50 protein-coding genes (1 of these 50 running past the window's edge) are annotated in these 57,671 nt (G+C 41.2%); 41 read left to right on the top strand and 9 right to left on the bottom strand.

The window, feature by feature from the left end; genetic code table 11:
• The 6 genes from BSG1_RS07725 to BSG1_RS07700 form a co-directional block, all read left to right on the top strand.
• Window positions 1-714, top strand: partial view of a phosphate/phosphite/phosphonate ABC transporter substrate-binding protein gene (locus tag BSG1_RS07725; RefSeq protein WP_006836407.1) — the 3' portion only. It extends 222 nt beyond the left edge of the window; the window shows 714 of its 936 coding nt (coding positions 223-936); its start codon lies beyond the left edge, outside the window; the stop codon is at window positions 712-714.
• A gap of 150 nt (window positions 715-864) precedes the next feature.
• The gene (gene phnC, locus BSG1_RS07720; RefSeq protein ID WP_044022575.1) at window positions 865-1,638 is read left to right on the top strand and encodes a phosphonate ABC transporter ATP-binding protein; all 774 of its coding nucleotides are present in this window, start codon (window positions 865-867) and stop codon (window positions 1,636-1,638) included.
• Complete coding sequence (gene phnE, locus BSG1_RS07715; protein ID WP_006836405.1) at window positions 1,635-2,453, top strand: phosphonate ABC transporter, permease protein PhnE; 819 nt, start codon at window positions 1,635-1,637, stop codon at window positions 2,451-2,453. Before phnC ends, phnE (BSG1_RS07715) begins: the two co-directional genes overlap by 4 nt.
• On the top strand, window positions 2,453-3,250 hold the full coding sequence (gene phnE / locus BSG1_RS07710) for a phosphonate ABC transporter, permease protein PhnE (RefSeq protein WP_006836404.1): 798 nt from the start codon (window positions 2,453-2,455) through the stop codon (window positions 3,248-3,250). The genes phnE (BSG1_RS07715) and phnE (BSG1_RS07710) overlap by 1 nt, the downstream gene beginning before the upstream one ends.
• Window positions 3,251-3,788: 538 nt before the next feature.
• A complete protein-coding gene (locus BSG1_RS07705) occupies window positions 3,789-5,363 on the top strand; it encodes a bifunctional metallophosphatase/5'-nucleotidase (RefSeq protein WP_006836403.1) in 1,575 nt (524 codons plus the stop codon).
• A gap of 21 nt (window positions 5,364-5,384) precedes the next feature.
• Window positions 5,385-5,843 (top strand): MarR family winged helix-turn-helix transcriptional regulator, encoded by a 459-nt coding sequence (locus BSG1_RS07700; RefSeq protein WP_006836402.1) that lies wholly within the window; start codon window positions 5,385-5,387, stop codon window positions 5,841-5,843.
• A gap of 210 nt (window positions 5,844-6,053) precedes the next feature.
• On the opposite strand, the gene BSG1_RS07695 is transcribed toward BSG1_RS07700, so the two are convergent.
• Window positions 6,054-8,156: an ATP-dependent Clp protease ATP-binding subunit gene (locus BSG1_RS07695; RefSeq protein ID WP_006836401.1), complete on the bottom strand. Its 2,103-nt coding sequence runs from the start codon at window positions 8,154-8,156 to the stop codon at window positions 6,054-6,056.
• Window positions 8,157-8,434: 278 nt separating this feature from the next.
• Here BSG1_RS07695 and BSG1_RS07690 point away from each other — a divergent pair, with 278 nt between their 5' ends.
• Window positions 8,435-9,475 (top strand): YkvI family membrane protein, encoded by a 1,041-nt coding sequence (locus BSG1_RS07690; RefSeq protein ID WP_006836400.1) that lies wholly within the window; start codon window positions 8,435-8,437, stop codon window positions 9,473-9,475.
• Window positions 9,476-9,543: 68 nt separating this feature from the next.
• Window positions 9,544-9,669 (top strand): DUF6254 family protein, encoded by a 126-nt coding sequence (locus tag BSG1_RS21325; RefSeq protein ID WP_232214214.1) that lies wholly within the window; start codon window positions 9,544-9,546, stop codon window positions 9,667-9,669.
• A gap of 152 nt (window positions 9,670-9,821) precedes the next feature.
• Here the strand turns inward: BSG1_RS21325 and BSG1_RS07685 are convergent, their stop codons facing one another.
• Window positions 9,822-10,001 carry a YkvS family protein gene (locus BSG1_RS07685; RefSeq protein ID WP_006836398.1) on the bottom strand — a complete coding sequence of 60 codons (180 nt, stop codon included), beginning with the start codon at window positions 9,999-10,001 and terminating at the stop codon, window positions 9,822-9,824.
• Window positions 10,002-10,270: 269 nt separating this feature from the next.
• On the opposite strand from BSG1_RS07685, the gene BSG1_RS07680 reads away from it, so the two are divergent.
• The 12 genes from BSG1_RS07680 to BSG1_RS07620 all read left to right on the top strand — a co-directional run bounded on the left by BSG1_RS07680 (window position 10,271) and on the right by BSG1_RS07620 (window position 22,942).
• Window positions 10,271-10,465 (top strand): hypothetical protein, encoded by a 195-nt coding sequence (locus tag BSG1_RS07680; protein WP_006836397.1) that lies wholly within the window; start codon window positions 10,271-10,273, stop codon window positions 10,463-10,465.
• Window positions 10,466-10,711: 246 nt separating this feature from the next.
• Complete coding sequence (locus BSG1_RS07675; RefSeq protein WP_006836396.1) at window positions 10,712-11,449, top strand: SDR family NAD(P)-dependent oxidoreductase; 738 nt, start codon at window positions 10,712-10,714, stop codon at window positions 11,447-11,449.
• Window positions 11,450-11,965: 516 nt separating this feature from the next.
• Complete coding sequence (locus BSG1_RS07670; RefSeq protein WP_006836395.1) at window positions 11,966-12,898, top strand: AAA family ATPase; 933 nt, start codon at window positions 11,966-11,968, stop codon at window positions 12,896-12,898.
• 2 nt (window positions 12,899-12,900) lie between these two features.
• Window positions 12,901-14,094: a DUF58 domain-containing protein gene (locus BSG1_RS07665; RefSeq protein ID WP_052302370.1), complete on the top strand. Its 1,194-nt coding sequence runs from the start codon at window positions 12,901-12,903 to the stop codon at window positions 14,092-14,094.
• On the top strand, window positions 14,064-15,356 hold the full coding sequence (locus BSG1_RS07660) for a hypothetical protein (protein ID WP_006836393.1): 1,293 nt from the start codon (window positions 14,064-14,066) through the stop codon (window positions 15,354-15,356). The genes BSG1_RS07665 and BSG1_RS07660 overlap by 31 nt, the downstream gene beginning before the upstream one ends.
• Before the next feature lie 843 nt (window positions 15,357-16,199).
• Complete coding sequence (locus BSG1_RS07655) at window positions 16,200-16,838, top strand: ABC transporter ATP-binding protein (RefSeq protein WP_006836392.1); 639 nt, start codon at window positions 16,200-16,202, stop codon at window positions 16,836-16,838.
• Complete coding sequence (locus tag BSG1_RS07650; RefSeq protein WP_006836391.1) at window positions 16,831-17,613, top strand: ABC transporter permease; 783 nt, start codon at window positions 16,831-16,833, stop codon at window positions 17,611-17,613. Before BSG1_RS07655 ends, BSG1_RS07650 begins: the two co-directional genes overlap by 8 nt.
• A gap of 80 nt (window positions 17,614-17,693) precedes the next feature.
• Window positions 17,694-17,966 carry a hypothetical protein gene (locus tag BSG1_RS07645; RefSeq protein WP_006836390.1) on the top strand — a complete coding sequence of 91 codons (273 nt, stop codon included), beginning with the start codon at window positions 17,694-17,696 and terminating at the stop codon, window positions 17,964-17,966.
• 376 nt (window positions 17,967-18,342) lie between these two features.
• The gene (locus BSG1_RS07640) at window positions 18,343-18,609 is read left to right on the top strand and encodes a phosphocarrier protein HPr (RefSeq protein ID WP_006836389.1); all 267 of its coding nucleotides are present in this window, start codon (window positions 18,343-18,345) and stop codon (window positions 18,607-18,609) included.
• Window positions 18,609-20,327 (top strand): phosphoenolpyruvate--protein phosphotransferase, encoded by a 1,719-nt coding sequence (gene ptsP, locus BSG1_RS07635; RefSeq protein ID WP_006836388.1) that lies wholly within the window; start codon window positions 18,609-18,611, stop codon window positions 20,325-20,327. Before BSG1_RS07640 ends, ptsP begins: the two co-directional genes overlap by 1 nt.
• 1,469 nt (window positions 20,328-21,796) lie before the next feature.
• Window positions 21,797-22,672 (top strand): NAD(P)-dependent oxidoreductase, encoded by an 876-nt coding sequence (locus tag BSG1_RS07625; RefSeq protein ID WP_006836386.1) that lies wholly within the window; start codon window positions 21,797-21,799, stop codon window positions 22,670-22,672.
• A gap of 90 nt (window positions 22,673-22,762) precedes the next feature.
• On the top strand, window positions 22,763-22,942 hold the full coding sequence (locus BSG1_RS07620) for a hypothetical protein (protein ID WP_044022571.1): 180 nt from the start codon (window positions 22,763-22,765) through the stop codon (window positions 22,940-22,942).
• Window positions 22,943-22,997: 55 nt separating this feature from the next.
• Here the strand turns inward: BSG1_RS07620 and BSG1_RS07615 are convergent, their stop codons facing one another.
• Entirely contained in the window at window positions 22,998-24,173 is a 1,176-nt protein-coding gene (locus BSG1_RS07615; RefSeq protein WP_044022570.1) for an aminotransferase A, read from the bottom strand.
• 167 nt (window positions 24,174-24,340) lie between these two features.
• Between BSG1_RS07615 and corA the strand changes: the two genes are divergently transcribed.
• Together corA and BSG1_RS07605 are read left to right on the top strand one after the other, a co-directional pair.
• Window positions 24,341-25,336, top strand: coding sequence for a magnesium/cobalt transporter CorA (corA, locus tag BSG1_RS07610; RefSeq protein ID WP_006836383.1), 996 nt, complete (start codon window positions 24,341-24,343; stop codon window positions 25,334-25,336).
• 738 nt (window positions 25,337-26,074) lie between these two features.
• Complete coding sequence (locus BSG1_RS07605) at window positions 26,075-26,977, top strand: chemotaxis protein (RefSeq protein ID WP_006836382.1); 903 nt, start codon at window positions 26,075-26,077, stop codon at window positions 26,975-26,977.
• A gap of 268 nt (window positions 26,978-27,245) precedes the next feature.
• Here BSG1_RS07605 and BSG1_RS07600 read toward each other — a convergent pair whose 3' ends face one another.
• The gene (locus BSG1_RS07600; RefSeq protein ID WP_006836380.1) at window positions 27,246-27,710 is read right to left on the bottom strand and encodes a YkyB family protein; all 465 of its coding nucleotides are present in this window, start codon (window positions 27,708-27,710) and stop codon (window positions 27,246-27,248) included.
• A gap of 288 nt (window positions 27,711-27,998) precedes the next feature.
• Between BSG1_RS07600 and BSG1_RS07595 the strand changes: the two genes are divergently transcribed.
• The 7 genes from BSG1_RS07595 to BSG1_RS07565 all read left to right on the top strand — a co-directional run bounded on the left by BSG1_RS07595 (window position 27,999) and on the right by BSG1_RS07565 (window position 37,063).
• On the top strand, window positions 27,999-29,531 hold the full coding sequence (locus tag BSG1_RS07595; protein WP_052302369.1) for a Ppx/GppA family phosphatase: 1,533 nt from the start codon (window positions 27,999-28,001) through the stop codon (window positions 29,529-29,531).
• Window positions 29,532-29,627: 96 nt separating this feature from the next.
• Window positions 29,628-31,727 (top strand): RNA degradosome polyphosphate kinase, encoded by a 2,100-nt coding sequence (locus tag BSG1_RS07590; RefSeq protein WP_006836378.1) that lies wholly within the window; start codon window positions 29,628-29,630, stop codon window positions 31,725-31,727.
• Window positions 31,728-32,445: 718 nt separating this feature from the next.
• Window positions 32,446-32,661, top strand: a complete 216-nt coding sequence (locus tag BSG1_RS07585) for a hypothetical protein (protein ID WP_006836377.1) — start codon at window positions 32,446-32,448, stop codon at window positions 32,659-32,661.
• Window positions 32,662-32,843: 182 nt separating this feature from the next.
• Window positions 32,844-33,602, top strand: a complete 759-nt coding sequence (gene fadH / locus BSG1_RS07580) for a 2,4-dienoyl-CoA reductase (RefSeq protein WP_006836376.1) — start codon at window positions 32,844-32,846, stop codon at window positions 33,600-33,602.
• Between the two features lie 209 nt (window positions 33,603-33,811).
• The gene (locus BSG1_RS07575) at window positions 33,812-35,032 is read left to right on the top strand and encodes an EAL domain-containing protein (protein WP_006836375.1); all 1,221 of its coding nucleotides are present in this window, start codon (window positions 33,812-33,814) and stop codon (window positions 35,030-35,032) included.
• 62 nt (window positions 35,033-35,094) lie between these two features.
• The gene (locus tag BSG1_RS07570) at window positions 35,095-35,331 is read left to right on the top strand and encodes a hypothetical protein (protein ID WP_044022569.1); all 237 of its coding nucleotides are present in this window, start codon (window positions 35,095-35,097) and stop codon (window positions 35,329-35,331) included.
• Window positions 35,332-36,376: 1,045 nt separating this feature from the next.
• Window positions 36,377-37,063, top strand: a complete 687-nt coding sequence (locus BSG1_RS07565) for a DUF3993 domain-containing protein (RefSeq protein WP_006836373.1) — start codon at window positions 36,377-36,379, stop codon at window positions 37,061-37,063.
• Window positions 37,064-37,090: 27 nt separating this feature from the next.
• Here BSG1_RS07565 and BSG1_RS07560 read toward each other — a convergent pair whose 3' ends face one another.
• Together BSG1_RS07560 and BSG1_RS07555 are read right to left on the bottom strand one after the other, a co-directional pair.
• Window positions 37,091-37,342, bottom strand: coding sequence for a glutaredoxin family protein (locus tag BSG1_RS07560; protein ID WP_006836372.1), 252 nt, complete (start codon window positions 37,340-37,342; stop codon window positions 37,091-37,093).
• Window positions 37,343-37,345: 3 nt separating this feature from the next.
• A complete protein-coding gene (locus BSG1_RS07555) occupies window positions 37,346-38,287 on the bottom strand; it encodes an MBL fold metallo-hydrolase (protein WP_044022568.1) in 942 nt (313 codons plus the stop codon).
• 297 nt (window positions 38,288-38,584) lie between these two features.
• Between BSG1_RS07555 and BSG1_RS07550 the strand changes: the two genes are divergently transcribed.
• The 3 genes from BSG1_RS07550 (at window position 38,585) to BSG1_RS07540 (ending at window position 41,539) form a co-directional block, all read left to right on the top strand.
• Entirely contained in the window at window positions 38,585-38,842 is a 258-nt protein-coding gene (locus tag BSG1_RS07550; RefSeq protein WP_006836370.1) for a YkuJ family protein, read from the top strand.
• 695 nt (window positions 38,843-39,537) lie between these two features.
• A complete protein-coding gene (gene cbpB / locus BSG1_RS07545; RefSeq protein WP_006836369.1) occupies window positions 39,538-39,978 on the top strand; it encodes a cyclic-di-AMP-binding protein CbpB in 441 nt (146 codons plus the stop codon).
• A gap of 61 nt (window positions 39,979-40,039) precedes the next feature.
• The gene (locus BSG1_RS07540; protein WP_006836368.1) at window positions 40,040-41,539 is read left to right on the top strand and encodes an MDR family MFS transporter; all 1,500 of its coding nucleotides are present in this window, start codon (window positions 40,040-40,042) and stop codon (window positions 41,537-41,539) included.
• 41 nt (window positions 41,540-41,580) lie between these two features.
• Here BSG1_RS07540 and BSG1_RS07535 read toward each other — a convergent pair whose 3' ends face one another.
• Window positions 41,581-42,312 (bottom strand): sulfite exporter TauE/SafE family protein, encoded by a 732-nt coding sequence (locus BSG1_RS07535; RefSeq protein WP_006836367.1) that lies wholly within the window; start codon window positions 42,310-42,312, stop codon window positions 41,581-41,583.
• Between the two features lie 903 nt (window positions 42,313-43,215).
• Here BSG1_RS07535 and BSG1_RS07530 point away from each other — a divergent pair.
• The 3 genes from BSG1_RS07530 to BSG1_RS07520 all read left to right on the top strand — a co-directional run bounded on the left by BSG1_RS07530 (window position 43,216) and on the right by BSG1_RS07520 (window position 46,130).
• Entirely contained in the window at window positions 43,216-44,106 is an 891-nt protein-coding gene (locus BSG1_RS07530; protein WP_006836366.1) for a LysR family transcriptional regulator, read from the top strand.
• Window positions 44,107-44,190: 84 nt separating this feature from the next.
• Complete coding sequence (gene dapD / locus BSG1_RS07525) at window positions 44,191-44,901, top strand: 2,3,4,5-tetrahydropyridine-2,6-dicarboxylate N-acetyltransferase (protein WP_006836365.1); 711 nt, start codon at window positions 44,191-44,193, stop codon at window positions 44,899-44,901.
• Between the two features lie 107 nt (window positions 44,902-45,008).
• The gene (locus BSG1_RS07520; protein WP_006836364.1) at window positions 45,009-46,130 is read left to right on the top strand and encodes an N-acetyldiaminopimelate deacetylase; all 1,122 of its coding nucleotides are present in this window, start codon (window positions 45,009-45,011) and stop codon (window positions 46,128-46,130) included.
• 258 nt (window positions 46,131-46,388) lie between these two features.
• On the opposite strand, the gene BSG1_RS07515 is transcribed toward BSG1_RS07520, so the two are convergent.
• On the bottom strand, window positions 46,389-47,255 hold the full coding sequence (locus tag BSG1_RS07515) for a mechanosensitive ion channel family protein (RefSeq protein ID WP_006836363.1): 867 nt from the start codon (window positions 47,253-47,255) through the stop codon (window positions 46,389-46,391).
• 381 nt (window positions 47,256-47,636) lie between these two features.
• Here BSG1_RS07515 and BSG1_RS07510 point away from each other — a divergent pair, with 381 nt between their 5' ends.
• The 6 genes from BSG1_RS07510 (at window position 47,637) to BSG1_RS07485 (ending at window position 55,927) form a co-directional block, all read left to right on the top strand.
• Entirely contained in the window at window positions 47,637-48,179 is a 543-nt protein-coding gene (locus BSG1_RS07510) for a peroxiredoxin (protein WP_006836362.1), read from the top strand.
• Between the two features lie 301 nt (window positions 48,180-48,480).
• Window positions 48,481-50,235, top strand: coding sequence for an ABC transporter ATP-binding protein (locus tag BSG1_RS07505; protein WP_006836360.1), 1,755 nt, complete (start codon window positions 48,481-48,483; stop codon window positions 50,233-50,235).
• A 5-nt stretch (window positions 50,236-50,240) separates the two neighbouring features.
• On the top strand, window positions 50,241-52,067 hold the full coding sequence (locus tag BSG1_RS07500) for an ABC transporter ATP-binding protein (protein ID WP_006836359.1): 1,827 nt from the start codon (window positions 50,241-50,243) through the stop codon (window positions 52,065-52,067).
• Window positions 52,068-52,789: 722 nt separating this feature from the next.
• A complete protein-coding gene (locus tag BSG1_RS07495) occupies window positions 52,790-54,130 on the top strand; it encodes a cytochrome ubiquinol oxidase subunit I (RefSeq protein ID WP_006836358.1) in 1,341 nt (446 codons plus the stop codon).
• Window positions 54,131-54,188: 58 nt separating this feature from the next.
• Complete coding sequence (locus tag BSG1_RS07490) at window positions 54,189-55,202, top strand: cytochrome d ubiquinol oxidase subunit II (RefSeq protein WP_006836357.1); 1,014 nt, start codon at window positions 54,189-54,191, stop codon at window positions 55,200-55,202.
• A gap of 65 nt (window positions 55,203-55,267) precedes the next feature.
• Window positions 55,268-55,927, top strand: coding sequence for a potassium channel family protein (locus tag BSG1_RS07485; RefSeq protein WP_006836356.1), 660 nt, complete (start codon window positions 55,268-55,270; stop codon window positions 55,925-55,927).
• A gap of 93 nt (window positions 55,928-56,020) precedes the next feature.
• Here BSG1_RS07485 and rnjA read toward each other — a convergent pair.
• Window positions 56,021-57,671: ribonuclease J1 (rnjA, locus tag BSG1_RS07480; protein ID WP_006836355.1), on the bottom strand; the 1,651-nt coding region annotated here is incomplete at its 5' end.

The raw sequence follows: 57,671 nt of genomic DNA, 5'->3' as shown, positions 1-57,671 counted from the left end.
ATTGAAGTAGAAGGCCGGGTAATGACTGATTATACTGCACTTATAGAAGCAATGGGTTCTAATGAAGTACAAGTCGGTTTCATTCCTGCTTTCGGTTATGTTTTGGCAAATGAGCAATATGACGTTGAAGTTATCCTTAAATCTGTACGTCATGGCAGCGGAACTTACAAAGCACAATACCTAGTAAAAGCTGATTCTGGTATCGAATCACTAGCAGATCTTGAAGGCAAGATCTGGGCTTATCCGGATGCTGCATCAACTTCAGGTTTCTTATTCCCTGCAGCCCAATTGATGGACGAGTTTGATATCGAAAGTGCTAACGCATTACAAACAGAATTTTTCTCTCAAGGAATTGCAGCCGGCGGTCATGACACTGCAGCAATTGCTGTATATGAAGGTGATGCTGACGTTGCAACTACATTCGATGATGTTCGTACAACGTTGACTGAAGAATATCCGGACATGATGGAAGAAATGAAAGTCATCGGTCACACTTCTGATATTCCAAATGACACAATTTCAGTTACAAAGGATCTTGATGAGGAGCTTAAACAGCAAATCAAAGAAGTTTTCCTTTCATTGAATGAGGATCCAGAAATGATCAAAATTATGAATGAAGTATATAATTGGGACGAAATCACTGAAGCAAGTGATGAAGAGTACGAAGTAGTTAAAGAAACTTACGCGAAATTCAAAGATTCTATTTCTTTCTAATTTGAATCTAAACTTAATAGAAATGCAATCCGAGGGGGAGGTTGCTTCCCCCTTTTTTGTGCCCGAAAACCCGAATCTCAATAGGAGGACCGATGCTCGGTGCACTTATTTTTTTGTTTTATTCTTTCCAGGACTGAAGGGGGTTTCATCATGATTGAATTCAAAAACGTTTCACTGGTTTATCCTAATGGAACAGAAGGTTTGAAAAATATTAATGTGAAAATCAATGAGGGTGAATTTGTCGTTATTGTAGGTTTATCCGGTGCGGGGAAATCTACGTTTATCCGCAGTATTAATAGACTTGTCACTCCAACCAAAGGCGAGCTGCTTGTAGATGATCAAAATATTCTAAAATATAGCGGTGGAGACTTGAGAAAGCTTAGAACAAAAGTCGGCATGATCTTTCAAAACTATAACCTCGTAAAACGCTCCAATGTCTTGAAAAATGTAATGGCAGGAAGGTTAGGTTATACGGGGACACTGCGCTCCATTTTTAATCTTTTCAAAAAAGACGACCTTGCACTTGCATATGAGAGTTTAAAGCGAGTGAATATTGAAGAAAAATTGTATAACCGTGCTGATGAGTTGAGCGGAGGACAGCAGCAAAGAGTGAGTATTGCCCGCGTGCTGACTCAAAAACCGAAATATATCCTTGCTGATGAACCGGTTGCTTCATTAGATCCTCCAACATCTCATCAGGTAATGACATATTTAAAGAAAATTAATAAAGAAGATAAGATTACGACGATTGTAAACCTTCACTTTATCGACATGGCAATGGAATACGCCGATCGGATTATCGGGATGCGTGCAGGAGAGGTAGTCTTTGACGGTCCTGTTAGTGAAGTTTCCGAAAAGACGTTTGAGGAAATTTACGGACGTGCGATTCGCGAAGACGACTTGCGCGGGGGTGTAGAAGAGTGAAGACTGATTCTTCTAAAACGGCAAAGAAAGCTGCACATTCGCCTTCGCTCCTTCCAGGCAAAGCAAAGGCGAGAATTACTGCTATTTTTGCGGTCATCATCGGCTTCTATGTGTTAAGTACAATTAAAACCAATGCAACTCTGCCGGACCTGATTGATGGTATCCCGAATATGGGAAGAGTAATTGCAAAGTTCTTCCCGCCTAACTTTGCAGCGTTCAAACATATTATTGATCCGATGGCTGAGACTATTCAGATGGCTATTGTTGCTACTACCATTGCAGCAATCCTCTGTGTGCCGTTGAGCCTTCTTGCCGCTCAGAACGTGACCACGAATAAATTCGTCTATACGACTGTAAGAACTATTCTAAACATCCTTCGTACGATTCCTGATCTTGTATTAGCTGTTATTTTTGTAGGGTTGTTTGGAATCGGGATATTCCCTGGTATCGTAGCATTAATCATCTTCTCCCTGGGAATATTGGCGAAACTGATTAGTGAAACGGTCGAATCTGTGGATATGAATCCTATGGAGGCCATGCATGCGTCAGGCGGGAATACGCTGCAAAGCATTTCATTCGCCTTGGTTCCGCAGGTTCTGCCTCAGTTCACATCTTTTGTCTTATATGTTTTCGAGATCAATATCAGGGCATCTGTTGTCCTTGGATTGGTTGGGGCCGGAGGTATCGGACTGGTCCTGAATCAGCAGCTTAAATTCTATAACTATCCTAATGCGATGCTGATCATCCTGGTCATCTTTATCGTAGTGGTAGTCATTGAGTATATCAGTACTAAGATCAGGGAGGCGATTGTATAATGCAGCTTACGTTACCTCCAAAGAAGAAACGTTCGCCTTTAAACATTGTGAAAAAATGGTTGATTGTCCTTGCTGTAGCCCTTCTGTATGTTTGGACATTTACAGGTATCGACATTGATTGGGGAAGAGCGATTGAACGGATGGCGAACAACTTTACCAGGGTCATTCCTAAGCTTTTCAATCCTGAGTGGGGTGCCATAGGAAAAGTATGGACAGCGATGGTGGAAACTTTATATATTGCTTTTGCCGGTTCATTGATGGCAGCGATCATTGCGGTTCCACTTGGATTTCTTGCAGCATCCAATATGACGAAAAGTAAGGTGCTTACGACAATCGGTAAATGGATTCTCAGTGCTATCAGGGCATTCCCTGATTTGATCCTGGCGATCTTGTTCGTTGTAGCTGTAGGTCCAAATCCTTTCGCGGGGGTTCTGGCGATTGCCATCGGCTCCACCGGGATGCTCGGGAAACTTTATTCAGAAGTATTGGAATCGATTGATTTCAATATTGTAGAAGCCATGGAAGCAAGTGGAGCTAATAAGATTCAAATCTTATTCCATGGAATCATTCCACAAATCATACCTGAATTTCTTTCTTATGCTATCTATCGATTTGAGATTGACGTCCGTGCCTCAACAATACTCGGCATCGTGGGCGCAGGTGGAATTGGTACATTGATTCAATTTGCTCAGATGAACAGAAACTGGGAAGAGATGGGGCTTATCCTATTGGTCATAATCGTGGTGGTTACCATCATCGATTTCATCTCTTCATCTATCAGAAAACGAATCGTTTAATAGTAAGACTGTCCCCCCGGTGAACTCCCGCTATTTCAAGAGGAGCTGGCCGGTGGGAAGGGACAGCGAAAAGCGAAGTGTTCTTGCTCACGACAAGCGCTATTGATATAAATGGAGGGAGCCTCACTGGGGCTTCCTTCATTTTTATTGGGTGTACTTATGGTTTCATCTTTATGTGATACCGTGCGTATTCTGCTTATTCCTGTGCGCATTAGTACATAACGCGTGCGTATAATTGTATTTGCCGTGCGTTTATATGTATCCTCCGTGCGCAAATTCTTTCACCTCCCAGATAACACTTGTCTTTCCAGTGTTTTATGTCTCTAATAATGCCCTCAAGGCACATTCCGCACTCTTTTCATCTCTCAGCACCCTAAAGAGACTTCCTTAAGAGATTAGATCTTTTAAATATAGTTTCCTATATGAAAGTTGGCCGCCTTTCTTTAAAAGGACAGAAGAAGCGGCTCTGCTATATGAATTTAGTACAATCAGCAGAGAAATTTGATACAATGTCAATATGAGAGAATGCTGGAGGTAAATGATGTCACAAATTACATTGACGATTTTGGAAACTAGTGATGTTCATGGAAACATCTTTCCCATAAATTACGGAACAAATGAATTGCAGCCGTTAGGTTTGGCCAAGGCGGCAACTTTGATTAAAAAAATTCAACAAGAGAATGATTATGTCATTACCCTGGATAACGGCGATGTTATCCAAGGCACACCTTTGACCTACCATTATGTTAAATATATGATCGATGAACCGAATCCCATGATTGAAGTTCTGAATTACCTTCAGTATGATGCAGCGGTAGTGGGCAATCATGAATTCAATTATGGCTTACCTATCTTTAAAAGTGCTGTAAACCATTCCCGCTTTCCATGGCTATCCGCGAATCTTCTTGATAAGGCAGATGGCAGTCCTTACTTTGGGCAACCTTACCTTATTAAAGAATTTGGTAATGGATTGAAAGCCGCTGTACTTGGGGTGACAACGCATTATATACCGAATTGGGAAAATCCTGAACATATACAGGGCTTGGATTTCAAGGATGTTTTTGAGACGACGAAGCAATGGGTAAAGTATATCAGGGAGCATGAGAATCCTGATATGTTGGTTGTGTCTTATCATGGCGGATTTGAGAATGATCTTAAAACGGGAGAACCGACAGAGCCGCACACAGGTGAAAACCAAGGCTACAGAATCTGTTATGAAATTGAAGGTATCGATGTGCTTTTGACAGGGCATCAACACCGTCAATTAACAGAACATGTCAATGGGGTATTGATTGTCCAACCTGGATTCAATGCCCAATTTGTCGGGAAAGCAGATATAACGTTTGAAAAAAATAAAGGAAAATGGGAGATTGTTGGCAAAGAGGCCGAGCTTCTTCCGGTAGGCTCGGAGGAAGAGGATGAACATGTCTTGAAGATTGCCAATAAATATGAAACCAAAACCCAGGAGTGGCTCGACCAGCCAATCGGTTTCATAGAAGGGGATATGACGATTACTGATCCTTTAGCAGCAAGAATCGCAGAGCATCCGCTGGTTGAATTTATCAATAAAGTACAGATGGACGCGCTGGGAGTGAAAATCTCTAATACGGCTCTTTTCAATAACTCTGCAACAGGTCTCCCGAATACAGTAACGATGAGAGATATCGTTTCGAATTATGTATATCCGAATACATTGACAGCAATCGAGATCAGCGGGAAAGATATGAAGGAAGCATTGGAGCGCTCCGCCTCATATTTTCAACTGGATGAACAGGGAGAAGTTAAGGTGAACCCGGCTTTTTCTGAACCGAAACCACAGCATTATAACTATGATATGTGGGAGGGCATTCAATATACAATCAATATCAGGAATGATATCGGCAGCCGGATTGAGCATCTGGAGTTTGAAGGTAAGCCGGTCGGCATGGAAGAGAAATATGAAGTTGTAATGAATAACTACCGTGCAGGCGGCGGGGGAGAATACCCAATGTTTAAAGACCGTCCTGTTACGAAGTCCAGTCAAATTGATATGACAGAACTGCTGGCCAACTACTTCCTGAAACATAAAACAGTCAAGGCTGCTGTTAACCATAATTGGAAAGTAGTAAAATAGGCATAACTATACTAAAAGGAAATGATAGATATGGAAGAGAGAAAAGATATAGAACAATCATTGAAGCTGTTCATTGTGTTATCACGAGCTTATAAGGCAATCAATGAGGATGTCCAGGTGTTTATCCAGAACAATGGATTAAATATGACTGAATTTGCCGTACTTGAACTGCTTTATCATAAAGGTGATCAACCTCTTCAGCAAATAGGCGGAAAGATTTTATTGGCAAGCGGAAGTATTACGTATGTCGTGGACAAGCTGGAGAAGAAGGGCTTGATCAGGCGTGCAGCATGTCCAAATGACCGCCGGGTGACGTACGCACAAATCACGGAAGAGGGCAAGGAGTTTATCGGAGAACTCTTCCCGCGTCATGAAGAGCAAATCCATAAGTTGATGTCTGTTTTGGATAATGATGAAAAAGAAACAGCCATCGAGTTGCTCAAGAGGGTAGGCTTATCTATTAAGGACTTGTCTTATTAATGTGGAGAGAGGGTATTCTGACTGGAATACTCTCCTTATTTGGAAAAGTAAGGGTTTATAGCTGTCCTTTTAAGTACTGATATCTTAAAGTCCTCCAAGCTGGTGTAAAGGACTTTAAAATAGAAAATGGAAACAAAAGTCTTCAAGCTATTTTGAAGTATACAAAAAAGCCGTACTTCCACCTATGAAGGAGAGTACGGCTTTTTCGTATTATTTAATCACGATTTCTTCTTCTTCAATGACAGCAGTCATTTCTTTCTTGTCTGGATAATCCAGGATGAAGTCTGCGATGGTATCTTCGAGTTTTTCCTGGATGATACGGCGCAATGGGCGTGCACCGAAATCAGGATGATAGCCATCTGCAACAAGCTTATCTTTTACTTCGTCCGTTACGATCAGCTTAATTTCTTGTTCCTCAAGAACAGAGTATAGTTCATTCAGAAGGATATCGATGATTTTTTTCAACTCATTTGTACCCAATGAGTTGAACTCGACAATATTGTCAAAGCGGTTCAGGAATTCAGGTTTGAAATAATCTTTAAGATTATCCAAAATGGATGTTTCTTTCATTGTATGGCTGGTGAAACCGACATGTTTTTCTTTAAAGCCGACTCCGGCATTGCTTGTCATGATGATCACAGAGTCTTTAAAACTTACTGTTCTGCCTTGACTGTCAGTTAAGCGTCCGTCTTCCAGTATTTGCAGGAACATATGCTGTACATCCGGGTGGGCTTTTTCAATCTCATCCAGGAGGATAATACTGTACGGGTTTCTGCGGACCTTTTCTGAAAGCTGACCGGCCTCCTCATGTCCAACATATCCTGGAGGTGAACCTATCAACTTGGAAATGCTGTGTTTCTCCATGTATTCACTCATATCCAGTCTGATCATTGCTTCAGCCGTACCGAATAATTCCTGAGCTAGTGTTTTCGAAAGTTCCGTTTTCCCTACGCCGGTTGGTCCAATAAACAGGAAGGAACCAATTGGACGGTTCCTATTTTTGAGTCCTGCTCTGCTTCGTCTGATCGCTTTGGAAACTGTCTTAACAGCTTCGTCTTGTCCAATGACCTGACTATTCAGGTTAGACTGCAGTTCATTCATTTTCTTCTGTTCATCCTCTTGTAGTTTGCCCACTGGAATTCCTGTTTTCTTTTCAACCAATTCGTGTATCAGTTGGGGATTTACAACCGGTAATTCTTTATCTTCCTGGCTTTCCAGGGCTTTTTCCAGATTGACTTCTTCATCTCTAAGTTTGGCTGCACGTTCATAATTTTCTTCAGCTAGTGCAGCTTCCTTTTCTAATGCAATCTGTGCGAGTCTGTTGCGGGCCTCATCTTGATTTTGGTGTCCGTTTCTCAGGTTTACATGGGAGCCGGCTTCATCAAGAAGGTCTATGGCCTTATCCGGCAAGAAACGGTCCTGAATATATCGTTTTGAAAGGATGACGCAGTTTTCAATCGCTTCGTCACTGTATTTTACTTCATGATAGGCTTCATATTTCTTTTGCAAGCCCTTCAGAATCTCAATTGCGGCTTGTTCTGAAGGTTCCTTGACTTGAATAGGCTGGAAGCGTCTTTCCAAAGCAGCATCTTTCTCGATTTGCCTGTATTCCTTTAAAGTCGTCGCCCCAATCAGCTGAAGTTCTCCTCTAGCCAGAGCGGGCTTTAGAATATTCCCTGCATCCATGCTGCCTTCCGCTGAACCGGCACCGACGATCAGATGAATTTCATCAATGAATAGTAAAATGTTTTTTCTACTCTGAAGTTCCTCTATAAGAGTTTTGATTCGCTCTTCGAACTGGCCGCGGATGCCTGTGTTAGCTACTAATGAAGCCACATCCAGCAGGTAAACTTCCTTATTGAGCAATTTAGAAGGAACCTCGCCTTTTGCTATCTTAATGGCCAAGCCTTCCGCAATGGCGGTTTTCCCGACTCCGGGCTCACCGATCAATACAGGGTTATTTTTATTTCTACGATTTAAAACTTCTATCATTCTGTCAAGTTCATCATCTCGACCGATGACCGGATCAATAAGATCTGCTTTGGCGAGATGTGTTAAGTTTCTTCCGTACTGTTCCAGGAAGGACTTTTCTTCAGAATCTTTCTGATAGGATGAATTGTGAGAAGCCTGCTGATTCTCTCCAGCTCCGTTTCCGCCGAATAAATTATGGAGCGGATTGGAGTTAGCAGAATTGATCGCTGCCTTTTCACGTGTATAGCATTGGTGGCAGAGAAATAATGATTTTTTGTGACCATTGACGTTAAAATGCAAATTCACATGGGCTGTGTTTTCATGGCATTTTTGACAAAGCATGTATTATTCCTCCTCTAAAATAGTAAGTATGTTGACTTTGATTAACTTTGACTAAATCTATATAAAAAAAGACTGAACAGTTTTTATTTGATCATTTCTGATCTTAATGAAATTATACTTTGACCATTTTTGACTTTCAAGTGTTTTGTTCCAGGAAAATAATTCCTCCTGTTTTATGCTTCTTAAATCTCATGCTTGTACATAAGGTTTAATAGCGGACTTTTTATAATTTGTGGATTGCTGAATGACAGCATAGCAAGATTAGTGGGGTGAAATAGTTGAAGAGATGGAGCGGTATATTTCAATTAGCTGCAGTATATGTTGGAACCATTATTGGAGCAGGATTTGCCACCGGAAGAGAAATTGTCGAGTTTTTCACCCGTTTTGGCTTTATCGGTTTTATAGGAATCCTGATCAGCGGGTATTTGTTTATATTCCTTGGTGCAAAGATAATGGTGAAGGCCCATGAAATCAAGGCAAAATCCTTCGAAGAGTTTAATGAATATTTGTTCGGCAAGTGGTTTTCTAAATTTATGAACATCCTGATGATGCTGATGCTGCTTGGTGTAACTGCCGTCATGTTATCAGGAGCAGGTGCGGTATTTGAAGAGCAGCTTGATATGAATAAACAGACAGGAGTTTTGTTATCCATTTTCCTTGGTTTTATCGTTATGATTGTGGGGATGAAAGGATTGTTTGCAGTCAATACTCTTGTCGTCCCGATCATGATTATTTTTAATATTTCCATCATGTTTGCCACTATCTTTGAACCGGACTTTCTTGAGGCTCTAATGAAGATCCCTCATGCAGACGATGGTTGGAAAGCGGTCGTAAGCCCGTTTTCATATGCAGCATTTAACCTTGCGATGGCCCAAGCGGTTCTCGTACCAGTGGCGGCAGAGATAAAAGATATCAAAACGGTAAAGTATGGCGGCATTCTTGGCGGGATCCTGTTGACGATCATCCTGATCTCCAGCCATTTTACCCTTGTTATGATACCTAATGTGACTCTGTATGAAATCCCAATGGCCATTGTGATGAAAAGTATGGCAGGAAGTTTGTATGGAATTTATATCTTCATTATTTTCGGAGAAATATTCACTTCCATTATTGGCGGCGTTTTCGGGCTGGAAAAGCAAATGGGCAATTATTGGAATGGTAAAAAAATATTTATCACGGCCGGTATTTTCATTGTGATCTATCTTCTCAGTTTTTTTGAATACAGTCAGCTTCTTTCTTATTTATATCCGCTCTTCGGCTACTTAAGCCTATTGTTCATCATTCTATTATGGATGAAGCCATGGGATTCAACTCGGTAACTGATGTTGCATGAAACCATTCGGAAACAGCCATTATAAAAAAGACTGAAAAGGAGGAGGGAATGTACATGACAAAATCAAAACATGAAAAGGAAAGACAATGGAATGTCAGAAAGCAGGATCAGCATCCTCATGGAAAGGTTGAGTCTTTTAAAGAGTTAGAAGGAGAAAATCTCACAAAAGGCAAACAGTGACTAAATGAATAAACATGAAGATAACTGGTCATCGCAATGCTGAGTAGATACACGTTGCCGAATCAATTGGGCAAAAGTTGCATGATTACTCGGAAGTAAGTGAGTGACAAAAGCCTGGCATTCCATTTTGGGAATACCAGGCTGTTATTTTGTTATGCTTCAATGATTTTATAATTTTTATGATTGACAACTGTTTTCTCTTCAAGCTCAAGGTCGCGGTAATTTTCCATGAAAGTCAGATCGACAATGACTGAGTTTTCATTTACTTTTTCAACGATGCCTTTTAAGCCATCTTTAAACTCAATGAGGTTACCCACTTCTGCTTTTTTCACAAGTATCTCTCCTTTGTCAAAAGTTTCAGAAACAATTAATTACAGTTTGCCTTAAAATTGCAAAAAGGTAAAGAACTTTATCATAATATTATTCTAATAATCTGTAAATTATTAAAAATAAGTCCAAAATTTATATTTATGCCGTTTCTATGTAGAGAAAACTCTAATATATTCCCACAAATAGAGTACTGGTGTTAAAATTAAGGATAGATAAAAATTATTGCAGGCTAGTGTTTTTTTCAACACAACAATGAAAAGGAGTTAACAGCATGGACGAAAAAGAAGTTACAGCCATTCTCGACGAATTAAGAAATAAAGGTATAGAAGAATTCAGAGTTCAAAAAGCGGATTTTTTGGAATTCAGGAAGCATTTGATCATCCAGGAGGACTTCAAACATTTTCGGGGCATTGCCCAGCAAGGCGGAGATGTCATTTATACGTATACGGATTTGCCGAGAAGTTAAAGTCTACTCTAAGGAGCGGACTTTTTTTATTTAGTAAATTCACCTCTTTAAAACAAGCGTCTGGCCACAGTACCAGACAATTTATCCACCGGAAAGTAACCGTCTCCTCGGATCATGTGCTTGTAGAGGTATACAGTGGTCCATGTATTCTTATTCAGTGAAATCACTTGTGTAGAGCGTACTGGGGCCTAAAACGTTTATGAAAAAGCAATATTGGAAAAATGAAAGAAAAAGGAGGGCTTCAAGATGGAAAGCAAAGTAGCAATCGTAACGGGTGGTGCCAACGGGATTGGCAAAGCGATAGTAAAAGAGTTTTGTAAGGAAAATTATACTGTGATCCTCGTTGACAAAAAAGAAGAAGAAGGCCTTGAATTAACCCGTGAATTAAATGAATCCGGAAATACGGTTATTTTTAAAAAATGTGATGTAGGAAATTACGCTGAAGTCAAACACTTATTCAATGAAATAAAAGAAACCTTTCAGAAAGTCGATATCTTGATTAACAATGCTGGCATATCCAAATTTAAAAATTTCTGGGATATGGAGGAGAAAGACTGGAACGAAGTAATATCTACGAACCTTAGCAGTGTATTTTACTTTTCAAAAGAAGCAGCATTGCTCATGAAAGATATGGGAGGCTGCATTATCAATATGGCCTCTACAAGGGCAACCATGTCAGAAGCAAATACCGAGGCTTACTCAGCTAGTAAAGGCGGAATCTTTTCACTGACCCATGCGTTGGCCATGACGCTGAGTGAGTATAATATCCGGGTTAATAGCATCAGTCCTGGTTGGATTGAAACCGAAGACTATGATGACCTGAGGGAAGTCGATCATTTTCAGCACCCCTCAAATCGCGTCGGCAAGCCGGAAGACGTGGCCAGGGCATGTCATTTCTTATGCCATGGAGAAAATAACTTCATAAATGGGGAGAACCTTGTGATTGATGGCGGAATGACCAGAAAAATGATCTATGAACACTAATGGTCATATTTACTCCTTAAAAGAATGATACTGAAAATACCTATAAACCAAACAAACATAATACAGAAACTAATATTCCAGAACATAACAGAACCCTCCGATGATGTTTTATTCCATCATATGAGACATTTATGTGTAACGTTTTGAACTAGTGTGAAATTTTTTGTAAATATTGATAAGCTAAACTAAGAAGCAGTTCCAGTTACTGCTTCTTTTTTGCGTCTGCAAGCTAATCCATATGCCGCTAAACGACCATTACGTTCAATAGATCAACTCCAGCGCTGAACGTCTATCACATGTATAATTAAAGCAGCTGGAATTTACTTCAAGAAAAGTGGCGATACTGGCTAGCCGAGTAGAAACTGAAACTGTCCCGCAACTCATATTTTTAAGCAGGGGATTTTCAGTAGGGATTAATAATAGTAAGATAGAAAGTGTGGAAAATATTTGGAAAATTATAAAATCGTAAATGTTTTTTTGGTATAATTTAAAGATAATTAGAATGGGGGAGTTAAAATGTTTGTTCATGAGCTAAAAAAAGAAATCGGTAAAGTCATGATAGGTATGGATAAAGAAGTTGAGTTGTTAAGCATCGCACTACTGCAGGGAGGGCATATACTGTTTGAAAGTGTTCCCGGAACCGGTAAGACGATGCTTGCCAAGACCTTTGCCGGCTGCATTCAATCAAGCTTCTGCAGGATACAGTTCACTCCGGATGTCCTTCCAAGTGATGTGACAGGAATCCAATATTTTAACCCTAAGGAAAAAGAATTTGAGTTACGTCCTGGTCCAGTCGTCACAAATGTACTTCTTGCTGATGAAATCAACAGAGCGACCCCAAGGACTCAGTCCAGCCTTTTGGAAGTCATGGAGGAAAAGCAGGTAACCATTGAAGGAAAAACGTTAAAGCTGGAGGAGCCTTTCATTGTCCTTGCTACCCAGAATCCTGTTGAATCACAGCAAGGTACTTTTCCGCTGCCTGCAGCACAGTTGGACAGGTTCTTAATGAAAGTCCCTATTTCATATCCTGAGTTTGAGAGTGAGAGAGAGATGTTAAGGCGATTCAAGGATCAACAGCCGCTTGATCATACTCAACCGGTTATTACTCCAGAAGAGCTTAAGGAGTGCTCCAAAGAAGTAAAAGGAATTCATGTTTCAGAAGACATAGAATCATACATACTGCAAATTTCACGAAAAACAAGGGAGCATGAATTGATCGAGTTAGGAGTTAGTCCCCGGGCAAGCCTTGCTTTGTTGCGTGCTTCGCAAGGAATGGCGTATGTAAACGAAAGAGATTATGTAACTCCTGAAGACATTAAGAAAGTAGCTTCATATGTACTCAGTCATAGAATCTCATTGACTCCCGAAGCTTCACTGACCAAATCGAACGAACGTGTCATGGAAGAGCTGATTGACGAAATTGTGGTCCCGGTCGAATCGAGGGTTTGACAGTGGAATGGAATAGAGAGACAACCGATTCTTATTTGCTTCCAGCATGTATATTTTTGAGTTTGTTCCTTGCCCTGATCGGATTGATTGTTCAAAATCTGCTGATGCTGTTTGTTTTCCTAATTTCGTTTGCTCTTTTTTATGGCTCACAAATTTACCTTAACAGAGCAGGAGTCAATCTTACTTTCAAAAACGTGAGAAACAGGGAGAAATTTAACAAAGGAGACCAAGGCGAGTGGTCCTTTAAATTTGAGAATAAAGGGGTGCCGATTTTAAATGGGTCACTCATTCTCCGTTTCGATAGTGTGGTCCTTCCTATGGGAGTGGATTTTGACGAATTCCCTGGTGGGATCATCGAAATGAAGATTCCTGTTTCCATAAGCAAAAATGAGACGATTGAAGTAAAGTTTCCGGTTGAAGCACAAAGAAGAGGCTTGGCAAAAATAGAGAGACTGATTGTGGATATTCCCAATCTGTTTGGCAGCGGCGGAGTTTATATGCAATATAAGAAGCCTGTCAAATCAGAAATACTGGTTTTTCCGAGAAGTAAGCCTGTGGATGGTTTTACTTCTGCCCATACAAAGACGCAGGGAACATTTACTGTTCATAATTCTTTATTCCATGATCCTTTCCATCCAGTAGGGACAAGGGATTACGCGCCAGGTGACAGTTTTGCCAATATTAATTGGAAGGCAACTGCCAGAATGCAGTCACTGCAGACGAAGGTGAATTCTCCGGCAACAAGCAGAAACTGGATGATTACTTTGAACATTTCTGCCGATTATTCAATCACCAGCGACCTGGAAGATTTAATTGAAAAAACAGCTTATATTTTAGAAATGGCTGCAAAGAACGACATTCCATTTGGACTTGCTGTTAATGTCCGGTCATTAAATAGGACACCTTTTTACTACCTGCCGATCGGAGAAGGGAAGAAGCAGAGACAAAGAGCCCTTGAAATGCTTTCCGTCCTTTCAGTGGATGACGTCACCTTTCCTTTCAGCCTGATGTACCAATATCTGATTATGCATCATCAGGTTCCACCGGTACTGATTTCTATAGGAAAACAGGATAAAGAAAGTGAAAAGCTTTTATCGGTAATGAATCAAAGGGATGTGTCTGTTTTCCAGTTGGAAAATCTTAATGGACAAGGAGTTTTGCAAGCATGGAAACAGCAATTCAGGAAATTCGCTTAAAGACAAGGAGTGCGTACATTGCCAGAGTATCTGTTAAGTTAGTTGCAGATGCTGTAATCCTATTGGCGATTCTCACTTTCTTCACCGATGAGTATGCTTTTTTGTCAGAGTGTGTCCCTTTCATATTATTATCCATTCTCATCACTATACCCTTATTATGGGGTGGAATGGAGTCCAGCAAAAAATTCAATATTTTCTTTGCAGGAGCAGGGGGGACTCTCTTTCTGATAGGTCAGTTCTTTCTGGGTCTTCCATGGTGGTTATCGGTTTTACTTTTGTTCTTGCTGCATTGGAGGGTATCAACTCACTTAGAAGAGGAAAGAAATTCACGGTTTGAAATAAGCGTAGGTTTTATGCTGGGGCTTATGACTGTGTCCCTCTTATCCTATGCATACCAAAACATTTACCATAAACAGCCAGCCGAGATCATCTTGATCCTATTTGTCACCGGAATGCTTGTTTACAGCGGGGGGACTTACATCGTCAGGTACGCTGAAAGTGCAGAGCACTCCAAGAGATCAACAAGAGCAACTTCAGCCAAGCTGCCTTTGATTTTTTTAGCGGTACTGGCAGGTTTCTCTGCCGTTCTTGTATTTTTGAATGAAGCAGTCAGTAATCTATTGAACAGTGCCTTCCAGGGATTTTTCTGGGTCATTTCCTTTTTAATAGACCCCATTTGGAATTTGATAAACTGGTTGTTAGGATTTATATCCCCAAAAGGTGCAGAGGAACTGGAATCAATGAAAAATTCTCTTGAAAAAATGCCTTACGAAGTTACTCAGGAACAAGCAGAAAAAGGTGGGGAGCTCTCATTCGCATGGTGGGATGAGGCATTGATAGGAGTTCTGATTAGTATCATCCTGCTGTATATTTGGAGACGTTACAAGAATAAGGGCTGGACTGAGACTGAAGATTCCACAACACATGCGGGCTATTCTTCATACAAGGAAGCTGAACCGGCCAACCGTGAAAGCCGTACATTAAATGTAGGGTATTCCAGCGCCAACAGTGAAATCAGGAGAAGCATCTTTTCTTTGGAGAAACTGGCGGAAGAGAAAGGGATGTTCCGGTTAAATGGTGAAACCCTTCAAGAATGGTTCTCCAGATTGGGGTTTCAAGAGGAGCCGGAATTTTATCGTCTTTATGAAGAAGTCAGATATGGAAATAAAGAGGTTCATGCTGACAAAGTGGCTTGGTTTAAACAGTGTGTAGTGAGAGTGACCGTCAAGATAAATCAAGCAGAAGGTGAAAACAGAGCATAAGAGAGATTTTCAAATTCGGTTTTCCAGTGAAAATAGTTAATTCGTCAATCAAACCGCAATGGAAAAAGGACTACTTGGACAATAAGAAAAGCAGTGGATGTTTTATCCATTGCTTTTTAATTTGACTTGATAATAAGCTGCAGTAGAGTTGTAAGATCACCTTAACATCCTATGGGAGCTGAGTTTGTTATACAGCGATGTTCCTTCAAGAGATATAAGACTAAAGGACTTTGCAGACCTTTACAATAACACAAGGGTTAATTAATGGTTGAGAGAATCTGCTGGATCAAAGTAGTCCTTCCCTATGGTTGAATCAGAAAAAGAAGAGAATCAACCAGGTCAAAGTGGTCCTTCGACCTGGTGGAATTCAAAAAGAAGAGAATCAACCAGGTCAAAGTAGAGGTTCGACATGGTGGAATTCAAAAAGAAGGGAATCAACCAGGTTAAAGTAGTCCTTCGCCTTGGTTGAATCAGAAAAAGAGAAAATCAACCAGGTCAAAGTAGAGCTTCGACATGGCGGAATCAGAACAAGAGAAAATCGGCCCGGTAAAAAGAGGTGATTCGAAGCTTTGAAATTCAAAAGAGGCTATACTGGCCAGCGACTAGCAGATTTCCCCCAACTACCTTACGTCAAATCATCACAACTTCCTTCGTTTGGTGTGATTCCTTTATCTCGTGCAGTAGATCTTCAATCCGTACTTCACATCCCCCTTTAAACAAGCAACAATATTTCCCCTGATAAATTTACTCGAAAACAAAACAAGTCAGCATAAGTACACTTAATTTTGGGTAAATTTCCAACTATAACTGTACCTTAGAGTTTCAATTTAAAGAGGTGATTCAATGTACAGATTAGAAAATGTCTCCTACCATGATATTATTGGTTCCTTGTACTTGGAATTTAAGGAAGGAGCAGTCTCCTGCATGACAGGTCCCAGCGGTGCAGGAAAATCAACAATACTCAAATTCCTTAACAAAATGATCATTCCCACTGGTGGTGAAATTTTATTTCAAAATAAGCCTTTGAAAGCCATCGATTCCATAGAGCTCAGAAGACAGGCGGTTATGCTTCAGCAGGAACCGGTTATATTTGACGGAAGCATTGAAGATAATTTGCAAATCGGCCTGAAGTTTTCCTGTGGAAATCCTGCTTCAAGAGCTGAGCTGGAAGAAGCATTAAAGATGGTCATGCTTGAAAAGCAGTTAAATGAAGATGCAAATAAACTATCCGGCGGCGAAAAGCAGCGATTGGCACTTGCGAGAATATTCATCATGAAACCAAAAGTATTTCTTCTAGATGAACCAACTTCGGCCTTGGATTCAGAGACCGAGATGAAAGTTATGGGGAGATTTCTGGATGCAGTAAAAGGTAGGGAAGGCACAGTCATTATGATAACCCATTCCCCGACAGTTGCTGAACGTTTTGGTGATGAGAATATACATATACCCCTGAAGGGCAAAACAGGTGAATGTAATGAATGAGGGAATAATCAATATTGAACTGACAAGGCTGATTGCTGCTTATATATTTGTTCTCGTCCTTCTCTTCATTGTAAAAACAAGAAAAATTTCAAGAGAAAAGCAAATCGCCATAGCCACTCTTAGAATGACCATTCAATTGATTGTGGCCGGGTACATCCTTACTTATATATTCGAAAACCCACATCCGCTGCTGACCGTTTTGATCATTCTCTTTATGGAGGTTTTTGCGATACGGAATGTGTTTAAACAGGTGAAGGCCGCGCTTTCCGATCAGATGAAGAGAATCATTACCATCTCCATGCTTTCAGGCAGTTTAGCGAGTCTGCTTTATTTTAATTTAGTCGTTATCAATTTTTCGCCATGGTATGAACCAAGATACTTCATCCCCATTGCCGGAATGATTATCGGGAACTCCATGACGGGAATTACTCTTGGTGTCAAAACACTCCTCCAAGGGTTCTCTTCTGAAAAGGCGAAAATCGAGGGAGCATTGATGCTGGGTGCAGATCCGCAAACAGCTGCCAAGCCGTATGTAGATCACGCATTCGACTCAGCCGTTTTGCCGACCATTAATAACATGCTCGGTATGGGCATTGTATTTTTACCAGGTATGATGACAGGACAAATTCTTTCCGGAGTCAGTCCTCTTCTGGCTATAGAGTATCAAATAGCCATTCTGCTCGGTATTTTGGGAAGTGTTTCCCTGACAGTCATTCTGTTCATCCTTTTAGGGTACAGGACTTTTTTTACAAAGGACAGCAGGCTTCAAGATTAATCTCTATTCCTATCAGTTCTATTCTTTTATTCTCCCTCATAAGATTTAGTAGAATAGATCGATAGAGAGGAGCAGGTAATGTGAATATCGAAGTGGAGCAAGCGCTGAAGGTGAAAAGTATTGCTTTGGATATCATTGAAGAACTCCTGAGGGACGAAGCTCATTACAGGGAAAAAGACTTGAAAAATGCAGCAGAATTACTATCGAGGTGTGTGTGTGATCTGGTCAATATTTATGCGGGCATTACCGAAGTTCACGAAACTGCCTTGCAAGGGACAATTGCAAAAGCCAAAATCAGCTACAATGCAATTGTAAACAATAAGCAAAAGTTGCAAGAACCAGTCAAAGAGTAGACTGGATTAAATAGAGGACTATTCAGCGATAGTTTGGCTGCCTGTTTTTCAGGCAGTTTTTTTATCTTCAACAGTCATGGACGTTTAATTCAGGCTGACGAGGGAAATCTAATGGAAAGCATCCTTGAGTAGTGAGAAAATAATGGTAAAGAAAATGCCTGATTTTGGTCATAAGATGTCTAATTTATGAAAATAATAAAAATATCATGCTTTACAATTGTTAAACTTCAATTTGCATGCTATTCTTTTAAATTGAAAAGGCTTATATTCAACCCGTATCTACGGTATATAATTTGGATGTTGAGGGAATTTTCTGTTTTTTCTTCATTTAAATTTTAAAGCTGAAAATAAACAATAGTTAAGGAGAAGATTTATTATGGCACAAAAACAATTCACAGTAACAGCTGATACAGGAATCCACGCACGTCCTGCAACACTTCTTGTTCAAACAGCAAGCAAATTTGATTCTGAAGTTCACTTGCAATATAAAGAGAAGAAAGTAAACTTAAAATCAATCATGGGTGTTATGTCTTTAGGTGTAGGTAAAGGTGCAGATATCACAATCATCACTGAGGGAAGCGATGAAGAAGAAGCATTAAACAGCCTTGAAGAAACATTGAAAAAAGAAGGACTGGCAGAGTAATGTCAAGTATGCTCAATGGAATTGCAGCATCAAATGGCATTGCCATTGCTAAAGCCTACCTTCTTGTGGAACCTGACCTTTCTGTTGAAAAAAAGGAAGTAGGAAACACAGAAGAAGAAGTAAACCGTTTTAGAGAAGCACTTGCGACTTCTAAATCTGAACTGGAAACAATCAGAGAGAAAGCAAATGAAGATCTTGGTGCGGATAAAGCGGCAATTTTTGATGCCCATTTACTTGTTCTAAGTGATCCCGAGTTGATTGCACCTATCGAAGATAAGATCAGTAATGAAAAAGTCAATGCCGAAGCGGCTCTTAAGGAGACTGCGGACATGTTCGTTTCAATGTTTGAGAGCATGGACAATGAATACATGAGAGAGCGTGCGGCAGACATCCGTGACGTTACGAAACGGGTTCTTTCACATCTGCTTGGTGTTCAGGTTTCGAATCCTAGCATGATTACAGAAGAAGTCATTATTATTGCAGAAGATTTGACTCCATCAGATACTGCCCAACTTAACAGGGAATTCGTAAAAGGATTTACTACAGATATCGGCGGAAGAACATCTCACTCAGCCATCATGGCGCGTTCAATGGAGATTCCTGCTGTTGTCGGTACCAAAGAAGTAACATCCGAAATTAAAAACGGTGATCTTGTTATTGTTGATGGGTTGAATGGGGAAGTACATATCAATCCTACACAAGAAGTGGTTGAGCAGTATAAAAAGGAACATGAGCAATATGAGAAGCAAAAAGCCGAGTGGGCGAAACTTGTCAATGAAAAGACAGTATCTGCTGACGGTACTCATGTAGAGCTTGCTGCTAATATCGGTACACCAAAAGACTTAGAAGGTGTCATCAATAATGGCGGAGAAGCTGTCGGTCTATATCGTACAGAGTTTCTATACATGGGAAGAAACGAACTTCCTAGTGAAGAGGAACAATATGAGGCATATAAGGCTGTTCTTGAAGGAATGGGAGACAAGCCTGTAGTGGTAAGGACTCTGGATATCGGAGGAGACAAGGAACTTCCATATCTTGATCTTCCTAAAGAGATGAACCCTTTCCTGGGATATCGTGCGATTCGACTTTGCCTGGATGAGCAGAGCATCTTCCGCACTCAATTAAGAGCATTGTTAAGAGCAAGCAGTTATGGAAACTTAAAAATCATGTTCCCGATGATCTCCAACCTGAATGAATTTAGAGAAGCTAAATCCATTTTGGAGGAAGAAAAATCTAAATTGGTTGAAGCAGGCGAAAAAGTCGCTGATAAAATCGAAATCGGTATCATGGTGGAAATTCCATCGACGGCTGTCATGGCAGATGTGTTTGCCAAAGAGGTTGATTTCTTCTCAATCGGAACAAATGACCTCATTCAATACACAATGGCTGCAGACCGTATGAACGAGCAAGTTTCTTACTTGTATCAGCCATATAATCCGGCGATTCTGCGTTTGGTCAAAATGGTTATCGACGCAGCTCATAAAGAAGGCAAATGGGCCGGTATGTGCGGTGAGATGGCCGGAGATGAAATTGCAATCCCTATCCTCCTTGGACTGGGCCTTGATGAATTCTCCATGAGTGCCACTTCAATCCTGAAGGCGCGTTCTCAAATCCGGAATCTGAGCAAATCAGACATGGCAACTCTTGCAAATGAAGTATTAGAACTTGATACTAACGACAGTGTGATTGAAGCTGTTAAAAAAGCGATTAATCTATAAAAAAATGATTCAAAAGGTGAAATGAGGGTAAACAAGTACTACATCAGCGGTAGACTTATTCAGCCTTTTCATTCTCATTTCCCCCTACTTTTCCAGGTGTTCACGCACCTGGTTTTCTTTTTGACCGACATTAATCATTATAATTGATGTAAGCGCTTTTTTAAAGGGTAAAAATATCAAAAATTTTTTAAATAGAAGGTTTAGCCTTTTGAATTCAGGGTATTCTATTAGTAAGCATAAAGTTGGAGATTCTCTTTTTACAACCCCCTTTTCCTTTGGGCCTGCGTTTGCAGGTCCTTTTTTTATGTGCAATTTTACTATAAGTAATTCCTTTAGAGAAGGATTGAGAAAAAGAAAATATCCCCCGCCGTGCAATCGGAGCGCAGTATGTCATTAGTACCTGAATCCGCAAATGATACTTCGCGCAACCCTCGTGCGGTGTGTCATTAGCATCTGAGTCCACAAATGAAGCCCCGCGCACCTTGAGCGCGTGTTGATATAAGCATCTGAATCCGCAAATGAAGCCCCGCGCAACCCTCGCGCGGTGTGTCATAAGCACCTGAATCCACAAATGAAGCCCCGCGCACCTCGAGCGCGTGTTGTCATAAGCACCTGAATCCACAAATGAAACCCCGCGCAGCCCTCGCGCGGTGTGTCATAAGATCCTGAATCCGCAAATGAAGCCCCGGGCAACCCTCGCGCGTGTTGTCATAAGCATCTGAATCCGCAAATGAAGCCCCGCGCACCTTGAGCGCGTGTTGTCATAAGCATCTGACTCCACAAATGATACCCCGCGCACCTAGAGCGCGTGTTGTCATAAGATCCTGAATCCACAAATGAAGCCCCGCGCACCTCGAGCGCGTGTTGTCATAAGCACCTGAATCCACAAATGAAGCCACGCGCACCTTGAGCGCGTGTTGTCATAAGCATCTGACTCCACAAATGAAGCCCCGCGCACCTTGAGCGCGTGTTGTCATAAGATCCTGACTCCGCAAATGAAGCCCCGGGCAACCCTCGCGCGGTGTGTCATTAGCACCTGAATCCACAAATAAAGCCCCGCACACCTTGAGCGCGTGTTGATATAAGCACCTGAATCCACAAATGAAGCCCCGCGCACCTAGAGCGCGTGTTGTCATAAGCATCTGACTCCACAAATGATACCCCGGGCACGAGCGCGTGTAGTCATAAGCACCTGAATCCGCAAATGAAGCCCCGGGCAACCCTCGCGCGGTGTGTCATAAGCACCTGAATCCGCAAATGAAGCCCCGGGCAACCCTCGCGCGGTGTGTCATAAGCACCTGAATCCACAAATGAAGTCCCACGCTAGTATACAGTGTTGAAGTTTCTTCCTCACTCAACTGGAAACCAACCACTCTCATTTTCATCGCTCTTACAAGCAGCGGGTGTTTTAATTTTAGTTCGATGGAAAATTTAGTATAATTAAATGAAAAACTAGGGGGAGGAAAACAATGAGTATAGAAACAGTAAAAGTCGGCTTTATAGGGACAGGAGTAATGGGGAAAAGCATGGCACTCCATCTCATGAAAAAATACAATAATCTTCATGTCTACACAAGAACGAAAGAAAAAGCTCAAGAACTGCTTGATCTGGGAGCACTTTGGAGCTCTTCACCAGGAGAACTTGCTTCCTCCGTCGATATTTTGTTTACAATAGTGGGGTATCCTCAGGATGTAAAGGAAATTTACTTTGGAGAAAAAGGTATATTGGAAAATGGAAAAATGGACTTAATTGCCGTTGATATGACTACATCCAAGCCGAGTCTGGCTCAGGAAATTTACAAAAAAGCAAAATCAAGGCGAATACATACACTCGATGCACCTGTTTCAGGTGGGGACACCGGTGCAAGGAATGGAACGCTCTCTGTTATGGTGGGCGGAGACCAGGATGTTTTCGAGAAAGCCAAACCTTTCATGGATTCTTTTGGAGAAAACATCCGCTATCATGGCCAAGCAGGATCTGGACAGCATACGAAAATGGCCAATCAAATTGCCATTGCTTCCAATATGATCGGTGTCTGTGAAGCTCTGGTTTATGCCAGAAGTGCGGGCCTGGACATGGAGGAAGTACTGAAGACAATCTCCGGTGGAGCTGCAGGAAGCTGGTCCCTGTCTAATCTTGCTCCAAGGATGATTGCCGGCAATTTTGAGCCGGGCTTCTTTGTAAAGCACTTTATTAAAGATATGGCTATTGCAATGGAAGAAGCTGAAAGGATGGAATTGTCCCTGCCTGGCTTGTCATTAGCCAAAGATTTATATGAAGAACTGCAGTCACAAGGAGCAGGGAACGACGGAACACAGGCCTTAATAAAATTATGGAAAGAATAAACCAGATCGCCCCTTCAAAAAATAAACATGTCGGTGGTGAGTTATTTCAATTTAAAGCCGAACGAATGTAATCCTTGGAGGGTGATGAATTTGGCAAAGCGTACGAAAAAGAATGATGCTGACCAGAAAAATAAAAAAGGCTTTGATTCAGCCGTTATAAATCAGGAATTCGCACATGAATTTGGAAGTGCCGCAGCAAACAAAGCCCACAAAGAAAAAGCAAAAAAAGAGAAGGCCTCTAAAAACAACGGTAAATATAAGGGGCAATAACGGAATTGAACTCAACAAAAAAGGACCGTGAGTGGTCCTTTTTTGTTAGTTTTTATTAACGGCTTCCTTCACTAGTCGGTTTGGTGTCCTCGACGAACGCCTGAAGCCTTTCCATTCCTTTATACAGTTCTTCCATCGAACAGGCGTAAGAGAGCCGGAAGAAGCCTTCTCCTGCTGATGAAAAGCTGTTGCCTGGGACGACCCCTACCTTATATTGCTTAGCCAGTGTAAGGGCAAAGGTGAATGAATCCGCCTTGAAGTAATCAGGGATTTTTAAAAAGAAGTAAAAAGCTCCATCAGGTAAGATTACTTGAAAGCCCATTTCTGTTAGCCTCTTCGATACATAATCTCTTCTGATCTTATATTCAGCTTTCATTCCATCTGAATCATTTATGCCCTCAGTCAATGCTTCAAAAGCAGCCTTTTGTGAAATGGACGATGCACAGGAGACGTTGTACTGATGGACTTTCAGTATGTGTTTGGCAAGGTTTTCAGGAGCGAAAACCATCCCGATTCTCCAACCTGTCATCGAATGTGATTTTGATAAACCGTTAATCACGATCGTTTGTTCCTTCAAGAAGGAGGCCATAGAAGTATGTTTCCGGTCATAGGTCAATTCACTATAGATTTCATCTGCAAGAATGAATATATCTTTACCTCGTACTAGATCAGCGATTTCTTTTAACTCATCTGCTGTAAGACTGACGCCTGTTGGGTTCGATGGGTACGGAAGGATGATGCATTTAGTTCTGGTTGTTATGTATTTTTTTAACACACCGGCATCTAGTTTAAATCCGTTTGGGACTGTGTCTGCAATGATAGGAGAAGCTCCGCACAATCTGACGATGGGTTCATAGCCAGGATATACAGGTCCCGGTAAAATGACTTCATCTCCTGCATTCAATATGGTCCTTAAAGTCGAGTCAATACCTTGAGAAGCCCCATTGGTAATGATGACTTCTGAGGACGGGTCAAAGGAAACGTTGTATTTTTTCTTATAGAATTCAGAAGCCGCTTCCCTCAACTCCAGGAATCCTGCATTATGGGTATAAGAAGTGAAGCCCTCATCAATCGCTGCTTTGGCCGCTTCTTTTACGTGAAGGGGAGTTGGGAAATCGGGTTGCCCTAGTGTAAGGGATACCATGTCATCGATATCTGCGACCATGTTAAAGAACTTGCGGATACCGGAGATCTCGATTTCTTGAACTTGTTTATTAAGTAAATGTTCCATGATTAACACCTTCTCTTTCAAACTTGCTTCATATTTTACCATGTTTAGGTCTTTAAAACGATATTAAAGATTAGTTCGTGTGGTAAGGGGGTAATGATAATAGTACATAAAAAAGATTACCAATAAAGATTGTCTAAATATCAATAAATGAAGTCAGGGAGTATAACATGATAAGAACAACAGTTGTAAACATGAATGGGGATGTCCTTCATAATGTTCCCGTTGAAGAGGTATACAAAGACGATATTAAGTGGTACTGGGTAGATTTTGCCCAGCCTGATAAAGAGGAGGTAAAGCTGCTCCATGAGTTCTTCCATTTCCATCCGCTCGCTGTAGAAGATTGTATAGAAGATTTTACAGAGAGACCCAAGCTTGATTTTTATGATAACTATTTTTTTCTTCTGCTGCACACGATGGATCATAAGTCGCTGGATTTTCATGAAGTCAATATGTTTGTCAGCGATCATTTTATCGTCACCTTTCATAAGCGTCCTGTAAAAGTCGTGGAGGGCGTCTGGAAGAGAGCTTCGGAAATGAAAAGCGGGAATTATACTACATATAATATCATGCATGAAATCATCGACGGACTAGTTGATGACTTTTTCCCTATAGTGTATAAAATTGAAGATAGTTTGAATCAAGTGGAGGATGTCCTGGAAAACTCCAACACGTCTGAGATGATGGAGAAGCTGTTTGATATCAGGCATGATATGTCAAAGCTGCGCAGGTCACTGATCCCAATGAGGGATTTAATGTACAGGATTTTGAATTCAGGCAGAATGAATTTTCTTAAGGAGCATCAACTCTACTATAATGATGTATATGACCATTTATTAAAACTGGTGGAAATGCTCGAATCATACAGAGAGTTTTCCTCGGATATCAGGGATAATTATCTATCCATCAATTCCGATAAGATGAACAACATTATGATGACATTGACTGTCATTACAACGATATTTATGCCGCTGACATTCATTGCCGGCTTATATGGCATGAACTTTGCCTATATGCCGGAACTGGATGAGAGAAATGCTTATTTCATTGTCCTGAGCATCATGGGAGTCATTGCGCTTGGGATGTTTGCGTTTTTTGTGAAAATTGGCTGGCTCAATTTTGGTATGAGAAGAAAGAAGAAGCGCCGTAAAATAAGGTTGAGGTAAGTCCTGAGAGCTCCCTGATAGAGGGAGCTTTTTAGTTTGGCTGAACGGTTTAATAGTTGGATCCCATCTCAGTCTTCTTGCCAAAACAGTAATAATTGATGAAGCCTTCACAATGTGTGGATAGTTGCCGATATAGAAAATGAGTGTAGTTTTTAACTTAAGGCTTTTTTCGCAAAGTTGGGGCTTACATATATTAATTCCTATCTTTGCATAAGCAGGGGCGTGTAAAGCGTAAGGTGCCAGTCCCGCGGCGTCACGCACCTAAAGCGGAAATGGCTTACTAATTATTAGGCTTTTTTAGATAATGAAGTTGTTATTTTTCAGGTGTAAATGCGATATGTTTGATTCATTCACAGTTAGCATTGGTTTTAGTAGGTACTCTGGAATCCAATTAAGTCATCATGTTTCTTATAAAAATTAAAGTTTCAGATATAGAAACTAGTTTAATTGGAGCGGAAGGTGTGCGACCTCCTGCGGGATAAGCGGGACAGGTGAGACCCCGCAGGCGAAGCCGAGGAGGCTCACCGCCCGCCCCGCGGAGTCGCGCACCTGGAGCGGAAATCATACAAAACCATTCATTATTAATAACCTCACTCTTTATCATAGCCAATTATTAAAAGCTACAGAGTTATTCTAGCAGCAATTTACTAAAAAACAGCCAGCCATCATGAGATAAAAGCCGTCCAGGAAGTCGAGGGCATTCTCTTGAATAAACGCAAAGAGGAAGGATGCTGAAAAATGATAGAAGATAAAGGGATCCTATTAGAATCAGGGACCAATGAATTGGAAATCGTCGAATTTGAGGTAGGAAATAATAAATATGGAATAAACGTGATCAAAGTAAAGGAAATTATACAGCCGCTTCCTGTAACGGTGATTCCTCACGCCCATCCCTTTATGGAAGGAATCATCCAACTAAGAGGTGAAGTTCTGCCTGTTATTGATATGATGAAAGTGCTAGGGGTACAAGGCCGGAATGAGAACAAGCAGGACAAGTACATAGTCGCTGAATTCAATCAGCTCAGAGTCGTTTTTCACGTGGAAAATGTCACACAGATACACCGTATTTCCTGGGACCAGATCGAGAAACCTTCCAATATGTATCAAGGGTCGAGTTCCAAAGTCATCGGAGTCATCAAAAAAGGTGAGGACATGCTTCTCCTGCTTGACTTCGAAAGTATTATGGCCGAAGTGAATCCGGATTCTGGAATCAGGGTGTCAGAAGTAAAGAAGCTAGGCAAGAGGACAAGGTCGGCCAAAAAAATTGTAGCGGCTGAAGATTCACCGCTCCTTAGGAAGCTCCTGAATGATACTCTTGCAGAAGCTGGATATGAAAACGTAGAGTTTTTTGAAAACGGTAAAGATGCTTATCATTACCTAATTTCTCTTGCATCTGAGGGAAGAATAGAAGATGAAGTTAATCTTGTCATCACAGATATCGAAATGCCCCAAATGGATGGTCACCACTTAACGAAACGAATCAAAGAGGATGCAAAATTAAAACACATTCCTGTTATCATTTTTTCCTCTCTGATTACAGATGACCTGAAGCATAAGGGTGAAAGAGTGGGTGCCCAAGACCAGGTGAGCAAACCACAAATCAATGAACTGGTCCTGAAAATAGACAAACATATTTTATAAGGATAATTCAAATTCAGGTACCTGAAAATAAAAGGCTTCTTTCGCATATAATGTTTCCATTTACGAAGCAGTTGATTTTCGCTCAAGAGGCAGACGATGGGCCTGTCTGCACACATGACCGGGCAGGAGGTTGCACACCCTACCCTACAATCAACCACTTATAAACAAATCCGGAATAGACAGTGTGGAAAGCCCTGATCTTTAAAAAAACGCCAAATAAAAAGAAGCAAAGCTGAAAATAATTTCTGAGCTTTGCTTCTTTTTTATATTAAAAACTGTCGCCGAGTTTTTTAAATACAGGCTTTTGGTACTGGCGTCCGTAAGGTTTGTGAGAAGCGTCCTTACTTTCTTTCATCCCCGTATATTTTTCCAAAATCAATTTCGCTTCATTCAGGCTCATTCGGCATTTTGGATTTCTGATCGACTTATCGAGTGAACCAAGGTGGGGAAGATTGTCGAAATCAGATTTTGCGGGTGGAATATGAAAAGTATACATGCCGCAGTCAACCAATACATCAGATTGCTGTTGGCTGAAACGCGGATTGTTGGAAAAATGCAAACCCACTTTCGTTGCTTTTCCTTCTTTGATCATCTTTTGCAGTGCCTGTTTTTTCAAAGAATATAAATATTTTGGGTTGATAGCAGTTTTAGCGTGGCGGTTCACCGTGAAAACAGCTTGTGAGAGGTTTTTAATTGTAGCGATATGAGGGGATGAATCTTGAGAATTCCTCAAATTTTTGACTCCTTCCTTTAGATAGGATATTTTATTCTATTATACCTTTTTTTACTAAGATTGAAAAGTTTCGAAATGATAAACATTTTCTAAAAATGACATATTTCCTAAACAATCATTTATATAACTTTATCATAAGATGGGATAAACTTTAAGGTTAAACTATCCAAAAATCAGGTAAATAATTTGGAGGGCTCCCTTTCTGAATTCCAAAATCCCTGTGAGGGGATGTTACTGATTAGGCAGGTAATGACAAGACATACAATTATAACAATTAGGATGATGATCGTGATAAATAAAAGTGCAATCATTGATATAGGTTCAAATACAATCAGGCTGGTTATCTACGAGCATTTTAACGACGGCCGATATAAAGAGATTGAAAATGTTAAAACCGTTGCCAGGCTCAGGAAATATTTAAAAGAGGACATGAGACTGTCCGATGAAGGCCAGGGTAAACTTCTTGCGATATTAAAAAGTCTTAAGGAAATTCTGCAGTTCCATGAAATCAATTCTTATAGATGTGTTGCGACAGCTACCATCAGGCAAGCAGTAAATAGAGAGGAAATACTTTCTGACGTCAAGAGGGATACGGGTATGCATATCGAAATATTATCTGAAGAACAGGAAGCTTTCTATGGATATCTCGCAGTTACCTCCACCACACCTGCAGATAATGCTTTGACTATCGACATAGGAGGCGGAAGTACGGAAATCACTTATTTTGAAGATAGAAAGCTGAAGGAGTCTTACAGCTACCCATTCGGTGTAGTTTCATTAAAAACACAATTCGTAAAGGGAAACTCGATCACAGAAGAAGAAAGAAACAGCCTTATTCAGTTTCTGCTTAATGAATTTTCAAAACTTCCATGGCTGAAAGGCAAACAGGTTCCTCTCATTGGTGTGGGCGGCAGTGCAAGGAACCTCGCTCAGGTTGACCAACAGCAAAGAAATTATCAAATTGCCGGAGTCCACCAGTATGTTCTTTCGGGAAGTACAATTGAATCAATACGCGATCAGCTTTTTCCTCTTACTTATAGAGAAATAGAAAAAGTTGAAGGATTATCAAAAGACAGGGCTGATATCATCCTTCCGGCTGTTGAAGTCTTTCATCAGCTTTTCCGATATATAGATGCCTCTTACTTTATGATCAGCCGGAAAGGTTTAAGAGAGGGGCTCATCATAGAAGAGGCGAACAACAAGAGTGTCCCCGAATTGAATAGGGTTTCGGTGATCAGCTTGAGTCTGAAGGAATTATGCCATGAATTTGGTATCAATGAATCTCATTCAAGACAAATGGTGCTCCTGTCATCAGAAATATGGAGAAGACTTTCTGATTTAGGATACTGGAATCTTTCTTCCGATGACTTGAGCATCCTTCAATACAGTGCAGGATTATACTATCTCGGTGAATATATAGATTCAGAATCAAGCAGCCAGCATACGTTTTATTTATTGGCTAATCGTTCGATCAATGGTTTCTTTCATAAAGAAAGAGTAAAAGTAGCGGGGATTTCCTCATTTAAAAGCAAAACTTCTCTAAAACAATATCTAGAGCCATTCTTTGAATGGTTCACTAAAGAGGAAATGAAAAAAATAAGGGATATGGGTGCTTTGCTAAAACTTGTTTATAGTTTGAACGCTACAAAAAGAAACATCGTGAAAAAGGTGGAGGTTAAAAAGGAAAATGATTCACTAAGCTTGATTATTTCATGCAAGGGGGATTATCTTGCCGAACAGTATCAAACTGAAAAACAAAAGCGCCACCTGGAAAAAGCCCTTAAAACGGAGTTGGATATTCATTTTAGATACATCGATTAATCATAAAATATTACATTGTCCTTACAAAGCTTACACATTCATAAGATAGGATGAGGAAGCCGGAATATACGTCTTAACAAAGGAGGAGTAAATGCGATGAGGGCTGAACAGTACGACTCGCCTCAATATTATAATAATCGGGAACTGAGTTGGCTTGCTTTTAATGAGCGGGTTTTGGAAGAGGCGTTGGACTTTCAGAATCCGCTGTTGGAGCGAATGAAATTTCTTGCCATCTTCAGTTCGAATCTCGATGAATTTTTTATGGTCAGGGTAGCCGGGCTCAAAGATCAGGTTAAGGCTAATTACAACAAGCCTGAAAATAAAGCTGGCTTGACTCCCAAGCAGCAGCTGGACGCTATTTCAGCGAAGAATCATGAGCTTGTGGACCTTCAAGATGAAACGTTCACCAATTTGGTGATTCCTCAACTGAATGAAGAGAATATTTTTTTGCTTGATGTGAATGAGTTGAGCGAGGAACAACTCACTTTTCTGGAAATCTATTTTGAGGAGCAAATCTTTCCGGTATTGACTCCTTTGGCAGTGGATGCCTACCGGCCGTTTCCTATGTTGTTGAATAAGAGCCTGAACTTAGTCGTCATCCTGGAACAGCCCGATGCTGAAGAAGAGGAGGAGCGGGAGAAGGTTGCATTAGTGCAGGTGCCCTCTGTACTGGACAGAGTTATCTCTTTGCCGTCCAAAGAGGGACAGGAAATGTATATCCTATTGGAAAGTGTCATCATTCATTTTATTGAGAAGGTATTCAAAGGATATAATGTCAGCTCTACAAGTGCATTCAGAATTACGAGGAATGCGGATATGACGATTCATGAAGAGGGAGCGAGGGACCTACTGCTGGAAATTGAAAAAGAACTGAAAAAACGGAAATGGGGGGCGGCTGTCCGCCTTGAAGTCCAAAAGGGGTCAATGAACGAAAAAGTCCTTGATTACCTGCTTGATGAACTAGAAATCCACAGTAAAGATGTATACAAAGTCAAAGGTCCACTTGACCTTACCTTCTTATTCGGTTTCATCAGCCGAATAAAGATGAAGAGGGAGAATCTATCTTTTGAGGTATTCATCCCCCAGCCGCCCCGTGATTTACTTTCTCATGAAGATCTTTATGAAAAGGCTTTCCAAGAAGATCTGTTTTTCCATCATCCATATGAGTCCTTCGAGCCCATTGTCGATTTTGTTTCAGTTGCTGCAGACGATCCCAATGTCCTGGCGATCAAGCAGACATTATACAGGGTAAGCGGGGATTCTCCTGTCATAAACGCATTAAAGAGAGCAGCGGAAAATGGTAAGCAGGTAACAGTTTTGGTAGAGCTCAAAGCACGATTTGATGAAGAAAACAATGTTCAATGGGCAAAAGAACTTGAAAAATCAGGATGCCATGTAATCTATGGAATGAACAACCTGAAAACACACAGCAAAATTACACTTGTTGTCAGAAAGACCCTTGGAAGGATAGACCGTTTCGTCCATTTGGGAACTGGTAACTATAATGATCAGACGGCCAAGCTGTATACGGATATGGGGATCATCACATCTAAGAGGAAATTTGGTATCGATGCAACCAATTTCTTTAATTATTTAAGCGGGTATACCGAGAAGCCTGAGTTTTACCACTTGGTGGTAGCCCCTTTTGACATAAGGGATGAATTCATCCACCTGATCGATCAAGAAATTGTTTCCCATAAAGCTAATGGAAATGGAAGAATCATGGCAAAAATGAATTCATTAACAGATAAAGAACTTATCATGAAGTTGTACCAGGCATCCTCTGCCGGAGTGAAGATCGATTTAATTGTCAGAGGTATTTGCTGTTTGCGGCCAGGGATCAAAGGTGTCAGCGAAAACATTCAAGTCACCAGTATTGTAGGAAGGTTTCTTGAGCATAGCAGAATTTATTATTTTCACCATAACGGCGAAGGGAAAATGTATTTATCTTCAGCGGATATGATGACAAGAAACATGGTTAAACGAGTGGAGATCCTGTTTCCCATTTTTGAGGACGGTATTAAACGCAGGCTTCTTGAAATTCTTGACCTGACATTAAGGGATAATATGAAAGCAAGAAAACAGGATTCCGAGGGTAAGTATCATTATGTTCAGCGCAAGGAAGGAGAACCCTCGATCAATAGCCAGCAGGAACTTAAGAGGGAAGCTTATCAGCATTTATATCTTGAGAACTGAAAAAATAAGGCTGCTCTGTTATCACAGGGCAGCCTATAATTTGGCTGTTTTCGCAAAGTTTGTGGCTTTTTTATTTTAGAGTGCTTTTTTGCACATATGTTGAGTGAAGCGGAAGGTGTGTGATCTCCTGAGGGATTAGCGGGACGTCTAGTTCCAGCGCCCGAGGTTACGGTACCCACTGGAACGTGACCCCGAGGGCCTGAACAGGGCGCTTTCACATTTTATACAGGCAAAGCCGAGAAGACTCACCGCCCGCCCCGTGGAGTCACGCACCTGGTGCGGAAATCATCTTTAAATTTCATTAGCAACAATGTCTACGAAAAAGAGCTTTTCTGAAAGATTGTTGCATCGATACTATTCAACATTTAAATATTTAGTTGAGATTGAACGGAATTGTGCGCCAGCCCTGAAGAGCCCAGACGGCGGAAAAAATCTAATTCGAGCAACTCTTGGTAAGAATAAGCATCTAGACACTAATCTCAAGGGTTCAGAATGCTGAGAGATTTCATATCATATACTCTCCTATACTGTTTATATAGAAATCTATAAGTTGACAAAAGGCTACGAAATAATTTACTTTTATTGTAATGGTACATAGCGTTGCTTGCCCATAGTTTAACAGCAAGGTTCTGTTAAAAAGCTTATTATTGTTTTTCAGGGTCACTGGAATGGAAATCAACTTAGATAAAACAGAGCCAACAGCAAAGGAGTATGTATTATGACGAAACAAGAACATATGGAAATGATCATCCTGCCTACAGACCAGGGTGAAGTCAAGGTTTTCGTTTACGGGTTTAAACCATTTGGATCTTGGGGACAAGTAGTTGTACAGTTAAATGATTTGACCGTGAATTCTAAAGGATACAACCGCAAAAAGACGATTATCCGAACGTTGACACAGCTTCATCAGATGCTCGTCAATAATCAGGAGTAGTCGAAACAATCTTTTTATATAGACAGAGAAACCGATCGTGAGAGAGTTCACGTCGGTTTTTTTTATCGAACCCCAAGTAAATTAAATAATTTATTCGTAAGTGTTTTCATTTGGAGTAAATTGTTATATAATTCTGACATAGATATAATGAGTGAGGATTCATTCATAAAGGAGGGAAAGAAATGAAAACAATTATTATCACCGGCGGGTCAAATGGTATGGGGAAGTATATGGCCAAACACTTTCTTGAAAAAGGTTGTAATGTGGTCATTACAGGAAGAAATCAGGAACGGCTTCAAGAGGTGCAACAAGAATTTTCGTCACTGGAAGGGACTCTGGAAATCTTTCAAATGGATGTAAGAGAGCCTGAACATGCAGCAAAGATGATTGAATTCACAGCAGAACAATTTGGAAGTGTAGATACGTTGATCAACAACGCTGCAGGGAACTTCATTGTACCTGCTGAAAAACTTTCGCCTAATGGCTGGAAGTCTGTGATTGATATAGTGTTAAACGGTACTTTCTTTTGTTCCCATGCGGCGGCAGATTATTGGATAAAGAGCGGAACGAAAGGCAATATCATCAACATGGTTGCTACATATGCATGGAATGCCGGTGCAGGGGTGGCTCATTCGGCTGCAGCGAAAGCGGGAGTGCTTTCCCTTACAAGAACGCTTGCCGTAGAGTGGGGCCATAAATACGGTATCAGGACAAATGCAATTGCCCCAGGTCCAATCGAAAGGACCGGGGGTGCCGAGAAGCTGTGGGAATCAGAGGAAGCTGCCAAACGAACAATTGACAGCGTGCCATTAAAACGATTGGGCACCCCAGAGGAAATCGCGGGACTGGCGTACTTTTTAGCATCTGACAGTGCCTCATATATTAATGGTGAATGTGTCACGATGGATGGAGGCCAATGGCTTAATCGTTTTCCATTTTAAATATATGACCAATCTAAACCAGCCTGGATTTTCAGGCTGGTATTTTTTTATGTGAAAATATTTTGTTTCCATGGGGGTCATGCACCGGAAAGTGAATCAGGCGCGTTCCAAAATCAGGTTTGTTAATAAAAACCGACATAATTCACGTCAAACATTCTTCAGGATATGATATACTCAATAATATTTTATCGTTTGGGAAGTGGTTGATAATGGATCCGTTGGAAATCGTGGCGAATATAGACCAGGCTTTTCCTTATTTTCAGCCCGTATTCAGTGCAGATGAACATACCATCATGGGATATGAAATATTGGGAAGATATAAGGGGGAAGAGGGAGTCGTCAGTTTAGGGCCTTTTTTTCTGGATGAGGATATTCCTGATGAGTATCGAATAGAAGTCGACAATCACATATTGACAAAGGCTCTTGAAAAATCATTGAATGAGAATGTTTCTACTTATTTTTTCGTGAACAGGGATGCGAACCTGCTGATGGTGGATCAGGGGGAATCCCTTCTTGAACTATTATTGCGTTTTTGTGCAAAAGGGTTGAAACTGGAACAAATTGTACTCGAAATATCGGAAAAGACATTTAGAGGAGACTTTGAACAGTTATTTCACCTAATTCATTATTACAAAACCTATGGTATTAAAATTGCAATTGATAATATCGGCGGTGACAGCGACCAATGGGAAAGGCTTGCGAAAGTCAGTCCGGATATTTTGAAGGTAGATCTCCAGCATTTACGGAAAGAGGCAGGAAACACTACATTCCATAACATTTTATACAGTCTTTCGATGCTGGCAAGAAAGATCGGATCAACGCTTCTTTTTGAAAATATAGAATTGGATTACCAGCTTCACTTCGCTTGGAAGAATGGAGGCCGCTATTATCAAGGCTTTTATCTTCAAAAACCTTCAGCCGAATTTTTGGAGGAAGACATTCTCAGAGAAAAGCTGAAAAATAAGTGTCAGAATTATATTGAACATGAAAAAAGACATTTAAAAGCAGTATATAATCTTACTCAACTTCTGCAGCGTGAGATTCACGAACACATAAATGAATTAAAGAAGCAGGCAAAAAGTCTGGATAGTCTGCTCGTAAGCCTTGCCATAAACGTGGAGGATAAGTTTTTTCGTTTGTATATATGTGATGAAAACGGGTTTCAGTTGACAGACAACCTGGTCAGAAACAAGAAGAAGTGGGAAACGCTTCCTGATTTCAGAGGTAAGAACTGGAGCTGGCGGCCGTATTTTCTGGAGAACATCATGAGAATGCAAAATAGGAATTCAGGTCTTTTATCAGATTCCTACAGTGATATTGAAACGGGAGAAACAATCAGAACGTTTTCCTATCCATTAGGAGAAGATCAATACTTGTTTATGGATTTATCGTATGAATTTCTCTATGAGCAGGACGGAATTCTTTACTGAGTCTGGAATAGATAGAGCTCTATCGGGCACCTTAACCTTAAAAGCGTCTAAGGGGTGGTGTAATGAGTAGCTTCATTTGGATTCTAATATTATTGAGCGCAGGAGTTCTTGTTTATTCCTTAGTATATACCTTTAAGGTCGGCCGGCAGCAAAAAGCCTTGAAGAATGAATTGGACACGGATTTACCTGAAAAGGTCCAGGAACATCCTTATACGCGAAATCCAATTTTTCTTGCGTTTATAATATCTGCAGTCATTGTAATATTGTTTATCCTTTATTATGCATTTGCCTATAGATAGTATCGAGCCCCCTGAAGATTCGGGGCTTTTTTTTATTTTTGGGGAATAGTGGTATTGCTTCCATTGAATCTTGTCGCTTGATTTCCCAGGTGCGCGACTTCCCGGGGCGGGCGGTGAACTAAAAAGCGGAAGCGGCCGTTCAGTGACGTACAGATTTTAGGGCTCTTGTATGAGAAAAAGGAATCACGAAGAGCGTTAGCGATTCGATGATCATTTCCCATTTCCAAAAGTGCGCTTTGCACGTAACAAAGCTTAAGTCAGAAAAAAATCCAGAAGCCGATTTTTTTCAACGTCGCTCTATGGACTCTATGAGGAAATGATCATGATGACTTATCTATATAAAGTGGAAAGGCCCCGTTCAGCGGCGTACAGACTGGACTGTCTCCGCATGAGATAAAGGAAACACAACGAACGCAGTGAGTTGATGTTCATTTCCCATTGACCAAGAATGCACCATTAACCAGAAAAGCTTCTTAAAGAAAAAATCCAGAAGCCGATTTTTTCTAAATACCTCTTTAATCGAGTGGAGGAAATGAACTTGTTGACTTATCGCAAGGAGGGGGCAGGGAAGTCTGCTAGCCGTTGGGACCTTGCAGCTGGATTCACAAGGAGAGAGACCGAAATGTGCTAGTCGCTAAGTACGTTCCAGTGGGTACGGACCCTTGGCCGCTGGAGCTGGATGAGCCTCCTAAGCTTCACCTGCGGGGTTACGTTCCAGTGGGTACGTAACCTTGGTCTCACCTGTTATCAAAAGTGGAAGCGCCACATTCAGCACCGACAGGCAAATGTTCCCCGAACGTTATGTACCCTCTTGGAACGTATCCCGGCCCGTCGGTTTACTCTGCGGAAAGAAAAGGCGGTTTGTTTTGTACTGTCTGCATTTTGCTTTACATGCAGGATTGGTAAATTATTCTTTTGGTTATTTTATGTTTTACATATATCTAAAAAAGGGAACAGAATAAATGAAAATTAGCAATGAATCTGTCTGCTTTTGTTAGTTAAATACGAACGATTTACATACTATCGACAAGCAAGGATTGCTACAATGGAAAAGAAATCCAAAGGGGGAGAAGAGGTAGTGATGATGACCAAATTAAAGAAGTTAACTGCCGTACTGATTGCAGCCATTTTTTGCATAACATTCATTGAACCTGCTACTGCATTGGACAAGGAGTCAATAGTCGAAAGGGTTCAGACCGCATTTGAAAAGCAGGTTTCCCTTAGTGAAAAGCCTAGAACAATGGAAGAGATTCATGCCATTTTAGATACTCATTTTACTGATTCTTTTAAGGATAAGTTCCTTTTGGAAAATGTTATTGAAACAGAAGAAGGTTTTCAAACATTTGGTTCTGATTTTGCAGCCTACTATATACCTAACTTTTCGTACAGTGATAAGACTAAAGCTGTTAAAAAAGGTGAAACGGTTTACTTAGTTGAGTATTTTACCTACGAGGAAGGTCCGGTTTATTTCGAGGACGGCTATCAAGGGGTGAAGTTGACAGAGGAAAATGGTGAATTGAAAGTGGAAGACATTTTCTTTACACTGCCTAATGAGCTTGAAGGCGAAGCTGAAAGGGAAGTTACAGAACCAGCTGAGAACCCTCAGAACGTCCAAACAGCAAAAGGGGAGAATCATGTTGCTCCCCTTTCATTCTCTTACGTAAATAAGCAGTATAGAATATTCCAGGGCTATTTCTTGGATGATGTTCAAAGCGTGACGAATTTAATATAAGTCCAATTCAGCTTTGACACGTTGGTGTCAATTTTTTTTGTTTAACCCCAAAACTTCCGGCAGCTTGGATAGATCAGAACTGTAGTATATTTGATCATTGATAATGACAACAGGTGTTGACATGGCTTTATATTTTTCTATAAGTTCCTTCCTGGCCAGGGAATCCTTCCTGATATCTTTCTCTGTGAAAGCAATAGTGTTGTTGGTCAATAATTCTTTCACGAAAGAACAAGGTGGGCAATCCGGCTGAGTATATACGGTGATGTCATTTTCCTTCAATCTTTACACTCCCTTTTTTACACTTTTCTTCAGATAGTCGATTAGCCCCATCGCTGAAACCTTCATATCCAAATCTAACAGACGCAGGAAATCTTTGTTGTGCTGCAGCTTTTCATTTGAACCAAGCACCTCTTTTTTCAATGCATCTGTTAAAGCGGTGAGAGGGTTTTCAGAATTTGCGCTGCAGATTTCGACAGCAGTTTCCACAAATATTTTTAACCAATTCATGACTTCTGTCAAAGCTTTTTCAGGTTCTTCAGATATTCCAAAGTGTCCGAAGTATATTTTTTCCAAGGACAACTTTTCATAAAGTTCAAGTGATTGCTTCATTTCATCAGGATTAAACTGGTTTGGCGAAGTTGAAGGCAAGTAAAGGGACTCATCCTTCAGAAGATATTTATAATTGATTCCGGCGGTATCGCCGGAGAAAATACCACGCGATTTGTTGTCGTAAATACTGAAGTGATGACGTGAATGGCCTGGAGTATCATAAAAAGTCAACGTGCAATCAGAGCTTATTTGCAGTTCATCATTATGTCTTTTAATGAAGACCCTTTCAGCCGGAACGGGAACGATAGGGTGGAACAACCGATCGAAGTCCTCACCATATACCTGTCTCGCTCCGGCTTCGAGCCGTTCAGGGTTGATGAGATGCCGTGCCCCTTTTTCGTGTACGATTACAGACGCATTCGGACATTTTTCTAAAAATAAACCGACCCCTCCTGAATGATCAAGGTGTATGTGGGTGACGATAATATTTTTGACCTGTTCCAACGAAATATTCAATTGTTGTAGTCCTCTGATAAGGTGTGGTATTGATGGACTGGCGGAAGTTTCCACGATGGTGATATCATCTTCTTTAATAACATAAGCACCCGTCCTGAAATGTTCATTCAAATCGAGCAAATCAATGATAGAGATCCTGTCTTCACGATTGATAATCATTTTCTTGTCTCCTTTACCTGTAAGGTCGGATATGAGCACACATTGTTGGATGCGTATCACTTTAAGTTAAATACCCAACTTTAATTATAGACAAATACAAATAAAAATCAAAAAATTCTGTTTTTTACTTGAGAAGTGAAAGTGGTGGTGTTATGTTAAAAGGTGTGATAGAGTTGTATGTGTTTTTAGTTAGGATTCCTTCCAGATAGATACTGATTATGCCATCTTCTGAAAGGATAGAAAAAGTGATAATGCAAAAGATAAGAAAGAATGAAGTGATGAAAGGAGAGACGGTCAATGTCTCAGCTTCTGGGAATCATTCAGCGTTTAAAATCATTGCAGGATGGTACAGATACAGGTGAAACTCAACAGCGCTTTTTTGAAGTAAATGGTAAAAAACTATGTCAGGTAAAGTATTTTTCTAATACAGATACATTTGAATTAGAAGTGTACACTGATGATAAGAAAGCCAACAAATATCCATTCGATGATATCGATATCACGGCTATTGAAATCTTTGAACTGCTTCAAGAAGAAAAAGAAAATTCTCAGTAATATATCCTTGTGGACAAGTACTGTGAATGAAAGAAAGTGATCACTGCGAGGTGATTGCTTTCTTTTTTTTAGGCTCTTTTCTTAAACTTTGTTGATCTTTAATATGAATTTTGAAAAATATAGAGATCATTCACGCGAAATATCCTAGTATGCCAGGAAGAAGAGAGCTACTTTCCCTGTTAAAACTAGTAATAAGGGGAAAAATCCGGCACTAGGGATTTTCCGAAAGCAACAATCTAAGCCTTTTTTCATGGGGATATTCTAGATCCCAGGGCCAGGCAACATACACTGGAATTAATAAAAACGGCTTAGGACTATGAAAATAAATAGGAATAAGTGTCTCAATAACGCCTGTATAGATTCCCTTAATCTTACGGACATTATTACTTGAGGTGTTGTTATGATTAAAAATACAAATCCTAAAATAGTTTGTCCGGAATGCCGGCAGGAAAAAGATATTGAACTCGTCCTCACGGCGCTATCAAACCAAAATGTAATGTATGACTGCCCTTTTTGTGGATATCACCAAAAAAATATCATCACAAAAAAAGGGTAAGCGGTTTCCTCACCCCCACCATTTCGGCAAAAGTATGTTACAATAAAAGTCGGCTTTCATTAAGTAATCCGTCGCATGATTTCCGTACTTGATAGTCATGTGAAGCCGGCTTTTTATCTTCGAGAGTGAGGGGTTAAAAATGTTTTCATTATACAGCAAGGATTTTTTAGAAGCGAATATTGCCGACTTTATCATTCCGTCTGAAAAGGTAGCGCATGTACAAAAGACAAATACATTGGAACACGCTCTGCTCGTTTTAACCAAAAGCGGTTATTCCTCCATTCCTGTGCTCGACCCTCAATTTCGCCTGCAAGGATTAATCAGCTCAAGCTTAATAACTGATTCAATCCTGGGTCTTGAGCATATTGAATTTGATAAACTGGATCAAAAAAAGGTTGAGGAAGTCATGGAAGTGGATTTTCCAACAATTTCTCTTCAAACCCAGTTCAAAAAAGCATTGGAGCTCTTGATTGATCGTCCGTTTTTATGTGTGGTGGACGATGAAGGTTTTTTTGAGGGTATTATGACAAGAAGAGTGATACTTAAACAGCTCAACCGTAATTTACATAACGAAGCATAAATTCTTGAGCTCCCTTATTGGGGGCTTTAATATTGAGTATAGAAACCATCGGGAGAGGGGAATGGAAATGAATTCTGATGGGGGGTTAATCGGACAGGCTCCGAAAAGAACCAAGAGGCCATTTGTTTTGGCTGCAGTCATGCTTGCTATGTTTATGGGGGCAATTGAGGCGACCATCGTCTCAACGGCCATGCCCGCCATAGTTGGGGACCTCGGCGGGTTTTCTTTATACAGTTGGGTGTTTTCTGCTTACCTGCTGATGAATGCTGTTACCGTTTTGATTTATGGGAAGCTCTCGGATTTATTTGGAAGAAAACCGATCATCACCTTTGGAATAATCTTATTCATGACGGGCTCCATCCTTTGCGGCTTTTCGCAGTCGATGGAGCAATTGATTGCTTTCAGGCTTATCCAAGGGGTCGGCGCAGGTGCTGTCCTGCCGATCGCCACTACCATTGTCGGTGATATTTATACAAGAGAAGAAAGGGCGAAGATACAGGGGTACCTGTCTTCCGTCTGGGGAATATCAGCAATAAGCGGACCTGCTATTGGCGGCCTTCTTGTTGAATATGTCAGCTGGCATTATGTTTTTTGGGTCAATGTGCCTCTTGGAGTATTGTCGATTGTCGCCCTGTGGCTGTTTCTTCATGAGAATGTTAAAAAAGAAAAGCATAATATCGATTATCTAGGGGCCGTATTACTGACAATATCCATTTCCTCGCTGATGTTTATCTTAGTGGAGGGCGGTGTGCACATCCCTTGGAGCTCACCAGCGGCTCTTGGGTTACTGGCTGCTGCTGCTTTATTTTTTTTATTGTTTGTCTTTCAAGAGAAGAGAGCTTCCGAGCCCATGATGCCATTCGGAATATGGAAGGAGCGCTCTATCTTTATTGCGAATATTGTCTCCCTGACGACCGGTGTGATGCTGATTGGTATATCAAGCTTCCTGCCAGCTTTTGTACAGGGCGTCATGGAGCGGAGTCCAACAGTGGCTGGCTTCACACTGACAACCATGTCGATCGGGTGGCCGATTGCCGCTACGGTTGCTGGTAGGCTGCTGCTGAAAATTGGGTATTATAGGACATCGCTGGCAGGCGGGATATCACTGATTGTCGGCAGTACCTTTTTTGTCACCATGGGCGCTGATTCAGGTCCTGTGTGGGCTGCTATTGGCTCTTTTTTTATCGGTGCAGGGATGGGATTGACCTCAACCTCATTTATTGTATCGATCCAGAGTACGGTTGAATGGAAGCAAAGGGGAATTGCCACGGCTGCTAATATGTTTATGAGAAGTATTGGAAGTACACTTGGAGCCGCATTGCTTGGAGGAATCCTTAACAGCTCCATCAAACAGTATTTGGAGAATAAAGATAACACCAAGGCTGATATCGATGTAGTCAATATGCTTTTGGATGAAGAAAAAAGAATGGCACTAAGTACGCCCTTGAGAGAAACCTTACAGTCGGGGCTCACCTTTTCACTTCATTGGGTGTATATAGGCGTCTTGTTCTTTGCTCTGGTAAGCTTGGCACTCATTTTGTTTTTGCCTCGCAATACCTGAAAGTAGTCTCCCCTCTCACTGGGGAGACTTTTTTGGCTCTTCTATGAAAACAGGGAATGTATAATTTGGATTATGAGAATAAGGGTCATGCCATTTAGAAACAACTTTGCTGTTTTTAACGGAACTTTGTCGGCGAATCTTACCGCGGTTTGAGCCCCGATTATACTTCCCAAGCAAAACGCAAGGCCGGCCTGCCAAATGAAATGACCGTTGAATAGGTATGCCAAAAATGCGGCTGAACAAGAAACGAAGGTTTGAAACCTTGTGAAGGCAATGGATTTGAGGTAAGACACCCCTTTATATAGAAAGGTATGCATCAACATCGTGGCCTGGCCAGGCCCAAACATACCGTCATAGAAACCGATGGCTGTTAAAAAGGGGCCAATCCCTTTAAGGGGCGCATCGTTGCTGTTGTCTGCTGCTGCAGGCTTCTTTAAGAAACTGATGGAAAATGCTGAAATCAATAAAAAGACAGCAATGACTTCCATGACTTTCTGTGAAAGCAATCCGGCAGTGAGCCCGCCTGCCATTCCGCCGCCAAAAGCAAACGGCAGGATGGATAAGGCTTCTTTCCATTTTATTTCTTTTTTATTTAACAGATAAGCAAAACTCGAAAATGAACTGAGTGTATTGGAAAACTTACTGGTAGCTATGGCTGAGTGGACAGGAAGCCCGGCCAACAACATTACGGGCATCCCTATCAATCCCCCGCTCCCGGCAACTGTACCTATTAAAGCAGTAAAAAAACCGGTCACCAATAGTATAAAAAACATGTTATTCACCTCTCTTGAAATACGCCTTTCAGCAACTCTACTTTGACGGGTCGATTCTCTCTTTTTAGGATTCGACCACCTTAAAGCACCACTTTGAAGGGACCGATTCTCTTTTTTGGGGATTCGACCACCTCGAAGCAGCACTTAGACGGGCCGATTCTCTCTTTTTGGGATTCGACCACCTCGAAGCACCACTTTGAAGGGACCGATTCTCTTTTTTGGGGATTCGACCACCTCGAAGCAGCACTTAGACGGGGCAGATTCTCTCTTTCTGGGATTCGACCACCTCGAAGCAGCACTTAGACGGGGCCGATTCTCTCTTTTTGGGATTCGACCACCTCGAAGCAGCACTTTGACGGGACCGATTCTCTTTTTTTGGGATTCGACCACCTCGAAGCAGCACTTAGACGGGGCCGATTCTCTCTTTTGGGGATTCGACCACCGCGAAGCAGCACTTTGACGGGACCGATTCTCTTTTTTTGGGATTCGACCACCTCGAAGCAGCACTTAGACGGGGCAGATTCTCTCTTTTTGGGATTCGACCACCTCGAAGCACAAGTTTTCGGTCTTTAGAACATATTAGGATCAGTGGGACGTTCGTTCCAGCTCATAGTTTCTTGGGGGGCGATATTCACAAGAGAAGCAGGAGAGATCGCCTGTTCACTTCTCGGCTGAGTGTTGTGCTTAGTTCATCGTAATTCATAAAACTGTACTTCGCTAAACGGCTTCGTTTGCTTTTTTCGCTATCCCCTTAGAGTCACCCATATGGGCTTATCAAAAGTAACAAGTTTACTTAAAAGGGAACCTTCACTTGTAGTCTATTCTTTTAAAGGTCATAATGAAATTACATAAAAATTAATATATAATATAAGAAAAACTTATTGAAAGGGTGTGAAAACTGTCATGGCTTTCTCCGAATATCAATTGATGTCTGTACTTGCACAGGAAATGAATATGAGAAAGGCGGCAGAAAGACTGTTCGTTTCCCAGCCTGCATTATCCCAAAGATTGCAAAACATTGAAAAAGAGTGGGGAACAAAGCTGTTTTTAAGGTCTCAGAAAGGCCTGTCGCTTACTCCAGCCGGGGAGCTTGTTGTAAAGCTTTCACAAGAAATGCTACAGAAAGAAGAGAAAGTGAAGGAAGAAATTCAGGCCCTGCAATCGCAGGTACATGGTACTTTGAAGATTGCCTGTGCTTCCATTGTAGGCCAAAACTGGCTGCCTCAAGTGTTAAAGAAGTTTGTAGATACTTATCCTCATGCAAAAATTTCATTGATTACAGGATGGAGCAGTGAAATTCTTGAAGCACTGTATGAAGACGAGGTCCATATAGGTATTATAAGGGGGACGGCAGATTGGAAAGGACCTAAGTACCACCTCTTTACCGATAGGCTCTATCTGGTGGACAGAGAGATTCAGAAAGTGGAGGAAGTACTGAAAACAGATCGCCCATTCATTCAGTTCAAAAGTGATTCTAACTATTACCAGGAAATCCAGGACTGGTGGCACCGGCAGTTTCAGTCTGTACCCAAAAGGACCATTGTTGTGGACCAGATTGAGACGTGTAAACAGATGACCTTTAATGGTATTGGCTATGCAATACTTCCTGCTATTACTTTAAATGGAGCAGAGGAAAACTTGTATAAGATTCCTTTAATGGATGAAAAGAAAGGCTCAATTCACAGGGATACATGGCTATTGGGCTATGATTCGGCGTTTCAGCTGAAACAGGTAAAAGCATTTGTAGAAATAGTAGAGGAATTTATAGAAGAAAATAGTAATTCAATTTTGTAGCGAATTCTTGTCTTTTGTCCTTTAATTTGTTAAAGTGAATACTAGATTTCTGAATATATACATATTTTCAAGGGGGTTTTACGCATGAAACAAATGGATGCAAATGAGATCATCTCATTTATTCAAAATAGTACGAAGTCTACACCGGTTAAGGTTTATGTGAAAGGAAATCTTTCAGGTATCAACTTTGGGGAAAATGCCAAAAGTTTTATCAATGGTGAAACAGGCGTTGTATTTGGTGAGTGGGCTGAGATTTCTCAAGCGCTTGAAACCAATAGAGACAATATCGAGGATTATGTTGTGGAAAATGACCGCCGTAACTCAGCCATCCCACTGCTTGATATGAAGGGCATCAAAGCTCGTATTGAGCCGGGCGCGATTATCCGTGATCAGGTTGAAATTGGCGATAATGCTGTCATCATGATGGGTGCTTCCATTAATATCGGTTCTGTCATCGGCGAAGGAACCATGATTGATATGAATGTTGTCCTCGGAGGACGCGCTACTGTCGGCAAAAACTGCCACATCGGAGCAGGTTCTGTCCTTGCAGGTGTTATTGAACCGCCTTCTGCAAAACCTGTTGTGGTTGAAGACGATGTGGTTGTAGGAGCCAACGCTGTCATTCTTGAAGGTGTAACAGTCGGAAAAGGTGCTGTCGTTGCAGCAGGAGCCATTGTAGTCGAAGATGTGCCTCCATACACTGTAGTAGCAGGAACTCCGGCGAAAGTCATTAAAGAAATTGATGAAAAAACGAAGTCTAAAACCGAAATCAAACAAGAGTTGAGACAACTGTAAGATTTACCTCACGCAAAAGTGAAGTGAATTCAAAAGGACTGAAGGCCCAATCGGCATCAGTCCTTTTCATATAGGTTAATTAAAGATAATGGAAAGGAGTAAGAATCATGTCAGTAAAGAGTCCATTTGTAGAAATCAGAAGAGAACTGCATAAAATTCCTGAACTGGGATTTCAAGAAAATAAAACTCAAAACTACCTGCTCTCTTATATAAATTCTCTTCCGCAAGATAGGCTTGAAGTGAGGAAATGGAAAACAGGCTTGTTTGTCAGGATTAATGGTGAAAATCCCCAAAAGATTATTGGTTATCGAACAGACATTGACGGTTTACCGATCGAGGAAAATACCGGCCTCCCATTCCGCTCGGAACACGAAGGCAGAATGCATGCATGTGGCCATGATTTCCATATGAGTATTGCTTTAGGGGTTCTCACACACTATGTTCACAATCCCATTAATGATGACCTTCTATTTATTTTTCAACCAGCCGAAGAAGGTCCCGGCGGGGCAAAACCGATGCTCGAAAGTGAGATCATGAAAAAATGGAAGCCAGACTTTATCATGGGGCTTCATGTTGCCCCGGAATATGAGGTAGGAACAATCGCGTTGAAAGAGGGTTTGTTGTTTGCCAATACTTCTGAACTATTTATCGATTTAAAAGGTAAAGGCGGACATGCAGCCTACCCTCACAACACAAAGGATATGGTGGTGGCAGCCTCTATGCTTGTCACACAATTGCAGACGGTTGTGTCCAGAAACATCAACCCTTTGGATAGTGCTGTGGTAACAGTCGGTAAGATAACAGGAGGAACTGTCCAGAATATCATCGCAGAAACAGCAAGGCTTGAAGGGACGATCCGAACATTGTCGACTGAGTCAATGGTGAGTGTGAAAGAAAGAATCGAGGCACTTGTAAAAGGAATTGAAATAGGCTTTGATTGTGAGGCTGTAATTGATTATGGCAGTATGTACCGCCAGGTTTATAACGAGAAAGAAGCGACCAACAGGTTCATAGATTATCTTAAAGAAAAACAGGATGTAAACTTGGTCATTTGTGATGAAGCAATGACGGGTGAAGACTTCGGATACATGCTTGAAGAAATCCCCGGTTTCATGTTCTGGCTCGGTGTTGATTCCCAATATGGACTGCATCATGCCATGCTGAACCCTGACGAAGAGGCCATCGATTTTGCAATCGCTACCGTAACGGAATATATCAAGACTTTATAAAAATTGGGTGGAGAGATCCTGTTGGAAGTTGAAAAGGAATTATCCAGGAGGTACCTCTGTTCCAAGTACGAGAACTCCTGTGAGGCTTGATGCCGGAACCAGCCTTCTCGCTGGGCTAAATCCGCAGCAGGTCAGGAACCATTCCATGTCTAATTATCTCTATATTATTAGCGATAGCAGCTTCTAAATTAGGATCGTTATTATCGTATCTAAAATGCTAAAAAAACAGCGCTCGGAGAATCCGGGCGCTGTTTTGTATTACTGTTCTTTCTTTTCGATATAAACCTGGTGAGGATAAGGGATTTCAATGCCGTTCTGATCAAGAGCTTCTTTAAGTGCTTTGCGAAGCTTGCGTTCCACTCCCCACTGTTCCATGTTCTTTGTTTTTCCAATTACCCGGATGACAACATCGGAAGCACCGAGTGACTGAACACCGATTACGTTAGGCCCATCTACGATATTCTCGTCTTCCGCTGCAACTTTGTCGCAAACTTGCTGAAGCACGGAAATTGCTTTATCAATATCATCATCATAAGATATGCCGATATCGACAAGAGCTCTCATGTTTCCTCTGGAGTGATTGCTCAAACTTGTAATCTCCCGGTTAGGAACAAAATTCAATGTACCATCGAAACTGCGGATTTGTGTAGTCCTCAATCCGACCGCTTCAACAATCCCGGAGAAACTGCCCGTTGTCACATAATCACCGACATCGACCTGCTTTTCCAGTAAAATGAAGAACCCGGTTACGACATCGCTGACAAGGCCTTGAGCCCCGAATCCAACCGCTAATCCGATGATCCCGGCACCAGCTAGGATAGCAGTGACCTCAATACCGAATATCTGCAGTATTGTAACGAAGAAAATGAAAATCAGCACATAGGCGAATATGTTTTTCGCCAGGCTTTCCAATGTTTGAGCTCTTCCTTCAGAAATATTGTTCCGTTCTCCATATTTGCTGAAAGCACGCTCGAGAACCTTATTCCCAAAACCTTTTACTATTAAAAAGGCGATGTAAATGGCAATGATCTGCAGAGCAGCAATGCCAATAGTAACTAACAGGCCTGTCCAGTCAAAATCATAGATTCTTTCAGTAACTACATTTAAACCTAAAATATAGTCCATTATAGTCATCCTTTCTATTTATTGATGTATGTACATGCAAAAATGACCTTCTAAGTATATACATAATTACAATAGTGTTGTCAAAGAACTGAGTGTTTTATACAGCCTCTCTTATATGATAAGTTTTTAGAAATACGGTCACAATTATTCTCGTCCGAAAGTGATATATAAACAGGTGCTCCCTTTTTATTGGCATAATATCTTCCAGGAAGGGATTGAGCTAGACAGTCTATAGATAGTCATTTCTTTGTTACAGATTCGTTATTACTTGAAATTGACGTAAGAATAATGACTCTGTTATATTACAACTGTTGTAAAATGTAATGATTGGGAAAGAATCCATCTCATTCTCATTTGAAAAATCTATGGAGGAATTCATTCATGGCAGAACGCATGGTAGGTAAACAAGCTCCCCGTTTCAAAATGGACGCAGTATTGCCAAACAAAGAATTTGGTAAAGTAAGTCTAGAAGAAAATATGAAAAATGATAAATGGACAGTGTTATTCTTTTATCCAATGGACTTCTCATTCTTATGCCCGACCGAAATCACAGCGATGTCGGACCGTTATGATGAATTCGAAGACCTTGATGCCGAAGTTATCGGTGTTTCTACTGATACGATACATACACACTTAGCTTGGATTAACACGGACCGGAAAGAAAATGGAGTAGGCGATTTAAGGTATGCGCTGGCTGCGGACACTAACCATATGGTTTCTCGTGAGTACGGTGTTCTGATTGAAGAAGAAGGTGTCGCGCTTCGCGGCTTATACATTATTAGCCCAGAAGGGGAACTTCAATATCAAACGGTCTTTCATAACAATATAGGCCGGGATGTCGAAGAGACTCTCCGTGTGCTACAGGCTTTGCAAACCGGCGGACTTTGCCCGGCTAACTGGAAACCTGGTCAAGGAACCCTATAAAACAGCAAGATAGGGCTTGACTTTTTAGACAGTCGGTCTCGCTAGAACTGAAGATGGTTGAAAAGCGGGGAGACTTATAAGAAGAAAATCGTAAATGTGCGACATGTTTATGAGTTATGGATCGGTCAAAAGGCCGACCTTTTTTTTTATGGCAAAAAGTAAAATAGATAACACGTTATCGAAATTGTGGAAGGATTCTTAAAAAAGTGAAAAATTCAGTTAAAAAGGTGGAAATATATTTCGAAAGCCGATATATTTAATAGTACGTGAATTTTTTGCATCAAAGAGAGGGGGATGAAAAATGGAGACATTTAAAAAATTAAAACAATTCTATTGGCCTTACAAGAAGTTCTTTTTTACATCAATAATATTTTTAATTGCAGTGACACTCATTACGGTGGTTTATCCGATCATTCTGCAGTTGACGATTGATGAGGTTATTTTGAAGAGTAAGTTTGGATGGGTGCCTTATCTTGCTTTTGGCTTCATTTTTATTATGGCCCTTAAAGGGGTTGCAACTTATATACACCAATATAACGGAGACATGTTTGGTATTACGAGTGTATACAGGCTTAGAAATGAACTGTATGAGAAGCTACAGTACCTTCCTTTCCGTTACTATGACAATGCTAAAACTGGTGACTTGATGTCAAGGCTTACAGCCGATGTGGAGGCTTTCCGCTTTTTCCTTTCATTTGGTATCTCCGAGTTAATCCGGTTTGTCCTGTTGGTTACGGTTAGCTTTGGAGTCATGTTCTATTATTCTCCATCTTTAACATTTGTTACCTTGGCAACATTGCCATTCCTTGCTGTAGCGGTTTATAAATTTGATAAAGCGGTACATCCTGCTTTCAGGGGAATCAGAAAATCATTCGGGAAATTGAACACAAATGTACAGGAGAATATCAGTGGAATAAATACTGTTAAATCATTGTCCAGAGAAGAATATCAAATTGATAAGTTCAATTCATCCAATGGAGATTATAAGGAGAAGTACTTACTGACATCTGATGTGTGGGCAAAGTATTTCCCGTTAATGGAGCTTCTCGGAAATGTAAGTGTAGTCCTTCTGCTTTCCTATGGCGGATTCCTCGTCATGGATAACAGTTTAGAGCCGGGGGAGCTCGTTGCCTTCTACAGCTTGCTTTGGTATATTATCTGGCCAATCATGAATCTTGGATTCACCATCAACCAGTTTTCTCAATCAAAAGCATCAGGCGAAAGGTTATTAGAGATTCTGGAAGCAGATGAGGATATTCAAGATAAAGAAAATGCCATCAAGGCAGACAGGTTAAAAGGGGAAGTTGAGTTCAAGAATGTCAGCCTAAGATACACAAAGGATGACGAAGAGGCACTTGAAGGCATCTCATTTAAAGCCCAACCAGGAAAAGTCATCGGTCTTATAGGCGGTACAGGTTCGGGTAAGACCAGTATCACAAGTCTGTTGACCCGATTCTATGAACCTACAGAAGGAGAAGTGCTTGTAGACGGAAAACCAGTTGAAGATTATGCGATCAAATCATTAAGGAAGAATATCGGCTTTGTTCTTCAGGAGTCCTTTTTATTTTCTTCTACAATCAAGACAAACATTTCCTATGGTCGTCCTGAAGCGACAATGGATGAAATCATCGATGCTGCGAAGAGAGCCCAAGCCCACGACTTTATTGAAGAGTTGGAGGATGGATACGAAACAAAGCTCGGTGAGAGGGGACTTGGGCTATCAGGCGGACAGAAACAGCGGATTGCCATCGCCCGTGCCATTTGTACGGATCCAAGCATCCTGATCCTTGATGATGCTACCAGTGCCGTGGATATGGAAACAGAATTCAAAATTCAAAAAGGCTTTAAAGAAGTAATGGCTGACCGCACAACTTTCATCATTGCCCACCGTATTTCATCTTTAAAGCATGCAGATGAGATCCTTGTACTTGAAAATGGGAAAATTGTTGAGCGCGGTGTCCATGATTTCCTTATCACCAATAACGGACCATATCAACGGATATATGATATTCAATATAAAGACCAGAAGAAAATCCTTCAATCACAGCAAGGGTAGGTGAGATGATGAAAAACAAGGAAAAAGTGAATCCAAATATCTTAAAACGGTTTTATTATTCAACCGACCAGGTAATCGATAAACCATTTAACTGGGAACAGCTTTGGAGACTGCTCGGCTATTTAAAGCCTTATTCAAAGAGTCTTCTGCCGCTGTCGGTTATCATGGTACTACTTACAACCGGTGTACGATTGGTGATACCGATATTGATCGGTGTTTATACGCTTGATAAAGCAATTATTGAAAGAGACACCAGCATGCTGACCACATTGATTATTACCATCGCAGGTTTGTATATTCTGAGTTACATAGCCAACGTACTCAGGATCAGGTGGATGAATATGCTTGGGCAGGGAGTCATATATGATCTCCGAAAGCATTTGTTCTCTCATGTACAATGGCTGTCTCACAGGTTTTTTGACCAGCGTTCGGCTGGTTCCATCCTTGTGCGGATCATGAATGACATCAACTCCTTGCAGGAGCTCTTTACAAACGGAGTCATCAACTTGCTTATGGATATGATTCTTTTAATCGGAATCATCGTCATCCTGTTCACACTGAGCCCGCCGTTGACACTTGCGGTGCTCGTCATCCTGCCGATCATGTTTTTCATCTCGACGAGCCTGAGGAAGAAGATCAGGAGATCCTGGCAGATGGTGCGTTTGAAACAATCCAAACTGAATTCCCATTTGAATGAAAGCATCCAGGGAATCCGTGTAACGCAATCTTTCACACAGGAAAAAGAAAACATGGCTTTCTTTGATGGAGTCAATACAGAAAGCTTTGACAGCTGGAGAAATGCAACCAGGAAGAGTGCGATGTTCAGGCCGCTTGTAGAGGTGACGAATGCAGTGGGAACGGCAGTCTTGATCTGGTTTGGTGCCACTTTGATTCAGGGTGATTCCATCACTCTTGGTGAATTCGTATCATTTGCATTCTATCTCGGGATGTTCTGGGAACCAATTTCCCGATTGGGAATGGTGTATAATCAGTTGTTAGTAGGTATGGCTTCATCGGAGAGGATTTTTGAATTCCTTGATGAACAGCCGAATGTCGATGAAAAGTCTAATGCCAAACAGCTTAAAGATATCAAGGGGCATATCGAATTTAAAAATGTGGATTTTGCTTATGACAGCAAACGAAAAGCTTTGAATAATATTTCACTTGAAATGAAGGCAGGCGAAACTGTTGCGCTGGTCGGACATACGGGCTCTGGTAAAACGACTATAGCCAATCTTGTCAGCCGATTTTATGATCCTACCGGCGGCAAGGTCCTGATTGACGGCCATGACTTAAAAGACGTCTCTTTATCCAGTCTCAGAAGCCAAATCAGTATTGTCCTGCAGGATACATTCATTTTCTCGGGAACAATCAGGCAAAATATCCTCTTCGGACGTCCGGACGCATCACCTGAAGATGTAGAGCAGGCAGCCAAGGCAGTAGGTGCCCATGATTTCATTATAAGGCTACCGAAAGGCTATGATACGGAAGTCGAAGAACGAGGAAACATACTATCTGTAGGGGAACGTCAACTTATTTCCTTTACGAGGGCCTTACTGGCTGATCCAAGAATTATCATTCTCGATGAGGCGACAGCTTCCATAGATACGGAAACAGAAATGAAGATTCAGGAAGCCCTTAGAACTCTTCTAAAAGGACGAACGGCGATCATGATAGCCCACAGACTTTCTACGATTCGTGAAGCAGACAATATTTTCGTGCTTGACCATGGGGAAATCATCGAACAAGGAAACCATGATGAATTGATGGATCAGCAGGGAGAATATTATCACCTGGTGAAAGCACAGTTTAAGATGCTTGAAGTTATATAGTGATCAGAACCGCTCTTTTTAAAAGGGCGGTTTTGTTTGTGTGTTAGATATTTTTGCTGTTGCCTGTTTGGTGTATCATCGTCGGTGCGGTCTCGAAGTGAAGTAGTAAAAGAGAGTTGAAAAGTGCATCATTGTTGGTGCCGCCTCGAAATGATGTGGGAAAAAAGAGATTATTGGTATATCATGGTCGGTACGACGTCGAAATGATGTAGGAAAAGAGAATTGATTGGTGCATCATTGTAGGTGCTGTCTCGAAATGATGTAGGAAAAGAGAGTTGATTAGTACATCATCGTCGGTACGGCCTCGAAATGATGTGGGAAAAGAGAGTTGATTGGTGCATCATTGTTGGTACTAGCTCAAAATGATGTGCGAAAAAAAGAGATTGGTACATCATGGTCGGTGCCGCCTCGAAATGCTGTGTGAAAAGAGAGTGGATTGGTTCACCATTGTTGGTGCGGACTCCAAATGATGTACCAAAAAAACGGATTAGACACCTACTAGGAATGTTGTCCTAATAATATCCCTCGCAAGCTGATTATGAGAGGAATGTCACATTATAATTTTAAGCTTCAAAATAATAGAACGAAGATCCAAAAGAGGAAAAACGGTATTAATTCTATACCGCTTTAAAATGCTCAATACTTCACAAACTCATCCAAAGGTTTTATAATGATGAAAAAGTGATACTTATAAGTATAGTAGATTGATAGGGGGGATATATATGGAGCTGGATAGTGTCATGTTGAGCAGGATGCTCACATCAGTGACCTTGGCATTTCATATAATTTTTGCGACCATCGGTGTGGGGATACCTGTAATGATTTCCATTGCCGAATTCATTGGAATAAAGAGAAACGACGGACATTACATATTATTGGCCAGGAGATGGGCCAGGGGATTCACCATTACGGTTGCAGTCGGAGTGGTCACTGGGACCGCTATAGGCTTGCAGTTATCGCTTCTGTGGCCGTCTTTTATGCAAGTAGCGGGACAGGTGATCGCCCTGCCGTTATTCATGGAGACTTTCGCCTTCTTTTTTGAAGCAATTTTCTTAGGTATATATTTATACACTTGGGATCGCTTCAAGAACAGGATGGTCCACTGGTTATTGACAATACCAATCATGATTGGGTCTTCGGCTTCTGCCTTGTTTATCACAATGGTCAATGCATTTATGAATACTCCTCAGGGGTTTGAGCTGTCCGGAGGGAAAGCAGTTAATATCGACCCGATAGCAGCCATGTTCAATCCTGCAACCCCAACCAAAGTATTTCATGTATTGACATCAGCTTATTTAACATCTGCACTGGTCCTGGCAGCCATTACGGCCTTCTTTATTTTGAAGAACAAAGGGAGTGCCTACCATAGGAAAGCGCTGCGTTTGACTATGGTCTGCGGATTAATTTTTTCTGTGGGTACAGCAGTTGCGGGAGATGTATCTGCGAAGTTCCTGGCTGAGTATCAGCCTGAAAAACTGGCAGCTGCAGAATGGCATTTTGAAACAGAAAGCAATGCTGATTTGATTCTCTTTGGAACTTTAGATGAAAACAATGAAATTCATAACGAAATCAGGATTCCCGGCTTTCTGAGTTTCCTAGCTGGAAATTCTTTTGATACCGAAGTGATCGGCCTTGAAGAATTTCCCGAAGATGAACTGCCTCCATTGTTTGTGCATTATTTATTCGATTCCATGGTTTCAATCGGCATGTTCACACTGTTTATCACATCGCTGTTTGTTCTCTTCTGGAAGTGGAAGAAGCGGAATGAATGGAATAAACCTCTTTTATGGGGAATCGTCGCCAGCGGACCGTTATCCATGCTCGCCATTGAATTTGGCTGGATATACGCTGAGGTAGGAAGGCAGCCGTGGATCCTTCGAGGGTATATGAAGGTTGCAGAAGCTGCGACAAAAGCGGATGGAGTAGGGCTGACCTTCGTGCTCTTTGTGATATTGTATATCATCCTGGCCATATTCTGTGTAACGGTTTTAATTAAGATGTTTAAAAATAAACCGCCGGAAATTGAATATGAGCAGAGATTTGCAGACGGGAAATTTCAATAGATTTCCTGATGAAAATGAAATTCGCTGAGAAGACAAGGCTTGAACAGGAGGGAGACAGGTGAGTTTAGAGGTATTAGGGATTACCGTTCTTTGGATATTTCTTTACGGTTACCTGATTGTTGCTTCTATTGATTTTGGTGCAGGTTTCTTTGCCTTCTATGCCAAGGTCACCAATAAGAAGCATACAGTCAATGATTTAATCAGCAGATATTTATCTCCTGTATGGGAGGTAACGAATGTATTCTTTGTATTTTTCTTTGTGGGACTTGTAGGATTTTTCCCGGATACAGCCTATTATTATGGGACTGCACTGCTGCTGCCCGGCAGTATAGCACTGATCTTGCTGGCCATCAGGGGAGCCTTTTATGCGTTTGGCAATTATGGTTCAAAAGATAATATATTTTTCCTGTTCCTTTACGGTGCTACAGGATTGTTGATACCAGCTTCCTTGTCTACAGCACTGACGATTTCCGAAGGAGGGTTTCTTAAGGAAACGGAGGATAAAGTCGTTTTTTTAGCGGAAGAGCTTTTTACGAGTCTCTATTCCTGGGGTGTTGTTGTCCTGGCAATCGTTTCCGTACTATTCATATCCGCATCCTTCTTGACGTATTATGCAGACAGGGCGAACGATTCGGACGCAAGGGAAATCGTAAGGAAATTTGCACTGTTTTGGAGTCCGCCAACGATCTTGGCCAGCCTCCTTGTATTTATCGGGTTGAGGCAGCATAATCCTGAACATTTTCAGAAGGCACTGGACATTTGGTGGATGTTCGGTTTGTCGCTGCTGTTTTTCCTGATCGCTTCCTGGCTTATTTACAAGCGAAAGAAATTTGGCACGGCATTCATCATGGTAATGCTGCAATTCTTTTTTGCCTTTTTTGGATACGGTGCATCTCATCTGCCGTATATACTGAAACCTTTCATTACAATTGAAAGCAGTGTCACCAGCCCGGTTATGGGCACAGCACTCGTGGTTGTTTTTATTGCCGGCCTGCTTCTGCTCATCCCGTCGTTGATACTGCTAATGCGACTTTTCCTATTTGATGCGGATTATGTAAAAGGGAATAAATAATCTAATATTCGCAAATTTGTGCTAAAATGAGTTCATAAGTATTCTCTTATGGTGGGGGAGTTTTAGTGAAAAAAGAGTTTGTTGTTATAGGCTTGGGACGTTTCGGGGGAAGCATTGTCCGTTCCCTTGCAGAACAGGATTTAGAAGTAATGGCTATAGATAAAGAAGAAGATAAGGTAAACCAGTTTGCGTCGATTGCCTCTCATGCTGTTGTGGCGGATACAACGGATGAATCGGTACTGAAGAGTCTGGGTATACGGAATTTCGACCATGTGATCGTCGCGATTGGGGATGATATACAGTCAAGTATCCTTACGACGCTCATGCTGAAAGAAATCGGTGTGAGCAATATTACGGTAAAAGCACAGAATGATTATCATGAGAAAGTCCTAAGAAAGATAGGGGCCAATCATGTTGTCCATCCTGAGAGGGACATGGGCAGGAGAATTGCTCATAATATCGTTTCAAATAACGTGCTTGATTACCTCGAGCTTTCCGATGAGCACTCCATTGTGGAGATTAAGGCCAATGAAAGTATAAATGGCAACTCGTTAATTGATCTTGATATTCGTGCTAAATACGGTATCAATATCGTTGCCATCAAACGTGGAAAAGACATTTTAGTCTCACCTCAGGCAGATGAACAGATACGAACAGGTGATATCCTGATTGTAATCGGGGCAGATTCTGATATCACACGCTTTGAGAAAAAAGTAATGCCTTAATTGGTTGCTTATCGCCAGCAGAAGCCTTGAATGGCTTTGCATCATCATAAAAAAAGCAGGCTGATTTTAAAATCAGCCTGCTTTTTTGTTTTATCATACTTCCATAATAATCGGTAAGATCATAGGGCGGCGCTTAGTTTTTTCATAAAGGAATGGAGCTAATGTGTCAGTGATCTCATTTTTGATTTCTGACCATTGGCTTGTCCTGCGCTCAAGAAGTTTGCTTAAATGCTTACTGATGATGGTCTGTGCTTCGTTGATCAAATCACCAGATTCTCTCATGTAGACAAACCCTCTGGAAATGATGTCCGGGCCTGAAGCGATTTTGAAGTCGCTCATATTGATGCTTACGACAACGATGACCAAACCTTCTTCTGAAAGGATTCTTCTGTCGCGAAGAACGATGTTTCCAATATCTCCGATTCCGCTTCCGTCGATATAGACTGAACCGGATGGGATTTTGCCGGCTACTTGAGCCGTATCGTTTCCAAGAGCCAGAACTTCACCATTATCCATGATAAAGCAGTTTTCCGGCTCCACTCCGCAGTCTACTGCGAGCTGAGTATGCATCTTCTGCATCCTGAATTCTCCGTGGATCGGCATGAAGTATTTAGGCTTGATGAGTCTCAACATCAATTTCTGCTCTTCCTGGCTTCCGTGACCGGAAGTATGGATATCGTTCAATGATCCATGAATGACATCCGCACCTGCACGATACAACATATTGATCGTACGGTTTACACTGATCGTATTTCCAGGAATTGGGGAAGATGAGAAGATGACTGTATCTCCCGGATGGATCTGGATTTGTCTGTGTGTGCCGTTTGCAATTCTGGACAGTGCAGCCATCGGTTCTCCCTGGCTTCCTGTACACAAGATAGTCACTTCATTGGCTGGCAGACGATTGATCTGCCCGTGGTCGATGAAAGTGCCTTTAGGAGCTTGGATATATCCCAAGTCCTGACCGATCGCAATGTTGTTTTCCATGCTTCGGCCAAATACAGCAACTTTCCGGCCATGCATCACAGCTGCTTCAATTACTTGCTGTAAGCGGTAGATATTTGATGCGAAGGTAGCAAATATGACCCTTCCTTCAACCTTGCGGAAAATATCATTAATGCTTTCACCGACTTTACGTTCAGACATTGTAAAGTTCGGAACCTCACTGTTCGTACTGTCAGAAAGAAGACATAGAACTCCCTCTTTTCCGATTTCAGCCATTTTAGTCAAGTTCGCAGGTTCTCCTACAGGAGTAAAATCGAATTTAAAGTCTCCTGTATGCACTACATTTCCTGGTGGTGTTTTTACAACCACACCATATGAATCCGGGATGCTGTGTGTAGTCCTGAAAAAGCTTACTGCAGTTTTTCTGAACTTGATTACATCATCTTCTTGAATGATGTTCAATTTAGCCGTTCTAAGCAATCCATGCTCTTCAAGCTTATTTTTCAATAAACCGATAGCCAGCTTTCCGCCATAAATAGGGATATTGATTTCTCTTAAAAGGTAGGGAATCCCGCCGATGTGATCTTCATGACCATGAGTGATGAAAAGGCCTTTGATTTTATCTGCGTTTTTCACCAGGTACGTATAATCCGGAATGACATAATCGATTCCTAATAGCTCATCTTCTGGAAATTTAATTCCAGCATCAATTAAAATAATTTCGTCCTGAAATTGTACACCGTAAGTATTTTTGCCGATTTCGCCCAAACCGCCAAGCGCGAAAACTGCTGTCTGATCG

This window comes from Bacillus sp. SG-1 (genome assembly GCF_000181495.1).
In the GTDB taxonomy this organism is placed as follows: domain Bacteria; phylum Bacillota; class Bacilli; order Bacillales; family Bacillaceae_B; genus Rossellomorea.
Note: the sequence above shows the minus strand (reverse complement) of the source record. Positions and strands in the feature narration are given on the sequence as shown.

What these genes read in the sequence shown, in the direction of transcription:
- phnC (WP_044022575.1), top strand. Translation starts at nt 865, where the DNA reads ATGATTGAATTCAAAAACGTTTCACTGGTTTATCCTAATGGAACAGAA.
- phnE (WP_006836404.1), top strand. Translation starts at nt 2,453, where the DNA reads ATGCAGCTTACGTTACCTCCAAAGAAGAAACGTTCGCCTTTAAACATT.
- BSG1_RS07705 (WP_006836403.1), top strand. Translation starts at nt 3,789, where the DNA reads ATGATGTCACAAATTACATTGACGATTTTGGAAACTAGTGATGTTCAT.
- BSG1_RS07700 (WP_006836402.1), top strand. Translation starts at nt 5,385, where the DNA reads ATGATAGATATGGAAGAGAGAAAAGATATAGAACAATCATTGAAGCTG.
- BSG1_RS07695 (WP_006836401.1), bottom strand. Translation starts at nt 8,156, where the DNA reads ATGCTTTGTCAAAAATGCCATGAAAACACAGCCCATGTGAATTTGCAT.
- BSG1_RS21325 (WP_232214214.1), top strand. Translation starts at nt 9,544, where the DNA reads ATGACAAAATCAAAACATGAAAAGGAAAGACAATGGAATGTCAGAAAG.
- BSG1_RS07680 (WP_006836397.1), top strand. Translation starts at nt 10,271, where the DNA reads ATGGACGAAAAAGAAGTTACAGCCATTCTCGACGAATTAAGAAATAAA.
- BSG1_RS07675 (WP_006836396.1), top strand. Translation starts at nt 10,712, where the DNA reads ATGGAAAGCAAAGTAGCAATCGTAACGGGTGGTGCCAACGGGATTGGC.
- BSG1_RS07670 (WP_006836395.1), top strand. Translation starts at nt 11,966, where the DNA reads ATGTTTGTTCATGAGCTAAAAAAAGAAATCGGTAAAGTCATGATAGGT.
- BSG1_RS07660 (WP_006836393.1), top strand. Translation starts at nt 14,064, where the DNA reads ATGGAAACAGCAATTCAGGAAATTCGCTTAAAGACAAGGAGTGCGTAC.
- BSG1_RS07655 (WP_006836392.1), top strand. Translation starts at nt 16,200, where the DNA reads ATGTACAGATTAGAAAATGTCTCCTACCATGATATTATTGGTTCCTTG.
- BSG1_RS07650 (WP_006836391.1), top strand. Translation starts at nt 16,831, where the DNA reads ATGAATGAGGGAATAATCAATATTGAACTGACAAGGCTGATTGCTGCT.
- BSG1_RS07640 (WP_006836389.1), top strand. Translation starts at nt 18,343, where the DNA reads ATGGCACAAAAACAATTCACAGTAACAGCTGATACAGGAATCCACGCA.
- ptsP (WP_006836388.1), top strand. Translation starts at nt 18,609, where the DNA reads ATGTCAAGTATGCTCAATGGAATTGCAGCATCAAATGGCATTGCCATT.
- BSG1_RS07625 (WP_006836386.1), top strand. Translation starts at nt 21,797, where the DNA reads ATGAGTATAGAAACAGTAAAAGTCGGCTTTATAGGGACAGGAGTAATG.
- BSG1_RS07615 (WP_044022570.1), bottom strand. Translation starts at nt 24,173, where the DNA reads ATGGAACATTTACTTAATAAACAAGTTCAAGAAATCGAGATCTCCGGT.
- corA (WP_006836383.1), top strand. Translation starts at nt 24,341, where the DNA reads ATGATAAGAACAACAGTTGTAAACATGAATGGGGATGTCCTTCATAAT.
- BSG1_RS07605 (WP_006836382.1), top strand. Translation starts at nt 26,075, where the DNA reads ATGATAGAAGATAAAGGGATCCTATTAGAATCAGGGACCAATGAATTG.
- BSG1_RS07590 (WP_006836378.1), top strand. Translation starts at nt 29,628, where the DNA reads ATGAGGGCTGAACAGTACGACTCGCCTCAATATTATAATAATCGGGAA.
- BSG1_RS07585 (WP_006836377.1), top strand. Translation starts at nt 32,446, where the DNA reads ATGACGAAACAAGAACATATGGAAATGATCATCCTGCCTACAGACCAG.
- fadH (WP_006836376.1), top strand. Translation starts at nt 32,844, where the DNA reads ATGAAAACAATTATTATCACCGGCGGGTCAAATGGTATGGGGAAGTAT.
- BSG1_RS07575 (WP_006836375.1), top strand. Translation starts at nt 33,812, where the DNA reads ATGGATCCGTTGGAAATCGTGGCGAATATAGACCAGGCTTTTCCTTAT.
- BSG1_RS07570 (WP_044022569.1), top strand. Translation starts at nt 35,095, where the DNA reads ATGAGTAGCTTCATTTGGATTCTAATATTATTGAGCGCAGGAGTTCTT.
- BSG1_RS07565 (WP_006836373.1), top strand. Translation starts at nt 36,377, where the DNA reads ATGGAAAAGAAATCCAAAGGGGGAGAAGAGGTAGTGATGATGACCAAA.
- BSG1_RS07555 (WP_044022568.1), bottom strand. Translation starts at nt 38,287, where the DNA reads ATGATTATCAATCGTGAAGACAGGATCTCTATCATTGATTTGCTCGAT.
- BSG1_RS07550 (WP_006836370.1), top strand. Translation starts at nt 38,585, where the DNA reads ATGTCTCAGCTTCTGGGAATCATTCAGCGTTTAAAATCATTGCAGGAT.
- cbpB (WP_006836369.1), top strand. Translation starts at nt 39,538, where the DNA reads ATGTTTTCATTATACAGCAAGGATTTTTTAGAAGCGAATATTGCCGAC.
- BSG1_RS07540 (WP_006836368.1), top strand. Translation starts at nt 40,040, where the DNA reads ATGGAAATGAATTCTGATGGGGGGTTAATCGGACAGGCTCCGAAAAGA.
- BSG1_RS07535 (WP_006836367.1), bottom strand. Translation starts at nt 42,312, where the DNA reads ATGTTTTTTATACTATTGGTGACCGGTTTTTTTACTGCTTTAATAGGT.
- BSG1_RS07530 (WP_006836366.1), top strand. Translation starts at nt 43,216, where the DNA reads ATGGCTTTCTCCGAATATCAATTGATGTCTGTACTTGCACAGGAAATG.
- dapD (WP_006836365.1), top strand. Translation starts at nt 44,191, where the DNA reads ATGAAACAAATGGATGCAAATGAGATCATCTCATTTATTCAAAATAGT.
- BSG1_RS07520 (WP_006836364.1), top strand. Translation starts at nt 45,009, where the DNA reads ATGTCAGTAAAGAGTCCATTTGTAGAAATCAGAAGAGAACTGCATAAA.
- BSG1_RS07515 (WP_006836363.1), bottom strand. Translation starts at nt 47,255, where the DNA reads ATGGACTATATTTTAGGTTTAAATGTAGTTACTGAAAGAATCTATGAT.
- BSG1_RS07510 (WP_006836362.1), top strand. Translation starts at nt 47,637, where the DNA reads ATGGCAGAACGCATGGTAGGTAAACAAGCTCCCCGTTTCAAAATGGAC.
- BSG1_RS07505 (WP_006836360.1), top strand. Translation starts at nt 48,481, where the DNA reads ATGGAGACATTTAAAAAATTAAAACAATTCTATTGGCCTTACAAGAAG.
- BSG1_RS07500 (WP_006836359.1), top strand. Translation starts at nt 50,241, where the DNA reads ATGATGAAAAACAAGGAAAAAGTGAATCCAAATATCTTAAAACGGTTT.
- BSG1_RS07495 (WP_006836358.1), top strand. Translation starts at nt 52,790, where the DNA reads ATGGAGCTGGATAGTGTCATGTTGAGCAGGATGCTCACATCAGTGACC.